Here is a 57,671-nt window from a genome sequence, read left to right as displayed (position 1 = left end):
TTGGGTTGCTGGTTGAAAGCATAGCGGCCGGAATAATCGGAATGGTTACAGATAAATCCGGGCTCATAGTCATCCAAGAAACCATAGGGGCCGTAGTCAAATGTTAGGCCGAGTATCGACATATTGTCGGTATTCATCACACCATGGGCGAAACCAACCGCTTGCCAATCGGCAATCATTTCAGCAGTTAACCGGACGATATTGTGGAACATTTGGCTATAACGGCTAGCTTCATTTTTTTGCTCATTAATTTCAGGAAAGTGGTGCGTGATCAGGTAGTCGGCAAGTATTTTTAGTTCAGCATGTTGCTGGGTATAGAAAAAGTATTCGAAATGACCGAAACGCAAGTGGCTTTCGGCAACACGGATTAATGTCGCACCACGCTCGATCGTTTCTCGAAATACCGGCGTATTGCTTGAAAGCACGGCCAGAGCGTGGGTTGTTTTGATGCCTAATCCTGCCATTGCTGCGCTGGCAAGGTACTCACGAATGCTTGAGCGCAAAACCGCTCGCCCATCGCCTTGGCGAGAGTAGGGGGTAAGGCCGGAGCCTTTAAGGTGTATATCCCACTTTTGTCCGGATGATGTCAGTACTTCACCGAGTAACAGCCCACGGCCATCGCCTAAGTCAGGGTTGTATTGGCCAAACTGGTGGCCGGTGTACTTCATTGCGATGGGAGACATGACGGGGTAGTCATCGTTACCCGTAAAGAGGTTGATAAAGTACTCGGTGCGGGCCTGCTCTGGGTCCAGCTCCAGCAATTCGCTTACTTTACTGTTTACGCTGACCAGAAAAGGATCATCAAGCGGCTGTGGTTTGATTGGCGTACCAAACGCAGCTGGAAGTTGGCTGTATGTGTTATTAAAGACGAGCTCGGTCAGTTTTTTCATATAGGGATCATCATAATGGCTTCCCTTTAAGCGTATCAATTGCCAGCGAGGTTACAACGGAGAGAGTGTAGGGGTATTACCTCTCCCTGCTGTATTTTTGCTGTCGGTGGGGCTTTATTCGCTTTCGATAGGTTCGATATCGACAATTTTCGAACGGTTCATGATGACCTTCCAGCGCTGAACGCAGACGGTTTTTTCATCAACCATTTCGCGGGTTACTAGGTTGATCAGGTGACGCTTTTCTACGGTTTCCTTCGATACTTGGCCATCTTTAAGTTGGTAGATTTTTTGTGACCCTTTTTCCATCAGGCGGGTAATGGTGCGCAGATCCAACATAATGGATTCACGGGTTTGCTCATAGCCTGTCAGGAACTTGGTAGGCGACATGCGTGTTGTGCTTTTGTAGTGCAAAACAGTTTCCTCATGCTGGGAAACCTTGTGTTTACGAACCTTCCTGATTTCTTTATCTAAATCTTTAAAAGCACAATACTCCATCCACTCAAGCTGGCGGCCGATCAGCTGGTTTGAGTTGACGTCAAAAAACTGTTTGCGCCATTTGGGTTTGCCTTTTCGTACCCAGCGCCAAAGGATGGTTTTCAAGTCATCTTTAAACACCTCACGTGCCGCATAGATAAAAGACAGCACTAAAATAAATGAAGCGGTAATGTCACCAAGAACACCTCGCGCTTTAATCAGCATCAAGGTAACAAAAATCATTACAAAACCTGCCGCAAATCCCGTGACAACTTTACGCGTATTCTGGCCCAGTTCGCTGGTTTTTTCTTTCATGGTTACCGGATACTCAATCAAGCGGCGCAGTAGGCGCATCTTATTTGACATCCGAGTTGGATCTTCCATTGCTTTGGAAGAGTTGTAGTCATGTTTGGTTCTATGTTCAGATTCTTTTTCACAGACTTGCAGTAGTAGCGATTTAATCTCGCTGTAATCACTGCTTCGAGGTAGGTGCGCGACGAGTTCCAGCAACCGCTGTTCTGTGTACCATGAAAGGTAGTTATCGACATTCTCATAATACTTGTGCAGTTTTTTGTCTGTAGGCACACTACGGCGGAGTCGTTTCAAAATTCTCTGAGTTAACTGGGCGACTTCTTCAACTTCTTCTCGCGAGCGCTCTTCTTTGTCATCAAGCAGTTGCTGCGTGGTTTTCTCAAGCGCCAAGGCATATTGATACGCATAGAGGCTCAGGCTCAAGCGATACTGCTCAGTAGAGAGTTTTCCGCGACTAGCAAGCCGGCTATGAACTAATGGTAAGTGGTTTACATCGCTGTAGTAAGTACGTTTACCCTGAATGGCATTATGGAAAAATTCATCTTCAGCAATGATATTGCTGTTTAATCCAAGTTCGCCAGGAACAAAAATAAAGAGATCGAGTTGTCGGTTGGTTGTTTCAGGAATGACGTGGGAAATTTTGAGTTTATGCCCGTCTTTTTTTTCAACTGTGATCACTCTACTACACTACCTCACTATGGTTGGGCGATATGAATATGTAACGCTGTATAACCAAGTCACTTGGCGACTAACATAACGTTAAATTTGGGAAGTAAGATTAATTTTAGATGAATTAGTCAGTTAATAGCAGTGTTATTTGGTGTTTAACTCTTTATTAGAGTGAAAAGTAAGCAAAAAATGAAAGATAGGTCAGGCGCATTGGATTAACATCACGTATAATGCGCCGCCTGATGTTAAGATGAAGCATTGCAGAGCATCGCATGCTGTCGGCTGTTTGTTACACAGGCCGTTTTATTTACCCAGAGAGTGTCGAAAGAATGATTAGAATTGGACAATACAACACATTAGAGGTCGTCAAGTTAGTAGATTTTGGCGTATTCCTTGATGGTGGTGATGACTTTGGCAATATTCTACTGCCTAAAGCGTCTGTTCCTGCTGGCACTGAGCTGGGGGATAAGCTGGAAGTCTTTGTTTATTTCGACTCTGAAGACGAGATCATCGCGACGACCAAGCAGCCATATGCTGTTGTGGGTGATTTTGCCCTGCTACGTGTTGTTGGCATTTGTGGCGTAGGTGCTTTTGTCGATTGGGGCCTAGAGAAAGATCTATTGGTTCCATTCAGTGAGCAGCGCCGTCGCCTTGAAGAAGGCCAAGACATCATGGTACGTATCTACACCGATAAGGCATCGGGCCGTATTGTAGGTTCAACCAAATTCAATCGCTTCTTGGATAAAACGCCAGCTGACTACAAAGTGGGTCAAGAAGTTCAGGTTCAGATCGCTGAAACTAGCGAACTGGGCTACAAAGCAGTGATCGAAGATAAGCACTGGGGCCTGCTATTCAAAACTGAATCATTTGGCAAATTGTTCCCAGGTAAAAAGCTGAAGGCTTACATTAAAGAAATTCGCCCAGACGGTAAGATCAACCTGTCACTACAAAAAGCAGGCAAGGCGAAAGTTGAAGACTTGGCCGATAAAATTCTGACAACGCTTGAGCGTAAAGGCGGTTTTGTGCCATTGAGTGACAAGTCGTCACCTGATGCGATTTTCAAAGAATTCCGTACCAGCAAAGCGACCTTCAAAAAAACCATTGGCGGCCTTTATAAGAAAGGTCTGATTATTATCGATAAAGATGGAATTCGCTTGAACGATAATTAACCAGTAAATGGTTATAAGTTTGTCTAAAAAGCCGGTGATTATCACCGGCTTTTTTGTGATCGGTAGCATATCAACCAAGTGAGTATGAGTGTATGTTAAAAGCGGTTTAACCCTTTTATTACAACCATCACAAGGATAGATTATGCAAGGAAGTAAGCTAACAGTGATCGCCGCAGCTGTCACTATGCTAACGGCAAGCCCGACCTGGGCTGCAGAGGTTCCCGCCAATGTGACGTTAGCCAAAGTGCAGGAGTTAGTGCGTGGTAATGGCGATGAAGTTCCGACGTTAGACCCTTCTTATTCTTCAGATACCTCAAGTTCCCGTGTTATTGCTGATATGTTCGAAGGGCTAGTCACACAAAGCCCTGACGGGAAAATCATCCCTGCGTTAGCAACACAATGGGAACAGTCGGAGGACGGTAAGATATTTACCTTCCACTTGCGTGACGACATTAAGTGGTCAAACGGTGAGCCGATTGTTGCAAGTGACTTTGAATACAGCTTCAAGCGGGTCGTCGATCCTAAAACCGGTGCGCCATACGCGTGGTACTACAGCACTGCTCATATTCTCAATGCAGATAAAATCAACGAAGGCAAACTCCCACTTGATGAGCTTGGTGTAAAAGCACTGGATGACAAAACATTGCAAGTTACCCTTGATAAGCCGGTGCCGTATTTCGTTAAAATGATGGTCCATGAGTCGACATTCCCTGTGTATCGGCCAGCCATCGAAGCGCATGGTGATGCATGGACCAAACCGGAGAATATTGTCACTAGCAGCGCCTATAAGTTGGCAAACTGGACGCTGAACGAGCGAATCGTATTAGAGCGTAATCCACACTATTGGAACAACGAGAAAACAGTCATTAATCAAGTGACGTATTTACCGATTGCCGATTTGACCTCGGAATATAACCGCTTTAGAACTGGTGAAATTCATATCACCTCGTCATTCCCGTTAGAGCAATACAATGCCATTAAAAAACAACGTCCTGATGAACTTCTGACTATGCCTTCGCTCGGGACCTACTATTACCTGTTTAATGTCAGTAAAGCACCTTTTGATGATCCTAGGGTTCGAAAAGCGCTAGCCTATGCCATTGACCGTGACGTTGTCACCAAGGTCATCCTCGGCCAAGGGCAGCTACCCGCATACGGGGTAACGCCTCCTTCAGTCGATGGCTTCGTTTCGCCGAAACTGTCATGGGCTAAGTTAAGTCAGAAAGAGCGAACCCAAAAGGCCAAAGAGCTGCTTGCTGAAGCAGGTTTTGATAAGTCCAACCCATTATCGTTTGAACTGGTGTATAACACCTCTGAGTCACATAAAAAACTGGCGATTGTAATGTCGTCGATGTGGAGCAAGGCGTTGGGAGCAAAAGTTAATCTAGCTAACCAGGAATGGAAGACGTTTTTACAAAAACTGGGACAGAAAGATTTTACCGTCGCCCGTTACGCTTGGATCGGGGATTATAATGAAGCATCGACTTTCCTATCATACTTTGAAAGTGCTGGGATGAACTACTCACGTTGGTCAAGTGATGCCTATGACGAGGCAATGGCGAAGGCTATCCTATCGCCAAGTAATGATGAGCGTAATAAGTATTACCAGCAGGCAGAGCAGGTGTTCGCGGAAGAGATGCCTGCCATCCCGCTATATCACTACACACGCTCTGTGCTTAAGAGCACCAAGGTTGGCGGTTATTCCGCGACTAATGCAGCAGAAGCTCGTTATACCCGTGACCTGTATATGACTCAGTAGTTTTATTGTTGAAGGATGAAGCCGGAATATGTTCCGGCTTTTTATTTGGGCATTTGATTTAGCAACTCTCTGGCATCGTGTATCCCCTGGATGCCCATTTGCATACCAATCACTGTTAAGATCAATCCCATCAGCCTAGTGACAATGCTTATTCCATTTTCGCCGAGCAAGCTCACCAGTTTTTGACCATAAATAAAACAAACCAAGCTAATAAGGCACAATAAAGCAAATGCTGAAATAGTGACCGCTATGCTAAGAAAACCACCGGCAGCCGAGTAGTTCATTGCGGTTGCGATAGTTCCTGGACCTGCCAATATTGGCAGGGCAAGCGGGGAGATAGCGACATCTTGACCTTCACTCGCTTGGTGCTTCCCTCCCGTATCATTGGCTTGATGACTATGCATGGAAGAGCTGCTGCCCTGAAGCATATGATAGCCGACCAAGAATACTAAGATGCCACCGGAAATACGGAGTGCAGGCAGAGTGATCCCAAAGACATGGAAAATACCTTTACCGAGTAAACTGAAAGTCGCCACAATGCAAAATGCGGTGAACAGGGCTTTGAAGGCTGTGGCTTTCTGTTGCTGGTGGGTTTGATTACTGGTTAAGCCGATAAATACAGCGGTGTTAGCGATAGGGTTCATGATGGCGAAGAACCCCATAAATACCGTTATGCTAACAGTCAGAAAATCATGCATCGGAGAATCCCTAAAGCCTAAGTTTAACTGTTTGTTTTAATGAAGCTTAGTTGCTATTACTGCTGGGAAAAAAATTGTTGCGATAAATGATAGGAATTTATCATTTTAGAGATAAAGCCAGTGATCTCTCACTGGCTTGGTACCGGGGACGACTTACGATTTAATATCAACGTTTTTCAGAATAAAGCTGGACTCGTACACCGGAAGATTACTTTCGGCAGGTTTGTCGTTCATACCCACTACTTCAACCATTACGGTTGTTTCTGAAATCGTGCTGCCGATTCCATACAGGAAGTCATTGCTGGAATATCCGATGCCTGATGAGCTGCCGGTTTGATCTCGGAAGTTCTGCTCGCCACGCAAGGCAAAATAAGGGAAGCCCGCACCTTGGGCAAGCTCTGCCGCTTTGTGGAGTAGGTAATTTCTGGCTAAAGTGCGATCGGTGTTTTCATTGCCGATAAAACTAATTTGCCACGTATCCTGTGCAAGGGGAGTGACTTCAAAGCCTTTTCCGAATGACCAAAAAGAGTCACGGTCGGTATCATACGGGGTAGCACAGCCCGCAAGAAGTAATGCGCTTAAACCACACGCGATCAGACCAAATTTTTTCATTATATACGCCTATAAAACACTGTTCATTATTGTGTCTGATAGTAGCATTAATTTGGTGGTATTCATTGGTGTGATGTGTGATTCGTACAAATCCATACATTTGGCGAATGTCGGGGGTTGAAATAGATTGCTTCACATCAATGCATTACGTCTATGTCATTAAGTGGCTTTCCGCTTGATTGGGAGCCACTCGATAGACTTTATCGTAATGCATGGTCATTTCATGAGTTGATGTGATGTATTTCCACGGAAGTAGAAGTGAGCGGTATTTTAGTTTCGAACCCTGATAGAGTTTGTTGGTGTCGTAAGGTAGCAGGGAAGTGTTAATGCGAAATTTAAAAAGGTATGGATTACTGTTTCTGACTTTTATCATAATTGGCTGCGCCCAAACTGATAAAACAGGCGAGCAGACTCCATCTGAAGTCGAGGCGTTTTTGGTCGCAAACTACGAGCAGGCATCGATGGTAGTGATTGACCGTATTGGGGAGGTCGAGCGTAGAAACAAGCAAGTCATTATTACTCTAAAAGGGGATAACAGCTTTGCTTACAATAGTTCTAATGTAAAAACAGAGGGGCGCGTTATTCTTGAGCAGCTTTCTCATGCATTGAATAGTTTGCCTGAATCAAAGGTGTTTATCGCAGGTCATACTGACAGCATTGGGTCTGACGAGTATAACCGGAAACTGTCGGCGCAGCGTGCCAATGCGGTTGTCGCTATTTTGCTCGATAATGGTGTTGATAAATCGAGATTAGGTATGTTTGGGTTTGGTAAAGACTTCCCGATTGCGGATAATGCGACAGAAGACGGTAGACAGATAAACCGTCGAATTGAGCTCAGAGTCACGCCAAAGTTTGATGAGCTTGTGAACTAATGAAAAAATGAAAAAAGGAAGCATCGCTTCCTTTTTGTCTATGGATTAACTACAAATTGGGCAACTAGGCTGCTTGCCCAATTTCATTTCCCGCCAGCTCATCGTCATCGCATCAAGCATGAGTATCTTACCGGTCAGAGGTTGGCCCATCTTGGCGGCTACTTTAATTGCTTCCATGGCTTGAACGGCACCCACAATGCCGACAACCGGTGACATGATCCCTGCTTCTACGCAGGTCAGCGCCTGCTGGCCAAACAGGGCACTCAGGCACTGGTAGCAAGGTTCATTGTCTTGGTAGGTATAGACGCTGACTTGACCTTCCATACGAATGGCCGCACCCGAGATCAACGGTGTTTTGGTATCAAAACACAATCGGTTAAGCTGGTTTCGGGTATCAACGTTATCGCAGCAATCGAGCACGATATCATGTTGCTCGATCAGCGCTTTTAACGATGCGTCATCAAGGCGTTTGGCAACGGTTTCGATTGTGGTGTTAGGGTTGATGGTTTGCAGTGCTTGGCGTGCTGACTCGACCTTGAGCATGCCGACAGTGCTGTCGTTGTGCAATACTTGGCGCTGAAGATTGGAAACTTCCACTTTGTCGTCATCAATTAAGGTCATTTTGCCAACACCGGCTGCGGCAAGGTATTGGGTTGAAGCACAGCCCAGCCCACCAGCCCCTAGCACCAGCATTGAGGCGGCTTTTAGTGCCTCCTGACCATCAAAGTCAAATTGCTTGAGAATAATTTGTCGATTGTAGCGCAGCATTTCTGCGTCGGTAAGTTCTACCACGTTGTGTTCCTGTCGTGTCACTGCGTATGAGTACATGGCTACAGCTGTTTTAGTACATCGTTTGGTTGAATAGCTCGATGGTGACATCTTCACCTGGCATCACACGGCCACGCTCTTGCTCAAGTACCACAAAGCAATTGGCTTGGTGCATTGAGCTGAAAGCGCCTGAACCTTGGTTGCCAGTTGTCGCGACTTCAATTTGACCTTCACCGTTGAGCTGGTAGATACCGCGTTGATAGTCGGCACGGCCAGGTCGCTTTTTAAACACCGTCGTTGCTTTGGCCTTCAAGCGCTGAGGTGGCTGGTATTGGCTATGACCCGCAAGTTTGGCCAGCATAGGTTGAACTAATTGGTAAAGCGTTACCATGGCGGATACAGGGTTTCCCGGCAACCCGCAGAACCAAGTGTTTTTAATTGTACCAAAAGCAAATGGCTTACCCGGTTTCATGGCTATTTTCCAAAAACCGATTTCACCTTGTTCGTCGAGGATATCTTTGGTGTAGTCTGCCTCACCTACGCTTACACCGCCTGAGGTCACAAGTACATCGGCTGTTGTTGCCTTGTCAAAAGCTTCGCGAAGTTTTTCAGGGCTGTCAGGAATAATGCCAAGATCCATCACGTCGCAGCCAAATTTTTCTAGTAGTGCACGGATACCGTAGCGGTTGCTGTCGTAGATCTGGCCGGCTTCCAATGGCTCGCCAACAGGGCGAAGCTCATCACCTGTCGAGAAAAACGCAACGACTGGGCGACGATATACGGGTAGGGTCGCAATACCAAGAGAGGCAAGCAGAGGCATTTCACGCGCCGTGATGCGGTTACCTTTTGCCACGACCACATCACCTTGGTGAACATCGTCACCAACAGGGCGAACGTTCTCGCCGTGAGACACCTTGTTAGTGAAACGGATATTGTCGCCATCAACTTCGGTTTCTTCCTGCATGATAACGGTGTCTGCGCCATCAGGCATTTGGGCTCCGGTCATAATACGAATGCATTGGCCTGGCTGACATTCGCCGTCATATGGGATACCGGCAAAAGACTTACCTGCCATGTGCAGGGTGTCTGTGTTGTCCAAGTCTGCAATACGCAGGGCATATCCATCCATTGCTGAGTTAGCAAATGGCGGTACGTTAATTGGTGAGCAAATATCTTCTGCAAGTACCAGTCCCATGCCTTCTGACAGGGAAATCGTCGTTGCAGTTTCAAGAGGTTTAACTTGATCAAGAATCTTGGTCAGTGCGGTGTCGACTGGCATTAAGCCTGGAGTGTCACAACATCCCATAATAAGTATCCGTCTATCGTCGTTATATGTTTTAGTGGGGTAATTATGACAAAAAAAGGTCACTAGCACTAATACCTGAGTAGTTTCGTCGTGTAATTCATAGTGTATTTTTTCCGGTTTAAGGGTATCCTTCCGTTTCAAAGTTTGCTGGCACTCGTATTTGGGCACGTTTTATACACATAAGTATCTAAAATTACTTGATGTTTGCCTTAAGCCCAGCCGGTTGGAGGAAAAGAATGACTGCATTTAGCGAATCTGCATTGATGGTGCGCCAAGCACTGGTTGAGCGTGGCTTAGAAACCCCTATGACGGATAGGGTGGTTAGCCGTGAAGAGAAGAAAGAAAAAATCGAGTATCACATGCGTGAAATCCTCGAGCTTCTTTCATTAGATTTAACCGACGATAGCTTGGTTGAAACACCGCATCGAATTGCAAAGATGTATGTTGATGAACTGTTCTCTGGTCTAGATTACGCCAATTTCCCGAAAATCACCGTCATTGAAAACAAGATGAAGTGTGATGAAATGGTGCGAGTCAAAGACATCACTTTGACCAGCACTTGTGAGCACCACTTGGTAACTATCGATGGGACCGCCACTGTTGCTTATATCCCTCGTGGCAAAATCATCGGGTTGTCTAAGATCAACCGCATTGTCCGTTTCTTTGCCCAGCGGCCACAGGTTCAGGAGCGCATGACGCAACAAATTTTGGTTGCTTTGCAGACCCTGCTTGAAAGTGATGATGTTGCCGTTACCATGGATGCAACGCACTACTGTGTGAAAGCGCGTGGTGTCATGGACGCAACCAGTGTGACGACCACCACGGCGCTCGGTGGTATTTTTAAGCGCAATCCAGCAACCCGCGCTGAATTTCTGCACGGCCTTCGATAATTCTTTATTTGACGCCAATCCAGAATAATTTATTATGAAACAAGCCAGTAGGTCATCTACTGGCTTTTTTGTTGCTATTGGATACCAAAAGGCTTATGGATCTTATCAAACTGTCCCGAATCAGTATGAAGCATTTAATTACGCTACATGTCATGCTGGATACACTCAGTGTTACCGCGAGTGCTGAAAGGTTATGCCTAAGCCCATCCTCTGTTAGCAAAACCTTAACCCAATTACGGGAAAGCTTGAACGATGAGTTGTTCTATCGTCACGGCAATCAGCTTGTAGCCACACCGCTTGCCCGTCGTCTGGGGCCAACAGTACACCAAATGATCAATGAGATGAACCAGATGCTGACGCAAGAGGCATTTGATCCTGCGTCTTATCAAGGACGCTTTTCATTGGCGATGCGGGAAAGTACGTTCGAGCTGTTGGCGGCTAAGCTGAGCGCTAGGGTACTAGAGCAATCGCCGGGTATGCGACTGGAGATTTGGTCGCGCGATAATAAAGGGTTTGATAGCCTTGCCAAAGGTCAATTGGATTTTATCATTTTGCCCCATGATAAGAGCCAACCGCCGAGTACTCAGAATAATCTGATCTGGGAAACCTTGCTGGATGACGAGATGGTGTGCTTGATGAATCCCAATCATCCGCTAGCCGATAAACGTCTTACTATCGACAATTACCTAAGCTATGGTCATATTGGTATTACCGATAACGACTTGAATGTTCCGTTTTTCGAAATGCAGCTCGCTCAGCAGCACCAGAAGCGCAAAATAGCCGTCAATGTGCCTGATTTTGGTGGGGCCGCCTTGATGTGCCATCACAGTGATTTATTGTTTACCTGCTCTCGCCAGTGGGCAAATGTCGCCTTGCAGGCAAAAGAGCTGATCACTAAACCGTTGCCATTTAACTATGGCGAGGTCTCTTACAGCCTTGTCTGGCACCAGCCGAGCATGAACGATCCTGCTCAGCGTTGGCTTTACGAACAAATTATCTCTGTGGCAGCAGAATCTTAGTGACTAGTACTTGGATAATGGGTTTAAAATACGGGGCTGCTGGTGAAAACGCGTGGCTTATGTCTCTTCGCTAGTCTTTGTTTGTTTGCGATATTGAGTTGGGCTAGCGCCGCACCACTTGCCAAAGGCATGACGAAAATTAGCACTATCAGAGAAACCGATGCGTTCGGCAATTTCATCAAGGCTCAGCTGGGTTGTCTTTAAATAGTCTTTGGCTAAGTTACAGCGAACTTGATCCAATAGAATTTGGTAGCTGGTGCCGAGCTTTGTTAAGTGACGACGAAGTGTACGTGATGACATCGAGAAGTGTTCGGCTACCTGCTCGATACTCGGGTAGCGGCCTGAACTCTCAACAAACAGCAGTGAGACTTTATCGGCCAAGGTGGTAGGCTGATTCAGTTTAGAGAGCATGTCGTCACAGGACTGCAAACACATCTTCAAGGTTAATGGGTTGGTTGTGGGTAATGGGCGCGTTAGCCAGTCAGAATCAAAATGCCACTCCAGTTTATTGCTACCGAAGATAACAGGGCACTGAAATATTTCTTGATACAGGTGACTGTAGCTCGGCTCGGGAAAAGGAAAGTAGAGTTTTTGAGCGGGAAACGATGTTTGAGTGACCTCTTCACATAATGCTTTTATGGCACTAAACCAGTACTCGGCGCAGAAGCGAAGTAAATTCTCATCGAGCTCCAACAACTTTTCGCCACTGAATCCACCGACATCGTTATCGACCCACATTTTTTTCCGTAATACGGGGCCTGCAAGGCGAAGGTATTTAAAGCCAATAAGCAGTGCCTCACCCAATGTCGCACTACTGAATACCGCATAGCCAAGTACCCCGAAGTCACTAAAGCGGGCCTGACTGCCGACCAGGAGGCCCAAGCCTGGTTGAGAGGATAAATTCATGGCATTGGCAAATACCACTAACTTATCTCGATAACGAATATGGGTGCTGGGAGAGGTTAAATCGTCAGGCGTTAGATTGCTGTCAGAAAGCAGGGTTTCAACAGCAATACCTTCCTTTTCCAGCATCTTAGCCAGCAGTTGGATATCTAATATACCGTAAGTGTAATCGTTGGCACTCGGGGCGTAATCAGCAATATATTCCATATTTAGATTCGATATTGACCATAAGTAACAGATTACCATAAACAATTATCGGATTTATGGGGTTGTCCGAAATTCACCTATAATTGTCTGCTTGCGACCTGTGCCCGGTGTAAATGAAATGATGTAATGTGACGGTGTTACATTAGGATGAATTTTACTATGAACGAATTGTGTACTGCCGTACATCATGAAGAAGAGCATGCTAGCTCAAACCAAGTTGATGATTTAAAAAATAAATTCATAGTATTGCAACGAGCTTTTAGTCGAGAGCCATACCCAAGTATTGCACTCAGGAAAGAGCATCTAAAAGCATTGAAATCACAGCTTAGTCGTTATCAGCAGTTGCTCGCGGAGGCAATGAGCGATGATTTTGGCCACCGTTCGCACACGGAATCTGTTTTGGCTGATGTGCTTGCGCCAATTTTAGATATTAACCATGTACTAAGTCATCTCCAGCGGTGGGTAAAACCCAAACGCCGGCCAACAGAGTGGCTATTTAAAGGCAATAAACTTCAATTACGTTACCAACCTAAGGGGGTTGTTGGCATTATTTGTCCGTGGAACTTCCCTTTATACTTGTCGCTAGGACCGATGATTACGGCGCTGGCTGCGGGCAATCGTTGTATGATCAAAATGCCTCCTAATTGCCCGAAAACAACAAGTGTACTCAAGCGCATGCTGGCAGAGATTTACAGCGAAGATTGGGTGTGCATCATTGAGGGTGAGCACCCTCAAGCCATGGAAATTTCACACCTTCCTTTTGACCACTTGGTTTTCACCGGGTCCCCGGCAAGTGGTAAACATATTATGGCTAATGCGTCGGCTAATCTGACGCCGGTCACGCTTGAATTGGGTGGCAAGTCACCCGCTGTGGTGTTTGATGATTACGATATCGAGAAAGCCGCAGAACGTATTGCCCATGGCAAAGGGCTTAACTCGGGACAAATATGTATCGCACCTGATTATGCGATGGTGCCAAAGGAAAAAATCGATAGCTTTGTCGCGGCGTTACAAGCCGCGAACCGGAAAATGTATCCTAGTTTTAGCGGTAATCGCGACGTCACTCATTTAATCGATGAGGCTCAAGAAGCGCGATTTATCGCCTTGGTCAAGGATGCCGAGGATAAAGGGGCCGTCATTACACGTTGTGATGAAAAAGGTGAAGGACGCCAGTACCCACTGCATATCGTAACGTCACTGTCGCCGGATATGAGAATTTGCCAAGAAGAAATCTTTGGTCCGTTGCTGCCTGTATATGGCTTTGACGATATCAAGGATGTTGTCGAGCATATACAGTCCAGACCAAGGCCACTCGCTTGTTATCTATTCAGCAATAATGTTGAACAGCGTGAATGGGTGCTGACAAATACTCATAGCGGTGGCGTGACTATCAATGATTGGGGCTGGCATGTTCTTAATCATTCAGTGCCATTTGGCGGAACGGGGCATTCAGGCATCGGTAACTATCACGGCGAAGAAGGCTTCCATGAACTTAGCCATGCACGTACCGTGTTAGAAATGAAGCCGTGGTTTCCTATTCAAATATTCAGTCCGCCTTACGGTACAGTGCTGCAACGATTAACGTTGCGTTTGTTCGCCGGCAAAGCCGATCCTAGTTTGAGAGAGGAAAATAATCGAGGTATATAGCGATATAAAATTATACCGCTATATAGATGTAAATAGTTATACAGAAGTACATCGCTATACCTGAATTAATGAGTATAACTATAAGAGCATCAGCGTTGTTGTGGCAGCGCTGATGCTATAGCAATACCCTTCATCGGATGTTTGAAAAACAATAATATGAGGTCGTAAATGCTGAATCTTGCTGTCAATCTAGAGCGCTGCGCAACACTGTATCCATCCAAAATTGCGGTAAGTTGTGTGGATAAACAACTTACCTACGAACAATTGAACAGGTTAGCCAATCAAGTCGCGAATGGGCTCAAAGGATTGGGGTTAGAAGCCGGTGATAAAGTGGCATTGTCATGCCCGAATTTACCGTATTTTCCCGCTATCTATTACGGAATCTTAAAGGCGGGTTGTACTGTTGTACCGCTCAATGTGTTATTTAAATCGCGGGAAGTTGCTTACCACTTGGCAGATTCAGAAGCGAAAGCCTATTTTTGTTTTGATGGTACACCTGAGATGCCGATTGGCGAGATGGGGCGTTCTGGTTTTACAGAGGTTAAAACGTGTGAGCATTTCATTCACATACCGACACCGGGGTATACCTCACCTGCGCATGACGGCGAAATACACTTCACTAGCTGGATCAATCAACAGCCTTCGGACTTTATTACACACGCCAGTACTGGCGATGATACGGCCGTTATTCTGTATACGTCAGGCACAACCGGACGGCCTAAAGGAGCTGAGCTGACGCATACCAACATGCTAACGAATGCGATGGCATCCCAATACCTCATGCGACTTTCTAAGCTCGATACTACATTGATAACCTTGCCGCTATTCCACAGTTTTGGCCAAACGGTCTTGATGAATGCGTCAGTATTGAGTGGCAGTAGCATGGTTCTAATCCCTCGTTTTGACCCCAAAATGGTGCTTGAAGCGCTTGATGCAAACCAAGTGACCGTCTTTGCCGGGGTACCGACGATGTATATAGCGCTATTGGCTGCGTCTGACCATCACCAATCGCTGATAGAGCGGGTTTCGATAAACCTAAGGATAGGGATTTCTGGTGGTGCTGCGATGCCTGTGGAGGTCCTTAAGCAATTTGAGCAGCAGTTTAATATTCCGATCCTTGAGGGATATGGGCTGTCTGAAACTGCCCCAGTTGCTACATTCAACCATGTAGATGCTGAGCGGATCCCAGGGAGTGTCGGTCAGCCACTGTGTGCAACAGCGGTGAAAATTATTGGTTTAAAAGGCGAGCAAGTGCCTGCTGGAGAGCTTGGCGAGATTTGTATCAATAGCCCGAGCGTCATGAAGGGATATTACAACCGACCGGAAGCCACAGAGGAGGTCTTGGTTGATGGTTGGTTTCATACCGGTGATATCGGCCGGCTTGATAGCAACGGTTACCTTTACATTATTGACAGAATAAAGGAAATGATTGTTCGTGGCGGGTATAACGTCTATCCGCGAGAGGTTGAAGAAATTTTAATGGAGCACGAGGCTGTTTCGATGGTTGCTGTTGTGGGTTTACCTCATGCCGTTCACGGCGAAGAAATTCATGCTTTTGTGGTATTAGACGAAAACCATGACGCAGACGAACAAACGTTGAAAGCGTGGTGTAAAGCTCAGCTGGCTGATTATAAATACCCAAGGCATGTTCATTTCAAGTCTGAACTGCCAATGAGTGCCACCGGGAAAATTTTGAAGCGTAAACTCACAGCGGAATAAGCGTAAGGAGTAGCATCATGAAGGATTATGACTATATCGTCGTTGGCGGCGGATCGGCCGGTTGTGTACTGGCCGCGCGGTTATCCGAAGATCCTGAAGTGACAGTCTGTTTACTTGAAGCTGGCGGGGCTGATAATAGTATGCTTATTCGTGCTCCCATTGGCGCAGTGGCGATGTTGCCAACAAAGCTGAATAACTGGGCCTTTGAGACCGTTCCACAACCGGGACTCAATGGCCGAAAGGGCTATCAACCCAGGGGGAAAATCTTGGGGGGCTCAAGCTCTATCAATGCCATGATGTATGCTCGAGGTCATCACGCCGATTATGATCACTGGGCAAGTCTAGGTAATGACGGATGGGGCTTTCAGGATTGTTTACCGTATTTTAAAAAGGCAGAAAATAACGAAACCCATGACGATGCGTTCCACGGTCAGGGTGGACCATTGAATGTGGCAGATTTGCAGTGTCCAAGTAGCTTGGTTAATCATTACTTAGAGGCTTGTGAATCTATTGGGATCCCCGCAAACCCTGATATAAATGGTGAAGAGCAGTTTGGCGCCATGGCAACGCAGGTGACCCAGAAAAGCGGTGAGCGATGCAGTGCTGCAAGGGCTTACCTAACCCCCAATTTACAGCGAAAGAATTTAACGGTGGTGACACAGGCAACAACCCAGCGAGTGTTGTTTGAAGGTAAGCGCGCGGTAGGGGTTGAATACCAAAAGGGTGGTCAAGCATATGTTATTCAAGCCGCCAGTGAAGTTCTTGTTAGTGCTGGGGCATTTGGCTCACCGCAGTTGTTGTTGCTCTCAGGAGTCGGAGCCGAAGAAAATATAGCCCCCTTTGGTATCCAAGCTATTCATGAATTGCCCGGGGTGGGTGAAAACTTGCAAGATCATATCGATTTGGTCCATAGCTATAAATGTGCCAGCAAGCACGACACTTTTGGTGTTTCGGCAAAAATGATGGCTGCCATGAGTAAGGCATTACCGCAGTGGTTATTGAAGCGAACAGGGAAGATAACCAGTAACTTTGCCGAAGGGATTGGTTTTTTTTACTCGGCACCGGATTTGGCCATTCCTGATCTTCAGTTCGTGTTTGTCGTTGCCATCGTTGATGATCACGCCCGTAAAATACACCTACAGCATGGATTCAGTTGCCACTTAACATTACTGAGACCGAAAAGCCGAGGCACCGTTAAACTCGAAAGTTGTAATCCATTGGCTCCTCCTCGCATTGACCCACAATTTTTCTCTCACCCAGATGATATGCCTGTGATGATCGAGGGATGGAAAAAGCAGAAGCAGATGTTGATGAGCCAGGCATTTGACGGCATTCGAGGGGAGGAGTTATACCCTGTTGATGAGAGTGATGATACCGCGATAGAGCAAGATATTCGTCATCGGGCCGACACACAATATCACCCTGTAGGGACCTGTAAAATGGGGCCTGCTACCGATCCCATGGCTGTTGTTGATAGTGACTTGAGGGTACATGGTATGGAAGGGATAAGGGTGATTGACGCATCTATAATGCCAACGCTTGTCGGTGCTAATACGAATGCCGCGACCATTATGATCGCTGAAAAAGCTGCCGACAAAATAAAAGCTGCAAGAGTTAAAGCCAGCAACTACTCAGAAGTAGACAGCTCACAAACACACTACATTGATGCAAGTTGTAAGGTGACTGAGCCTGAATAACGGCAATTTAGCTTACGAACGCCTTCGGCATATTTGCTATGTGTTACTTCATGCCAAAGTCTCCCACCTATTTGGTTGCTTTATATAACCTTAAGGTGGGAGAGGCGCGACTGGCCGAGCTAACCTAGAGGCTCGCGATATAACACACTCAGTCCACGGGTGGTGAGTTGCTCTGCAAACGCTTTGATCTGTCCACCATTGCATGGTTCCCATTTAAGAGCCTGACCGGTTACACCGTGATGCTGAAACGCATTCAGCCTAATGACCGTTCGTTCCGGCAGAGAGATCAAATAGTGGCTGATTGCATCGATCTCATGTTCGAAATCAGTGATACCTGGAATATGCAAGAGACGCACTTCTTCTAATTTATCATGGCGGCTCAGCAGCTTAATAGATTGTATCACCCGGTGATGGCTGCGTCCTGTTAGCCATAGATGAGTCTCTTCTTGCCAAGCTTTCAGGTCAATCATAGCGCCATCCAATACAGGCAGGAGCTTTTCCCACCCGGTCACGCTTAGGCTGCCGTTGCTATCAACCATGCAGGTTAAGTGCTGAAGCCCAGAGTCTGCTTTGATGGCATTAAATAGCTCAACAATGAAAGGCAGTTGCAGTGTCGCTTCACCACCACTGATGGTAATGCCAGACAAGAACAGCTGATGTTTTCGAACGAGTTGTAATATGTCTTCAACCCCCATTTGCTGGGTTTTGGGGTTGGATTGGTTAGGGCAGACTTCCAAGCAGCGATCGCACTGAGTACAGAGTTCTGCCTGCCATGTAACGTTACCTTTCTGCATCGAAAGCGCGTTGCTTGGGCAAGGCGCAACACAATCACCGCAGTCATTGCATACTCCGATAGTGTGCGGGTTATGGCAATTCTTGCATTGGTAATTGCACCCTTGCAGGAAGATGACGAGCCTGTTGCCAGGCCCGTCGACACACGAGAAGGTAAGGATCTTACTGACTGTCGCAGTAGCGCGGCGCTTGCTCATGGCTCACAACTCGTGGTTTTCGATTAAGGATACCAGTATTGGCGGCCGCTTCTGCGCCAAGTCCTGTGGTATTGGTGCGAGAGCCTTGTTCTTTGAACTTGGCAATATCTGAAAGCTTGATCATATAACCTGTTACACGTACCAAATCGTTAGAGTGCACATTGGCGGTAAATTCACGGAAGCCGATAGCTAACGCGCCCTTACAAAGCTGGTACATGGCTTCAGGGTTCGATTTGACCGTTTCATCAATGGTCAGAATATCGCTAATGCCAGACGTGTAATATTGGTGATGCTCTGCTAGGGCTTGGATGTGGCTTACCGGATCAGGTTCGGTACCATATGGAATACGAACACCTGGGGTCACATCCTCATCTAGGCTGATCCCACCTTGAGCATGGAGTAGGGCACGACCGTTATAACCATATTTCACCGGTGTTGAAGTGACAATGTCACTCAGTGTTTTCGATATACGATGGCCCAGCGCATTTGCTTCTGGCTGGTGGCCGTATTCGCCATTTTTCTCGTCTTTCTCAAGCAGGGTATTAACCGCTTCTGCCATACCATAGATGCCAAACATCGGCGCAAATCGGCTTTCGTCAATGAAGCCTTCTTGCACTAAGAAACTGCTAAAGAAGCCGGACTCTTCATGTAAATAAGCCGAACGTGCCTCGATCAACTCGAACATGGTTTGGCAGTAGCTTGGCAGGATGGTACGAAAGAACTCTTCACTAGATGATGCTTTTCGAGCCACTTCTTTAAGATTCATACGAACCAGTGTGTTAGCACCACCTGCTAATGGTAAAGAGTTGTAGCAACTGACTATGCCAAAACCACTGTTGTCATAAGCGTTGGCATGAACAGGGTAGTTGGCGATATGTGGCTTACTGCACTCACAGATGTTATGGCTGGCTTGACGCAATAGATCGTCTGGCGTGATCGCAGGATCGTACATAAAGGTTAAGTTAGGCGCGACTTGTTTGAGCTCTGCATCAACACGTAAAATAGTGCGGCAGATAATGTTGTCGGTCGGGCCAATGTTCACATGCATAAAGGCATCTGGCAGGGTGCGATCCAGCATGATCCAGAAAAGACGAAGTTTACGATAAATGGTGTCTTCGTCGAGACCGTTAGTGAAAGGCATCAAGACATCATCAAGCTGACCAAGGTAAACGGGAATATTGGTAACCGATGGTACATGGTGGTAGATAATCGACAGGTGGTTTAGCGCTTCATCGAAATCTGTCGCTGGTGGCAGTTCAAGATATTCACAACCTTGTTGTAGAAACTTGGCGTAATCCGGCAGAACGTAACGTGGTTTGAATGGCGCATTTCCTTCAAACATGTCACACAAGATATTCTCTTCAATGGCGGCGTGAACTGACTCTGATATATCGAGATAGGGTAGGCTGGCATCGGCTTCCAATGCAAGGTATTGGCTTTTTTGCTTGGGAGAAAGCGTTGGATCTTGGATGATCTGCTTGAATTTGTCTTGAATGCTCATGTTATTAACCATGTTTGAACTATGGTTATAAGATAAATCTGCGAACCGATTTCTTGAAGTGAAAAGAAGTTAATTTACGATTTCCATTTTGGAAAGAAGACCTGTCTTATCACACTTTCTCGATTTTTAAGGTCTAAAAAAATATTGTGCTTAATATGAATTGCTTAAGTGGAACTCGTCTGTTTTTACGTTAATTTTTATTGTCAAAACTTGCAGGTTTGTCAATTTTTTGACTAAAACTTGATATACAGGGATGAAGCAAAAACGAATTTGTTTGAGGTTGCGATGCTGGTAGCAGGAGCAACGTTGTTTTAATTGATCGGGAATTCGTGATGTTTTGCGCTAATAAAAGAAATAAAACGCCATCAATAAACATTGCCTTCGTATTGGGTAACTTCCTAATTGTTAATGCCATTTGTGCACAGCCAGTTAACACGGATGTAAGGCTGGATTATTCTTTATTAGAGTCGGTTACTGTCCATAGCTCACAAGCTCTTTGTCCTCTATCGACTAGCTCGGTCTGTTTCGATGGCCTGATAAGTAAGGTCTATAAAAACAATGGGTTTTTACCCATTTGGGATGATGATGAGTTGCGCCATGGTTTGTATATAAAGCTTGCGACTCTTCACCTGTCTGGTTTGTTAGCAGGAGCCAATCAACGGATATCTGAATTGAAAGCGTTAGAACGTGATAGTGATCAGCGAGGATTTGATATTCTGGCGACAGATAGCTATCTGGTTATAAAAGCGATAGTACAAGGCATTACAAGCAAACCGACGATACTGTTCCGCCATCAGAACCTTCAGCCGTTAAGTAATAGCGATATCGCTGATTATACAAATGAACTTGGTTATTATGATTTAGAGCAGGCCCGTTTCTTTAATCAACTCTATGCCGAACTGATACTCCCTTCATCGGTTCAAGCGGCCATTCGTCTAGCACAATCCCTTAATGATATCCCACCTCACACTTATACCCCTTCAAAACGAGGTGTCGTTAAGCAGGGGCAAGTTATTCCCAATGGGCACGCACTGTTAGATGTACTCAACACTTATGGGGATATAGATGTCGATGATTACTTGAGGGTTCGGCGTCAGTACTCTATTGCAAATATTGATGTTGTTAATCAAGCGATCAGGCGCTTTCAGCTAAGAAATGGTTTGGAGGATGACGGTGTCATTGGACCTGCAACATCACGACAAATCGCCTTGCCTTATGCAGAAGTTGCGCGCTTAATTGCGTTGAATCACTACCGTAACCAGCTTGGCGCAACAGGGGAAGAGCGTCCGACTATCAGGGTAAACATTCCGGATTACCGATTGCAGATCACTCATAACAAGGAAGTGGTCTTTGAATCCAAGGTTATTGTCGGGCGAACAACAAGGCCAACCAATTTATTCTCCTCTTCCATGAATATCATGGTGGTGAACCCGCGCTGGAATGTGCCAGAAACCATTAAAAAGAAAGATGTGATCCCGGGAATGAAGGCATCACCAGACTACTTACAGCAGAAGAACCTGACAATGATCCGCAGTTGGCGGGATCGGACAGAAATCTCCCCAGAGTTGGTGGAGTGGAGCAGCGTAAACCCCCATACTTTTCCCTATGAATTTATGCAAAAACCAGGCAGAGGCAATGCCTTAGGTAATGTGAAGTTCTTAATGCCCAATGATTATTCGGTCTATCTGCATGACACACCATCCCGAGGCCTATTCAACAAAGCCAAACGTAATCTCAGCTCCGGTTGTGTACGGGTAGAAAAGGCGGCTGAACTGGCTGAATATGTGTTGGATTACCAACAGCGTCCAGGTTGGCGTAACTATCAGCAACTGGTGAGTGACAGACGTACCGACACCATTACACTACCGCGTAGGATTGATGTGGATGTGACCTATGTGACCGCTTGGGTTGATAAGAACAACCAGTTGCAGCTACGGGAAGATATTTATGGTTATGACAGGCCGATTAAACGCCCGGTAAAGTTGAAATACTCAACGGTTAAAAACTATAGGCAGTAGTGTCTACCCTAGGCATATCAACGCATGAGGCTGGGTCAAGGCGATGTTAAGCAACAGAGTCCATGAATTAGTTGAGAGAGCATTGCTGGAAGGCGATATTAAGGCAAAAGTCGCGATTGATAAAATCAAACAAAAATCGATACCTGTGGTTGAAGAAAGGCCTCTGGTTGACACCACACCTTCTGAAGACAAGATGATACTAGACATCGAATTGCAATCCGAGCGGCTGAATGAAAATGCGATAAAGGTTGCACGAATTGTCGCAAGCCTTCCCTTCATTTTATGTATGTTTAGTTTTGTTGGACATTGATGAGCCCAAGGCATCGCCAATTAGCAAAATGGCGATAATGGTTGGCACAAGCTTGTGTTTATCTTTTTTGGCGTGAATTGGTAAATATCTAACTGATAGAAAACGTACCGTAGTGACATAGCCGAAACGAAGAGGAGCTAAGCTATGTCTCATCAGTTTAACCAGTACCGTCAGCTACTTAACCAATCTCTAGACCACGCCGTGAATTACCTGGAATCGTTGCCAGAGCGTCCTGTTGATAAGCATGTGACATCCGATGTACTGCGCCAGGCCATTGGAGGAGACTTGCCGATGTCGCCTAGCTGCCCTGATACCGTGCTTAACCAGTTAGCGGTTAATGTTGAGCAAGGTTTGATTGGCTCTGGTGGCCCGCGATTCTTTGGCTATGCCATTGGTAGCTCGTTCCCTGTGTCCATGGCAGCCGACTGGCTTGTGAGTGCTTGGGATCAAAATGTTCCTTACTATGTATCTAGCCCTTCGATGGCGATTGTTGAAGAAACGGCGGCTGAGTGGGTGCTGGAGCTACTCGGTTTGTCTCAGCAGGCCGGCCTTGGTTTTACATCTGGTGCTCAGGAAGCAATTTATACTGCATTGATCACTGCGCGCAATACACTGCTTCAGCGTGCTGGTTGGGATGTCGCCAAGCAAGGTCTGTACGGTGCGCCACGTATTAATGTTGTCGTGAGTGATCAAATTCACTCTACCATTAAGCGTGCTCTGTCGATGATCGGCATTGGCCTTGAAGATATCCATACTATTCCGACTGACGATAACCTCCGGATCATTGAGGATCATATCCCAGAAGTCCTGTCTCGTTGCGAAGGGCCAACGCTTGTTTGTGCGCAAGCCGGATGTATCGACTCTGGTGCCTTCGACCCGTTTGATGCACTGGCTGATGCTGTTGAGAGTCATCCAAATGCATGGCTGCATGTGGACGGTGCTATTGGGCTGTGGGCGGCAGTAAGTGACAAGCAGAAATACCTGGTTAAGGGTATTGAGCGAGTAGACTCCATCGATACCGACGGTCACAAGTGGTTCAACATGCCTTATGACTGCGGTCTGGTCATTGTAAAGGATGCATCGGCGTTGGCCTGTGCCATGGGCGGCAGCAACATGGGGGACTACCTCAATGACGCGATGGCCAAACCGGATCGCAATGCGATCAACTTTGGTATTTCCGCTTCTCGTCGTGCCCGCGGGGTACCGGTGTATGCGGCAATTAAAGCACTGGGTAAATCAGGCATTGAACAACATCTTGATAATTGCTGTGAGCTTGCCCAGCGCATGGCCGATAAGTTACGTGCCGTCGAGGGGATCACCATTCTGAATGATGTGGTCTCTAACCGCTTCTCAGCCCAATTCGGAACGGGCAACGACGAACAGCGCAACCAGCTCACCGAGCGCGTGGTACACCGCTTGCAGCAGGAAGGTTTCTGTTATCCGTCCACATCTGGCTACAAAGGGCTGAAGACCATGTTGTTCTCGGTGTTGAGCTGCCATACCAACGAGCAGGATATTGACCTTTCGGCAGAGAAAATTATCGCCGCTTTTGATATTGAGCGTGCGCTTTTCGAAAAGAGTACCAAGCAAAAACACGCTGGGGTATTAGAGCATGCTGAGTGCTGAATAACGTTTCTGGGTTGTGGTTTTTAAGAGCTTAAGGTGGAAAAGAGATGAAAGTATTAGTTAAAAATGCTTCCTTGTTTGACGGGGAGAATGAAGCGTTACGCCATGAATGCAGCCTGTTGGTGGAAGATGGGGTCATTGCTAAAATCTACCAATACGAAGCCGTACTTGAAGAGGTTGATCAGACGGTCGATGCGACGGGCTATACGGTCATACCGGGGCTGATAGATGCCCATACCCATATCGCACTGTCTGATAGCTTCGACAAGATTGATCTGATGACGCAGGAAGAAGTGGCTGTCCGTTCGACAGTGATTGCCAAGGAGATGCTGGAGCGCGGTTTTACCTCGGTGCGTGATGTTGGCAGTAACTGTTATGGCCTTAAGCAAAGCATCGACAATGGTTTTGTGCCGGGGCCAAGGATTTACCCGAGTTATGCGGGGATCTCGCAAACTTGTGGTCATGCGGACTATCGCCAGAACCGTGCGCAGCGTTCAAACTTCAATCGCGGCATCGAAGATTCCAGCTTTATGCGCCAGGGGCATCTGATTCTGGCTGATGGTGTGCCAGAGTGCTTGAAGCGCACCCGTGATCAAATATTCAAAGGTGCATCGCAAATCAAGGTCTTCGGCGGGGGCGGCGCTTCGTCATTGTTCGACCCACTGGATACGATCCAATACACCCGTGATGAACTGCGAGCCATCGTTGAAACCGTGACAAATTACGGGTCGTATGTCTGTAGTCATATCCATGCTCAGCCGGCAATGAAAATCGCGATTGAGGAAGGGGTGAAGTCGTTGGAGCACGCCACGTTTATGGATGATGAAGTTGCCAGTATGTGCCTCGATAAAGATATTTGGGTGGTACCGCAATATGCGACGGCAGAGCTAATTGCAAACCGACAGATCCCGCTTGGCAGCGAAATCTTGTACCAGAAGACCGAACGTGTCGGTAAAGGCTTGCTCAAGCAGGCTGAGTTAGTCGACAAGTACGGCTTGAAGTGTGCCTTCGGTACGGACTTGGTAGGAACGCCAGAGGTGCATGCCAAACAGAACATGGAGTTCTCGGCCCGTAAGAAATATTTCGGTTCGTTCAGAGGGATCAAGCAAGCCACCTCGGATACTGGAGAATTGTTGAAATTGTCCGGGCTGTTGGATCCGTATCCAGAAGCAAAGCTGGGGGTACTGTGTTCAGGGGCCTTTGCCGATATGCTATTTGTGAAGGGTAATCCTGTTGCAGATCTGGATATTCTGGCCAACCCTGACAACATCAAAGTGGTGATGAAGGGCGGGACGATCTACAAAGATACCCGCGAGTCTTTATAAAGGTAGGGCCCCTATAAAGCAAAAGCCGCCCGTGTTTTCACGAGCGGCTTTATCTATTTGGCTATCAAACCTTGAGATAGGCAGGATAGTTAAGCGGTTATGATACTTTCAGCTCTCGGGTCTTCCATAGTGAGCCGATAATCGCCGTGCTGATGGACAACACAATCACACCCAGGGAAACAGGTGTTGGAATGGCATAACTGGTTTCCATAAGCAGCATCTTGATACCGATAAAGCTCAAGATGAAAGCCAGTGCCGGACGTAGGTAGCAGAACCGGGTCAACATGCCTTCCAGTACGAAGTACAGTGAGCGCAGGCCGAGCAGGGCGAACACGTTAGCTGTCATGACCAGGAACGGCTCTTTGGTTACCGCGAAGATTGCAGGAATCGAATCAAGAGCAAACATGACATCGGTCAAGGCGATCACCGCGATCACAATCAACAACGGCGTCGCAATCCAACCTTTATTGTCTTTAACGAAGAACTTGTGATCTCTGTATTCATCAGAGACTCGGAAGCATTTTTTCACCATGCGCACGGGTAGCGACTGGGAAAAGTCTTCTTGTTCTTCTTCGTCTTCGCGCCACAACTTGTAACCGGTATACAGCAAGAATGCCGCAAACAGATACAATATCCAGTGGAACTGGGTAAGTAATTCTGCACCTACTGCGATCATGATAGCGCGCAGGATCAACGCACCAACAACACCCAGCATCAACACTCTAGGACGAATCGCTTCAGGCACGGCAAATTGGCTGAAAATCAATGCGAAGACAAACAGGTTGTCGACACTCAAGGATTTTTCGAGCAAGTAACCGGTTAAGAAGGCTGTTGCTGCTTCACTGTTGGTATAGCTGCTTTCTGGTGCCATCAAAGGCCAGTACAGGTAGATAACCACATTGAAGGCCAAAGCCAACATTACCCAAAACACACTCCACAGAGCTGCTTTTTTGATGGTGATTTTACCGCCGCGGGTTTGATACAAGTCCAGCGCCAACATAAAGATGGTTAGAACAGCGAACCCTTCATAGCTCAAAAGGCTCATAGTTTACTCCTTTCACGATCGAGTGCGCGAAAGGGCAGGATCAGGAGAGACCAGACCTTTCGCGCATTAATGTCATGGGCTACTTATTTACCCATAGGCAAATAAAGATAACCCTGCACGGATGTGCATGATTAATGGCGTTGGTCTCGTCAGGATGGTGTAGGGCTGGTGCTACAAATCCACCCTCGGCTGCCGGAAGTCTAAGACTTCGAGATGACGACAGACGAACAATTGGTGACTACTCCCCAAAGCAGGCGCATTCTAAAAGCAAATTTCACAATGCGCTAGTGATAATTTACGCCGAATACATAAAAAGTAAATTTATTATCTCGAAGTGGCTTCAAGTTGCTCTGTATCTGGCTATTTGAAGTAACTTGGATATTTACTTTCTTTGTCATAAAGCTTTCATAGATGCGCGTTAATTTATCCTTGTCAGTTTGGTCTATACCAAGATAGGTGGTGAATAATGCTCAAGGACAATGATAACTTCCAACCATATTGGTTTGCTCAGGCGATGGGCATTGAAGTTTTAGCCCAACCCCATGTATTAAAGAATGATATCCAAACCGACGTCTGTATTGTCGGCGGCGGTTACACTGGTTTGTGGACGGCGATTAATTTGAAGCAAACGCAGCCAGATTTGGATATTGTTGTGATCGATAAGGGATTGTGCGGCAGCGGTGCATCGGGTCGAAACGGTGGCTGCATGTTGACATGGTCGACCAAATATCTGTCGATGAAAAAACTTTATGGCGAAGAGAAGGCCGCTCAACTGGTCTCGGCCTCAGAGCAAGCGATTTATGAAATCGAAGCGTTCTGCAATGAGCACGATATCGATGCCCAGCTGCGTCGCCATGGCACTTTGTATACTGCGACGAACACTGCCCAAGAGGGCTCGATGGTAGGTGTCTTACACGCACTGAACAAGCAGGATATCAATAGCTGGCAAGCGTGGGAAAAAGATAAAGTCCAATTAGATGCAGGATCAAAAATCCACAGTGAAGGGTACTACTCACCGGCGGCAGCCAGTGTCCAGCCTGCGATGTTGGCTCGAGGACTGAAACGTGTCGCAGAAAGTTTAGGGGTAAAGGTGTATGAAAATACCCCAATGGAGGATATCAACACTGAAGTTCCAATTACCATCACGACACCACAAGCGGATATCTTTGCTAAAAAAGTAGTATTGGCCCTCAATGCCTGGATGCTAGAACAGTTTCCTGAATTCAAGCGTAGTGTGGTACTGGTTTCGTCTGATATGGCTATCACCAAGCCGATCCCAGAGAAGCTAGATGAAATGGGGCTGAAAGACGGTAAGACGATTGTTGATTCGCGAACGTTTGTTCATTACTACCGCTCGACCCCGGATGGACGGTTGATGCTGGGTAAAGGCGGCAACTATTTCTCGTTTGCTAACCGCATCAGCAAGGTATTTGATCAGCCAAGCCGCTATCAATCATTGCTGCGAAGTGCTTTTAATCGCTTTTTCCCATCACTGGCTGAGCAATCATTCGCAGCGACATGGACGGGGGCATCAGATCGTTCGGTAACCGGTATGCCATTTTTCGGTCAGCTCAAGCAGAATAAAGACATTGTTTATGGTTTGGGTTATTCGGGCAATGGTGTCGCACAAACTTGGATAGGCGGTAAAATCCTCTCGTCCATGGTGCAAGAGCAGCAAAATAAGTGGACTGAATGCGGCTTGGTATCAGGCCCGAAAGGTTACTTCCCACCTGAGCCGATCCGCTGGACCGGTGCAATGATAGTGCGTAATGCGATCCGTCGCAAAGAAGCGGCTGAAGATGCCGAACAAAAGCCAGCATGGGTTGATAAGCAGTTGGCCAAGTTTGCCGATGCCGCAGGTAAGGCGGATAAGGGTTGATGAGTCAGAATTAAACGAGGTTATTCTCATTAGGTGACATAACTTGTAACACAACCTGCTATTAATTGCTTTTCAGTTTCATTGGGCAGCTTATAATGTCACGAGTAATTACCTTGGGTAGGTTGTATGTTGATTAAGCGTCTCTACACAATATGTCTGTTCGTATTATCGTTGTGTGTAAACACCGCGATGGCGCAGCATATCGAGTCGTTCAATGACGCCCTGTTTTGTCCAGCCACTTCTGTCCAGCCAGCGACTGGCTTAATCGGATTGGCCGAGATCAGTTGGCAAGTGCCCCCCTCGGAAGTGACAATCATTACCCAAGATGATGATCGCTCAGTCTTTGACGAGAAGCGTGGGTCTTATATTTTCAACGCACTTCGTCGTCTGAAAAGCGTGGATCAGTGTGCCAGTATGGGGATCTCTCCTGATTATGTATTGGTGACTGAGCTAGCCCCTCCATCCCTAATGATGATGGCACTGACTCCTTCGGTGCTACCTCCATTCCAATCTCACTGGATCAGTGAAATTACCTCAAGCCACCACCGTCTTTCCGGTTGGAAAGAGGGCAATTTACTCTATAGCCACCGCTTCGGTTAATCCGCTTAGTTCCCTATCTTATTTAAGTTAACAAAGTGTATCTGTGGATGATCGTGATTGATCACCACTGCCTCTTGTATAAAAGAGCGCCTGTAAATAGGGGTTCTCTAAATAAGGGTTATGCGATGGACGGTACATGTCCTTCTCAACGAGTTAAAAGAGTTATCTCCAACTGGAGATCTATCGTGTTAATTCTGATTGCGTTGCTGCTGGTTGTAGTTAGCAGGCCGAGTTCACCCATCATACATTCTTCACTGAAGGTGAATGAGTACATCGAACATAGGTTGAATGAGATGAAAGTTAATCAGGAAGGGAATTTAGCTTCTCGAATGTTAGTGGATTTGATGTTTGGAAACGTTCGCGGTGGCGAAATAAATAATTAATGGGTATCTGCTGTCAATATGGCAGTCAAGAACGCCGGAAGTGCCGGTAGTTACGTTTGGAGTAATATATGCAAGAGATGTTATTGGCTATATGGCATCATGATTTTGAAACTCTACAGCAAGTGAGTTCATTGCAATGGTTTCTGTTGTTACTGACGGTGATCTTGCTTTTAGAATCGAGCTTCGTGTTTTTGCCATTACCCGGTGATGGGCTGGTATTGTTTGCCGGTGGCATGATAGGGCTCGGGATTTTAGATTTTCCTACCACGGTAGCGGCACTGTGTTTTGCGGCTACGTTGGGCGGGTTTATCGGCTATCTTCAGGGGCGAGTGCTACACCGAACCGGCTTTGTTAATTGGCTTGAACGCATGTTACCGCAGGAATCTTTGCCGAAAGCACGGCGACTGCTGAACAAGTATGGTTTCCTGTCACTGTTTATTTCGCGTTTTGTGCCTTTTGTTAGGGTGTTAACCCCTATGCTGATGGGTATCGCCAAGCTGAGTGCCTGGCGTATGGTACTGATTAGCACCATGAGTTCGTTGATCTGGTGTCTGATTTTGTTGCTTGTTGGTAAGTGGGTGATGCTTAGCCCGATGCTAAGTGAATACCAGCAGATCCTGACCAAAGGTTTGGTAATGTTAAGTTTCACCTTGATGATATCGGCGATTGTTGGCTTGGTGTACCGGATGGTTAAGTCACGCTATGTGACATACCGTCAGCCGCAGCGATAAATGAAAAAAGCGAAACACCGTGATGCCTTTTTGGTCAAGGGCATCCGGTGTTTCGTTCTTATTCGCTCTGGGTTAAGGTATAGCTTACTCGCTAGCGCAATCGAGTAAGATCGCTTCAAGCTTATTCAGTCCTTCATTCAATACATCGGTTTCTATGGTCAGAGGTGGAAGAAGCCTGATGACGTTACCTTTAACACCGCATGATAGAAGGATAAGACCAGCATCTTGTGCCTTACTGATAACGGCTTTCGTGAGTTCGGGTAGCGGCTTACCTGACGTTGGGTCTGTAAACTCAATGGCAATCATTGCACCAAGCGTACGTACATCACCAATGCTGCTGACTTTGGAGCGAATCGTCGCTAGTTTGGCGGAGACAATTTCGCCAATATCCAGTGCCTTGCGGCAAAGCTGCTCTTCTTCAATGATCTTCAGTACTTCCAATCCTGCGACACAACCCAGTGGAGAGCCGGCATAAGTTCCGCCCAAACCGCCGGGTAGGGCTGCATCCATGATTGCGGTCTTGCCGACAACGGCCGAGATAGGGAAGCCGCCAGCAATGCCCTTCGCCATCGTCATTAAGTCTGGCTCAATATCTAAGTATTCCGTTGCAAACAATTTCCCGGTGCGGGCAAAGCCAGTTTGTATTTCATCGGCTATTAATACGATACCGTGTTGATCACATAAGGCTCGAACACGTTGGGCAAACTCGGCTGGAGCTTGATAGAACCCACCTTCACCTTGTACGGGCTCAAAGATAATGGCGGCGACACGGTTTGGCTCAATATCACAGCTAAAGAGATCTTCAATCGCGTTTAAGCTGTCATCAACGGAAATGCCATGGAACGCATTTGGGTATGGTGCGTGGTAGATTTCATTGGGGAATGGACCAAAACCGGCTTTATAAGGTGCAACTTTCCCCGTTAACCCCATCGTCATATTGGTGCGGCCGTGAAAGCCACCTTTGAATGCAATCACCCCGCTTCGCTTGGTATGAGCCCGAGCAATCTTAATGGCATTTTCAACTGCTTCGGCACCCGTGGTGAGAAAAACTGCCTTTTTCTCGGATTCTCCGGGAGCGAGTTGAGTCAGTTTTTCTGCCAGTTCGACAAAAGAGCCGTAAGGCGTCACCATTGCGCAGGTGTGAGAGAATTGCTCAAGTTGGGCTTTTACCGCCTCGGTGATCCTAGGGTGAGAGTGGCCAGTGTTATTGACGGCGATACCAGCAGCAAAATCGATGTACTGATTGTCTTCGATATCCCAAACAATGGCATTTTGAGCCTTTTTCACATACAGAGGGTAAAGCGCCCCCATGCCTTGGGCGATCACTTGTTGTCTTTTATTGTGCAGGTCTTGATTGGATTTCATGGCTAATTTCCTTTTATGCTATACCGCCAAAACACATGTATTTAATATCTAGGTATTCATCTAGTCCCTGTTTGGCACCTTCACGGCCAATGCCAGACTCTTTTACACCACCGAATGGGGCTATTTCAGTGGAGATGATCCCTTCGTTGATCCCGACCATGCCGTAGTCCAACGCCTCGGCAACTTTCCAGATCCGCTTGATATTGTGGCTGTAGAAATATGAAGCGAGGCCGTAGGGGGTGTCGTTGGCCATTTCGATTAATTCTTCATCAGTATCAAAGCGCAAAATTGGGGCGACAGGGCCAAAGATCTCTTCCTGAACGATGTCCATATGCTGTTCAACATCCACCAGAATTGCCGGTGACAAAAATAGCCCATCGTGCTGATGTTGTGGGGTTACCAGTGTTGCTCCTTGCTCACCAGCGTACTGGATAATGTGCTCTACTTTTTCTTTTGCGGCTTGGCTGATCATTGGGCCAAGTGTGACGCCATTGTCCAAGCCGTTACCGATTTTGAGTTCGGCAGCGGCGGCTCTGAACTTCAGGACAAATTCGTCGTGGACTTTACTGTGAACGTAAAAGCGGTTGGCACAGACACAAGTCTGGCCTGCATTACGAAATTTTGAGGCGATAGCACCTTGTACGGCACTCTCGATATCTGCATCGTCAAAAACAATGAACGGGGCGTTACCACCGAGTTCCATGGACGTTCTTTTTACCGTATCGGCACACTGCGCCATGAGAAGCTTTCCGACTCGGGTAGAGCCGGTAAAAGAGAGCTTTCTGATAAGCGGGTGATGGGTAAAAGTATCACCGACTGATTTGGCGTTTGAGCTGCAAACCACTTGGAAAACATCCTTGGGGATTCCTGCTTGATATGCTAGCTGGGCGATTGCCAATGCTGAGCATGGCGTTAGCTCTGACGGTTTGACGATAAAGCTGCAACCCGCAGCAAGTGCAGGTGCCGCCTTACGGGTGATCATCGCAATAGGGAAATTCCAAGGCGTGATGGCACAAGTCACCCCAACGGGTTGTTTAACCGTGATAACACGGCGGTCTGCGGTATGGCCTGGAATGGAATCACCGTAAGCCCGTTTGCCTTCTTCAGCAAACCATTCGACGAAGCTGGCGCCATATAGCACTTCTCCTTTTGCTTCGGCGAGAGGTTTACCCTGTTCTAACGTCATCAAGCGGGCGAGATCATCTTGGTTTTCTATGATCAGCCGAAACCACTTAGTCAGCTTGGCTGCGCGCTCTTTAGCCGTGAGTGATGCCCATGACTTTTGAGCAAGGTGCGCGGTTTCAATAATGTCACAAAGCTGCGCTGACGTAGTGGTTTTCACGTGCCCTAATACCGCCATGGTGGCAGGATTGGTGACTTTTAGGGTGTGACAGTCCGGTTCGCTCATAAAAGAGAGCAAACTCTTGTTCTTTATCTGTTCCATAATGTGTCCTAGTTAATGCTAATAACTAGCCTTACTCCAAGGCTTTAGGTAAAGACGTGCTTGTTGATGAGAGGTTATGTGGCACCTCCCGTAGGGATTTGTTGGGTAATACAATGAATGTTGCCACCGCCCAGTAAGACTTCGCGGGTCGGAATGCTGACAATCTGGTGGTCGGGGAGGGCATTTTGCAAAAGTGATTTAGCCATAGGGTCGGTCAGGCAGTCTAATTCCGGCAGGAAAATTGTCTTGTTGATCATCAGAAAATTCGCATAAGAGCCGCCCAAGCGTTCACCGGCACTTCGCTTCATACCCTTTGAGGGGGTAATACCTGCGGCTTCGTTTTCCTTCAAATACAGAGGTCCCGGGATAGGTAGTTTAATGACTTCAATGGTGCGCTCTTTGGCATCCAGGCTATTGACCAAAACCCGAAGCGCTTCACGTGATATCTGATATTGCGGGTCATTGACATCATCGGTCCAGCTAAGAACAACTTTACCAGGGGCAATAACGTGGAGCAGGTTGTCAATGTGTCCATCGGTCTCGTCATTGAACAGCCCTTTGGGTAGCCAGATCACCTTAGTGATACCAAGATAGTCGGCGAGGTACTGCTCTATTTCATCTTGGGTTAAGTCAGGGTTGCGCCCCTGGCTTAATAGGCACTCAGAGGTTGTGTAAAGTGTACCTTCACCGTCGGTGTGGATAGCCCCGCCTTCAAGGACAAATGGCGCACGGTAGTGATCGATATCAAGATGGTTACAAATTCTTTCTGCCACTTTGTCATCATCACTCCAAGGGGAATACAACCCATTGAAATCGCCCCCCCACGCGTTGAAGCGCCAGCTGATCCCACGTTTTTCACCTCTAGCGTTTGTGACTATTGTCGGGCCAATATCACGCATCCAGGCATCATTGTAAGCCATGACCTCAAGTTGAACGGAGGGACTCAGCTGTCGCCTCGCTTCGTCTCGCTGCGCTTCACTGACGGCGACCGTAACAGGCACGACCCGATTGATTTCATTTGCCACTTCTGCGAAAGCTTGTTGAGCGGGTTTGGCATCATTACGCCAATTGTCTTGACGTTCAGGCCATGCAAGCCAAACTGCTTGCTGGGGAGCAAACTCAGCAGGAAAGGTAAAGCCATCTTGTCTAGGTGTTGTTACAAGTTCCATATACAAGCTCTCTATGCTGGTGGTGAGCTGATTACCGCTTCATTTTATGGGCATCAACGTTATTCATGCCGATGCCCGTTAGCAGTTCAGGTTTTAGCCGTATTATTTTGTGCTGAGGGAATTAACCTGGCCGTATAAATCGGGACGGCGGTCCCTAAACAGTCCCCAGCTATGGCGTGCTTTTACAGTCGTATCGAGGTCGATCTGCGCATAAATAATGCCTTCCTCATCACGCGAAGCTTCTGCGAGTTTGTCACCCGTATGATCGGTAATGAACGAGGAGCCATAGAAGGTCGTTTCAATACCGTCATCAGATTCAATCCCAGTGCGGTTTGATGCAATTACAGGCACTAAGTTAGCCGCTGAATGTCCTTGCATGGTACGCTGCCAGTGTCCTTGGGAATCCAAGGTAGGATCTTGTGGCTCCGAGCCAATGGCGGTCGGGTAGAAGATCGCTTCTGCACCTTGTAGTACCAACGCACGTGCGAGCTCTGGAAACCATTGATCCCAGCAGATCCCTGCGCCAAACCGACCAAATTTTGTATCCCACACCTTGAATCCAGTATCGCCCGGGCTGAAATAGAATTTTTCGCTGTAGCCCTGACCATCGGGAATGTGTGACTTCCGGTAATTGTCCAGCACAGTACCATCGGCATCTATCATGACGAGCGAGTTGAAAAAAGTATTGCCGCTTTTCTCGAAATAGCTGATAGGGAGCACGACATTAAGCTCTTTGGCAATGTCGCTCATTATACGAATAAGTGGACTGCCTTCGAGGCTTTGTGCTAATTCGAAGTATTTGGCATCTTGCTTCTTGCAAAAGTAAGGTGCTGCAAACAGTTCTTGTAAAACAACCACATTGGCACCATTGGCGGCGGCTTCTTTTACACTCTGGCGGATCTTTTCGAGGTTTTTATCGAGATCCCAGCTGATAGCGAGTTGCACTGCAGCAAAAGTTACTTTTCTTGTCATGAAATCGTCCTTGAGGTTCTTAGATTGCCAGTTTGTCGCGAAGGTTGTAGTAAGCTGCACCCATTGCCGTGAAAGGAATTTGGAAATGGCGACCGCCCGGGAAGGCGTAATGCTTGAGTGAAGCAAAGGCATCAAAGCGTTCGGCATGACCGGTTAGTGCTTCTGCCAGTAACTTTCCTGCTAGGTGAGTACAGGTAACCCCGTGGCCACTGTAGCCTTGCAAGTAGTAGATGTTGTCACTGAAGCAGCCAAACTGCGGCATACGGGAATAAGTAAGTAGGAAGTTACCTGTCCACGCATAGTCGAATTGGATCCCTTTGAGTTGTGGGAATACCTTGTCCATTTTCGGGCGGATTATCTGCTCGATATTTTGTGGGTCACGGGCACCGTATACAACACCGCCACCAAACAATAATCGCTTATCGGCTGTTAGACGGAAGTAATCGAGTAGGTAGTTGCAATCTTCAACACAGTAATCTGAAGGAAGAATCGTCTTGAGTTGTTCTTCATTTAACGGTGCTGTCGCGACAACCTGGGTGCCACACGGAATGGCTTTGTTGCTGATGTTTGGTGCCAGTCCACCGAGATATGCATTACCTGCCAAAACAAGGTATTTGGCTTTAACAGCCCCTTTTTCTGTGTGGGCAACGGGCATTTGGCCTTTCTCAATACGGGTCACCGCAGACTGTTCGAAAATCTGGCCTCCCATTTTGACAAATGCATTGGCTTCACCGAGTGCCAATTTGAGCGGGTGAATATGACCACCACTCATATCAAGCAAGCCCCCGACATAGGCATCGGTTCCCACTGCTTGCCTAACGTCATCTTGATCCATCAGGGTCAGCTGAGTATTACCATAGCGTTCCCAATTTTTCTTATGCTCTTCAAGCCCTTGAAGCTGTTTGTTATTGAGCGCAGTGAATAGGCCACCTTGTTTTAGGTCACAGTCGATATTGTGATCTTTGACAAGCTGACGAATGATATCACCCCCTTCGAAAATCATGTTGCACAACTTGGACGCTGTTTTTGAGTCATAGCGTTGTTCGATAACATCGACATCTCGGCTGTAACTGTTGACGATTTGGCCGCCATTTCGCCCTGTAGCACCAAAGCCAACCTTGGCACTTTCAAGCACTGCAACACGGAAGCCTTTTTCAGCAAGGTGCAGGGCCGAAGACAGGCCAGAAAACCCGGCACCGACGACACAAATATCGACTTCAATGTTATCTTGAAGCTGCGGATAGGTCGGCATATTGGGCACAGAGTTGGCGTAGAATGAATCAGTGTGTGTGGTCATGGTCTAATCCTTTAGTTGGCTACAGGCGAATCCAAGTGGTTTTTGTTTCAGTAAATTTATCAAAAGCATGCAATGACTTATCACGTCCGTTGCCACTCATTTTGAATCCACCGAACGGTACTGTCATATCCCCTTCGTTGTAGTTGTTTACCCAGACCGAACCGGCTTCCAGCTGTTTTGCCACTCGGTGTGCTTGGCTCAGGTCCGATGTCCAAACGGCAGCCCCGAGGCCATACTGTGAGTCGTTGGCGATGCGAATGGCATCCTCTTCATCCTTGAAAGAGATAACACACAGTACAGGCCCGAAAATTTCTTCCTGAGCAACCCGCATTTCATTGCTGACGTTATCTAAAATGACTGGAGCAACAAATGCCGCATCTCCTTTGACATCGCCACCGCAAATCACTGTTGCGCCTTCTTCTTGGGCTAGGGTGACGTAATCGAGGACTTTTTGTTTATGCTCATTATCAATGAGCGTGCCCATACAGCAGCTTGGATCAAGCGGATCCTTTGGGGCAAAACGTTGAGCGGCAGTAACAACTTTGTCTATAAATTCATCTTTAATGCTCTCCTCAACGAGAAGTCGGGTTGCTGCTACACAGACTTCACCTTGGTTATAGAAGCAGCCCCCGGCCGCTTCGGCTGCGGCCTGATCAAGATTGCTATAATTCGCGAAAACGATATTTGCATTCTTACCGCCAGCTTCGGCCCAAACTCGCTTGAGGTTCGTTTCGCCGGAGTTCACCATTAACTGACCCGCAACCTTGGTTGAGCCGGTGAATGTAATACAGTTGACATCATAATGGCGGGCCAGGGCCTCACCTGCTTCGTGGCCAAGCCCGGTGATAACTTGGAAGACGCCGGCTGGAAATCCAGCCTCATTGGCAAGCTGTCCAAGGTAGATAGCCGTTAGGGAGGATTTCTCTGAGGGCTTGAGGATGACACTGTTACCTGCCGCGAGAGCTGGCCCGAGTTTCCAGCACGCCAGCCACAGCGGAAAGTTCCACGGCACAATCGCTGCAACAACCCCGATTGGCTGGTGGCTAATAAAAGCGTGCACGTCTTTTTCGGTCGGGGCCACTTCGCCATAGACTTTATCTAATGCTTCGGCATACCAACGCAATGAAGCGGCTGCACCGGGAATATCTGTACTGTAAGCATGGGCGATTGGCTTGCCGGTATCGAGTGATTCCAGCAGAGCCAACGTGTCATGATGAGATGTAATTAAGTCTGCAAAGCGCTGAAGTATGGCTTTGCGGCTAGCGGGGCTTTGGTTCTGCCAGTCACCAGCCTGGAAGGCTTGGCGAGCATGTGAAACCGCAATATCGACATCTTGTTGTTTGCAGCGGGCAATATCAGCAAGCTTCTTTCCTGTTGCAGGATTGACAGTTTCAAACGTTGCATTATCTAATGCTTGGCAATATTCACCATTAATAAAGGCGCGGGTTTCAAGCTTCGTTTGGTTCTGTAATTCAATCCATTCCATTTGCGATTTCATACACTCTCCTTAAAAGGACAGGGTGCTAGAAAGTCGCTGGTGTGTGCGCGCTAATAATTCTGCAAACCCTGTCGGATCTATTTGTAAATTTATGGGCAATGGTCGTGTCAATGAGATACGATTCGCCTTGACGAATAAGGTATATTTCTCCGTTGTATTCCAGTTCTATTTCACCTTCGAGCACGGTGCCGGCTTCTTCGCCTTCATGGCGGATTTCTGAAGCACCAGTGCTTGAATGAGGGCTATATTCTTCGATAAGAAACCCCATTTTTCGCTCAGTCGTGCCATTACTGACTAATTTCATCGAAACAGCTTCACTGCCTATTTCAACTAATTCATCTTCAGGAATGACGACTTTAATTTTTTCTTTTCTGTCTTGTTCGAAGGTGAAGAACTCGGACAAAGAAAGAGAAAATACATTAACAATTTTCTGTAAAGAGCTGACGGAAGGGCTGACCTTACCGTTTTCAATTGACGAGATGGCACTGTTTGTCATCTGTGCTCTTTCGGCTAACTCACGTTGTGATAACCCTTTTTGCTTACGTAAGTTGGCGATTTTTTTTCCTATCGCTTCGTTGTCCACTTAGCCTGACTCCATTTCGTTGTGATGAAGCCATAATAAAGTGTTTAAATAAAAATTGAGAGAACTGATTGTGTTTTGCTTGCCATTCTGGGTGCCATTGCACGCCAACAAAATAAGGATGGCCATCAAGGCTAACAGCTTCTATTAAACCATCGGTCGCACAAGCTTCAACGCGTAGGTCCGGCGCGAGCTTTTTAATTCCTTGGTTATGTAAGGTATTAACCGGTATCTCTTTCTGTTCGCTAAGCCATTGAGAGAAATGACCACCATGCTCAACCATCACTGAATGCTTTTCTGTATATTTTTGTGCGAAATCATCTGTGGCATCTTCGCGATGATCATTAAAGCCGGCTTGATGGACAAATGGATAAAGTGATCCGCCCATCGCAACATTGATCTCTTGGAAGCCTCGGCAAATACCCAGTGTTGGAATATTGTTCTCTATGGCTTGTTCAATTAATTGAAACACTAAATCATCACGGCCTTCATCAATCATATTTTCATTGTGTTTTGCCCCGTAGCGGTGGGGGGCAACATTTGAGTGGCTACCGGGTAATAAAATCCCATCAACATTCTTTAATAGGTTTTGTAATTGATTGCCTTTGGCTGCTGCAGGGAATAGCAACGGAACGCCGCCAAAGTCAGAGACTGCATCAATGTAAAACTGGTTAACAGATTGGATAGCATAGCCACTCAACGTCTTTTCACAGCATGCAATAGCAATGACTGGCAAATTATTCATTGTTGTTGTTCCTTGCTCGAAATATTTAACACTTAAGTTACAAATCGAATGCCGTTACCGCAAGTTTGATTGGGGTGTGGAATGCTTTTTTTGTGATTTCTGTCACCAAAATGGCAATTTTGAAGATTATTTGTGTTCGAAATATTGAGCATTTCAGGGTTTATGTTAATAATTTGTTTCAGGTTTGGTGTGTTGGTGTTTCTCTCATTTTTGGATAAGTTGTTAATTTAAGAGAAATATTTTTCATATCTACATGTTGTGTTATTAGTTTTGCGTTCTAAATAATTGATGGGCGATCAAAACCAACAACACCTGATATCAAGAAATCTCCTGGGAGAATAATGTATGGATGCATTTGATTCTGAGGTCAGAAATTTTTTACAAAAATGGCCTGAAATAGAATTTGTAGACTTGGTTTTTACGGATATTAATGCGTGTCCGCGTGGAAAGCGCATTCCCATTAAAGCGCTGGGAAAAGTCAAAAAAGGTGTACCTCTTCCTGTCTCAACAATTAGTTTGAACATGGCGGGAAGCGTAGTAGAGGAAGCTGGGCTGGGTGAAGAGTTGGGAGAACCGGATCATTTATGCTTCCCGATACCCAATACGTTAACGAGAACGGTAAACCCCAATGTGGCCCAATTGCTATTGACGATGATGGACGCATCAGGCGAAAAGCCGACATCTTTATTCATTCGTAATGTTTTGGAAGATTTACAAAAACAGCTTCATAGTAAAGGTCAGTTTCCTGTTGTCGCATTGGAATTGGAGTTCTATCTGGTTGATAAGAGTCGGATGGAGAATGGCTTAGTTAAGCCCGCTTTCAATCCAAAGAAAAGGATGCAAGAAAGAGATACCGCTGTATATGACATAGAGAATCTCGATGATTATGCTGATTTTCTCTCTGATCTTAATACTGCAGCGGCTGAGCAAGAGCTGAATACATCAGGCGCACTGTCTGAATCAGCCCCAGGTCAATTTGAAATTAATTTCAATCACCAACAAGATGTGCTTAATGCCTGTGATCAAGTATTGCTCACCAAACGGTTAATTCGCCAAGTGGCCCACCTGCATAACTTCGATGTCACCTTTATGGCCAAACCGTTTGCCCATGAGGCGGGTAATGGACAACACATTCATCTAAGCATCGTTGATGAGGCCGGAAGGAATTTGTTCTCAGATCAAAAGGGTGCAGCAAGCCCGTTTTTCTATCAAACCTTAGCCGCCATGATCCATGCTGTCCCCAGTTCAATTGCACTGCTTTGCCCAAACGTCAATTCTTACCGCCGTTTCTCGGCGGGGTCATATACACCAACGAAAGCCGATTGGGGCCATAACCATCGGGGCGTTGCCTTAAGAATCCCGATGAGTGACAGCAACAACCGCCGGATCGAGCACCGTATAGCAGGTGCAGATGTTAACCCCTATATATTGGCTTCGGTCGTGTTAGCCAATGTACTTGCCGCAGAGACGTTCACTCCAGAACAATGCCCGGAAGCGCTGAGTGAGACAGCTCCGTCCATTCCCACTCGTATGTCTGATGCACTCGCAGAACTAGAAAGAGGGGAATTTGGGAATTACTTACCGACAGAGTTTTTACACATTTATCATGCTTGCAAGCAAAGTGAGCTTGCTGAGTTCGAAAGTGCTGTAACTCCATTAGAAGTTGAATGGATGCTGCATTCCGCCTAAAGAAGAGGGAATTTGTATGACAACCCAAAACACGGTGCTTGAAACACCGGTGAAGTTCAATAGTAGTTACTGGCTCTATCTGTTTGCTGTATTTGGCGCCATCATCGGTTTTGCATCGATTGGCAGCCTCCATGAAGAGGGGCAGGCATATGGTTGGCTAAGTTTGTTACCAACGGTATTCGTGCTGGCCTTTGCTCTTTTAACCCACCGTACTGTTGAAGCACTGTTTAGTGGGGCCATCATGGGACTTTTGATGATCGAACCTACCGAGTTTGTCGGTGGTGTTGTCGATGTATCAATGAGCGTGATGATGGATGAAACGATTGCTTGGGTCATTTTGGTCTGCGGCTTAATGGGAGGGTTAATCGCTATCCTTGAGAAAGGTGGCAGTATCCTTAGCCTAAGCCAGGTGTTAGTCAATAAAGTGAAAAGCCGTAAGCAATCAATGCTGTTGACTTTTGTGTTAGGTATCTTGGTATTCATTGATGATTATCTGAACGCCATCGCCATTTCATCATCAATGAAGAGGATCACAGATAGCTACAAAATCTCTAGAGAGAAACTGGCTTACCTTGTTGACTCAACTGCTGCGCCAATCTGTATCATTATTCCTATCTCGACATGGGCCGTCTTTTTCAGCTCACTACTCGAAAGCAATGATATCGCGGCTTCCGGTGAAGGCTTGAGTGTCTATATTCAGGCTATCCCGTACATGGCCTATGGTTGGGTGACGCTTGCGGTTGTATTCCTTGTTGCTATGGACAAGTTGCCAAATATTGGGGCAATGAAAAAGGCTGAACTGCGGGCTCAGCAGGGACAGGTAAAACCAGAGGGCGCGACAGAAATTAACTTTGGTGAAAATATCAAGCCGCATTCAAATGCCACATTGGGTGTACTGAACTTTGTTTTGCCTATGGTCGTGCTGGTTGCAGCAAGCTGGTACTTTGATATTGACCTGTTAGCCGGTGTATTTGTCGCTATTATGTTCACTATCTTTTTCTATGGCATGCAGCGGCTGCTGTCTTTAAGTTCAATGTTTGATGCTATCTATGATGGGATAAAAGTTATGATGGTTCCATTGGCAACCGTCGTTGGTGGCTTCATGCTGAAGAACGTCAATGATCAACTGGGACTGACGGAATATGTTATCGAAGCGGTTTCACCATGGTTATCGCCCACTTTGTTCCCTGTCATTATTTTCTTGGTGATGACGGCATTGGTATTTGCAACGGCATCATCTTGGGGCCTATTCGCAGTAGCGATGCCAATTGTTTTCCCACTGGGTGCGCATCTTGGTGTACCTGTTCACATAACGGTCGGTGCGTTGCTTTCTGCCTCTGCGGCAGGTAGTCATTCATGCTTCTTCAGTGATTCAACGGTATTGTCGGCTCAAGGTTCAGGTTGTACTGCGATGCAGCATGCTCTCACTCAGATGCCATATGCATTAATTGGAATTATTTCAACTGCTGTCTTTTTCGTGGTTGTTGCCTAACGTATTTGTGGTTAAATATTTGTTTTAATCGATAAAAAGTCAGGTCTGAAAGGTCCTGGCTTTGCTGCATTTGAACAAATAAATGTCTTATGGTTATTTGGGCAGCATGGCGACCGACTCGATGCAAATAGCATCATGGCGCCAGTACTCCAAGTCACAGTCAATGACATTGTCGTTCTGATCGTAATTCAGGCGCTCGACCAGCATCGCAGGGCTACCAGCTGTCGCTCGCAGGTACTGAGCCGTTTCACCAAGTAGCGAAGTGGTGCTGACGCGGTATCGGGTTTTCGAATAGATCACGCCATACTCCTCTTTATAGAGGGTTGTCAGTGATGAGATAAATGACTTCTCAAGCAAGTTGGGAAAGTATTTGGGTAGTATAAAGTTGGTCACGACCACGACTGGACGCTCATCAAGAAAACGTAAGCGGTCGATACGATAGACTTCTGATAGGGGGGGCACGTTAAGCAATGATGCAGCTCGTCGGCTGGCGGGCATTCGCTTGGCATCGATGAGTTCTGTACGGGCAATACGGCCTTGCTCTTTCGCCATCTGTGGAAAGTTAGTGGTGTAGGTCGGGTCGTAGCTCAACGGAGTCGGTGAGACAAACCAGCCCCGGCGGTCTTCGCGGTACAGCTTCCCTTCTGCTTCTAATAAGGCGAGGGACTCACGCAAGGTCACCCTTGTGGTATTGAATGATTCAGCGAGCCGACGCTCGGCTGGCAACTTATTCCCAGCTGCAAGAAGACCAGCTTCAATCTGCTCGTTGATGGCTTCCATGATTTTTAAATATTGCACAATTGATCCTATGTAAATGCTAATTCGATTACCCTTGATAAGTGACTCGCGTAGAGGGTAAAAGCAATCGGATTGGCATTATATCGTTATCATTTCTGAAGTTCTGTATAAAAAGAATAAACGGCAATGTGACGTTATAGGGGGTCTATTACCGTTTGGTGAATTGAAGCATGTTTAGTGGTGATTAACCAAAGTCATGCTATTAACGTTTACGCCAGGCTTGGGTGTAACGCTCAATTATCTGGATAGTACCGACATGACTAAGCTTCACAACCGCAGCGGTAAGTAAAATCATGACTGCCATTGCTGAAGCTGGGCCAGTTTGGCCTGCATCGTCCATGTTCAGTACCGAGACCGACGCTGGCATAGTATTGGTTGCGTACAAGAATACGATAGCCGATGTTGTGGTCATGGCATTGACGAACATGTAGACCGCAATTTCCAGTACTGCCGGTAGGCATACAGGCAGGGTAACCTTGAAGAACACCTTGTACTGAGGCATTTTGATCGATGCCGAAATCGCTTCCACTTCTGCTGGCAGTTGTTTAAGTGCCGTCAGTGCTGTCATATGACCGACGGTGTAGTAGTGGATCACTGTGTTTATCACCAAGATAGCCATGGTGCCGTAGAGCACCGACATTGGGTTTGCTTGGTTATTGAAGAAGAAGATGTAACCCAAACCCAAAACCATGCCCGGTACCGCCATCGGAATAATCGCAATCATCTGAAGCAGATTACGAATAGGTGTAAAGGCACGGCCTTTTTCCATACAGTAGGCACCAATGAAAATCACAATCGTACCAAACACCGCAACCAGACTCGCCAGCTTGATTGAGTTGAAGTAAGGGGCCCAGCCATAGGTACTGAATTGACCGAAGTTGTAATTGTTTAGGCTAAGGGTCAGGTTCCAAGGCCAGAAGGTGACCAACGACCCATAAACAGCCATACCAATCACCGCCAATATGCACAGAGAAATCAGGCTACAGAACAGGAAGCACAGGCCATCACGTAGTTTGTTTGGTTCAGGTGTGTATGCGACCGAGCGAGAGTCGAATAAGCCTTGCTGTTTCTTCTTTACCCAGCGATCAACGGTGAACGCTAAAATGGCAGGGGTAAGCAAGATAACACTGGTTACCGCACCCATTGAGAAGTTTTGCTGGCCAACGACTTGCTTGAAAATATCGGTTGCCAGCACGTTGTAGCTGCCGCCGATAACCTTTGGAACACCAAAGTCACATACCACGAGGGTGAAGACGACAATCAAGGCACTGATCAGACCGTATTTGGCGGCTGGTAAGGTAACAACGAAAAATGTTTTGAACGGCGATGTATTCAATGCCTTAGCTGCTTCATACAGACGGGCATCCGATGTTTTTAGCGAGGTGGTCAAGATCATCACCGCATGAGGGAAAGTCCAAAAGATCAAACCCAACGCTATCCCGATTGGTCCGTACACCGAGTTGCCCATCAACACTTCCTTGGCGATCCCTTGATTACCGAACAGGTAGATCAGGCTGATTGCCGGTAGAAGCGACGGTGCCAAGATCGGTGCCGCGCCCAGAACATTGAATAGGCCTTTGAGTGGCATACAGCTACGCGTTAGGGCATAGGCATAGCCAAAGGCGAGAAAACCAACAAAGAAAGTGACGGTTAAGCCGATACTGACGGTATTTTTCAATGATTGCCACAGCGCGGGTGAAGAAAAGTAGTTGGCAAAGTTCTGTAGGCCAACAAACTCCCCTTGGTTGTTCAGCACACTTTTCTGCAGCATGGCAAACATTGGGCCGAGTACAAAGATCCCAAGAAAGATCAGAAGCATAAGGAGAATGACAGCAAGGGTGATGTTATCTCGGCTCAGCGAGTTTCTACACACAGTTAGGCGCTGTTCAATGCTTGGTTGACGTGAGGTTGTTACACGTTCATTGGTAATTGCGTTCATCTTTATATCCATGCTCTTTATTGCGCGTGAAAGATATGGGTATGTTTCTTGGACATGTTCACGTAATGGAAGTGACCACGCTCAAGCTGGAGTTCTCTTAATTCACGAATAGGCACATCCACTTTCAACATCTTGCCTTGGTGTTCACCTTGCAGCTTGCACTCGGCGCGAACAAAGGTGCCTTGGAACTCCAACTCTTCGATTTGAACTGGGAAGCTTGAGTCGCTCTGTTTACCGATTTCAAGAAAGTGAAGGTCCTCTGGGCGTAGGCCCAATTCCACCTGCTCACCACGGTGTAGTTTGTCACATGGTTTTGGCAGCAAAGATTCACCAATTCGGATTTGGTTGTCGCTGACGACGGAAGCCGGAATGAAGTTCATGTTCCCAACGAAATCAGCCACGAAGCGAGAGGCTGGGTTTTCATAGATGTCCTGTGGGGTACCGACTTGCTCGATAACACCGTGGTTCATGACGACGATACGGTCTGCCATAGCCAGTGCTTCATCTTGATCGTGGGTAACCATGATGGTCGTTATGCCAAGCTGGCGTTGCAGGCGGCGGATCTCTTCACGCAGGTGAGTTCGTACTTTTGCATCAAGGGCAGACAACGGTTCATCAAGCAGTAACAGACCTGGTGATAATGACAGCGCGCGGGCGAGGGCAACACGTTGCTGTTGGCCACCGGAAAGCTGGTTCGGGTATTTCATGCCAGAATCAGGTAGGCCAATAACACCTAGCCAATGGTTAACCGTATCGTTAACGGTTTTGTTGTCTTTCCCTTGATTGCGTAACCCAAGACTGATGTTCTCAGCCACGGTCAGGTTCGGGAACAGAGCATAAGACTGAAACACGATACCGAAGTCTCGTTTTTCCGGCGCAAGGAAAGTAGTGTCTATATCACCTTGAGTAATTTTGCCTGAAGATGCTAGATCGAGACCGGCAATGGCACGCAGCAAAGTTGTTTTACCGCAGCCCGAAGGGCCAAGAAAGCAAACAAATTCACCTTTATTGATATCAAGGGAAATGTCGTTCAGCGCAGTAAACTGTCCGTAATGCTTGCTGACATTTTCAGTCTTCAGATACGTTTCCATGGTTCTACTCACTTAAATTGGTATATACCAAAAGTAGTGGTAGTCAGTTACAGTTAAATGACATAAATTTTACGGAAAAAAGAACTTGTTAGAATAGAGCTCATTTCTGGCAAAAAATGGCGACTAGTTCATACTTAACCATTACTGAATATCGTATTTTTTTGTCGTATTAAAAAAGAATTTGATTAGGTTGGCACATTTTCATCTTGTCAAATTGATATTCTATATAGGTCTAGACCTTTTATTCTACTTTTGTGTTTTTTGATTGAGGCAAAGCATCATGGAAAGAAAAATGTTGATTAGAAATATTTCTTATATGGAACGTGAGCTGTCGGAAATGAAAAAAGAGCTGGCAAAGCTTGATGCGCAAACTGAGCAACAAGAGGGGCTGGACACACAAGAGGGCAGGACTGTCCGTCAAGCTTATTTCCAGCTCTAATTCCAACAACCCATTTCCAATCAAATATATTAATTGATACAAGACTTATTAGATTGGTTCAAAAACAAAGAAAGCGTGACAGCATTACCGTCACGCTCAGTGTTTCAATATCTTAGTGAACGCTTTAATTCTCGCTGATTATGAACGAGGCTCAGATTTAGCGTCAAACTTATCAGACCACGTTTGCAATACATCCTCGCGGCTTTGGGCCATCTTACCGAAGTCCATATCAACCATGGCATTCTCTACATCTGGGTAGTTAGTCACTGCCGCATTGATAGATTTATGGCCAACGACCGGGTAGAACTCGTTATAAAGCGTGTTGGCTTCTTCAGAGATAGACCAATCAACTAGGCGTTTCGCTGCATCAGATTCTGTATTCACCAGACCAACCGCTTCGGCTTCCCAGCCCACACCGCCCTTAGGCATGATGATATCAATAGGTGCGCCTTGTGTTTTTAGCGTTGCGCCACGAATAGCCATTGAAATACCGATAGCGACTTCGCCCATGCCAGCCTGTACACATGGTTTAGACCCTGAGTGAGTGTAGTGTGCGATGTTGTCATCCAATTTAGCCATGTACTGCCAAGCCGCGTCGTCACCCATTGACTGGATCCAGGCTGACACCTGCATGTAACCCGTACCGGAAGAGGCGGGGTTAGGCATAGCGATATGGCCCTTGTACTCAGGCTTGAGTAAATCTTCCCAGGTTTCTGGTTTAGAGAGACCTTGCTGCTCAGCCACAATTTCGTTGAAACAAACGGCATTGAAGAAGGCGTCGTTGCCGAACCAAGCTTTGTCTTCTTGAGGGTCGACGAGGTTGCCACGTATTTGGTCAAGACCGACAGGTGTGTAGGGCTTTAGAATTCCTTTTTCTTTAAGAAGCGCCATCGATGAGCCGGCAAGACCCCATACAACGTCAGCATGAGAGTTCCCTTTTTCTGCTAACAACTTCGCGGTCATGATACCGGTTGAATCTCGTACCCAATTAATTTTTATATCTGGGTTCGCTTGCTCAAAACCGTTTTTAAACTTAGCAAGCATGTCAGTTTCGAAAGCGGTGTATACCGTTAGTTCCTCGGCAGCAAACGCAGAAGAACCAGTAAGGGCTGCAATTGCAGTCAGAGGGGTAATCATCCAACGGTTTTTCATTTTTCATCTCCATGAATATTTTGGCGACCAGGCAGCAATATTGAAAGTAATAGGCTTGGTCTTTACCAGATTGTTTCGACACGGAAGATGCTAGGCATGAAATATGACAGTTCAATGATGGCGATATTTCAGTTTACTAACAGTTTTATTAGATCTTTTTGACAGCAAAATATTAGAGATAAATAAAGGATGGTGGCGACAAATAAGAGGATCATGAAGCTTTTGTTAATTCTAGGGTGAGGGCATTTACAGCGATCTACCAAGATCGTTATAGTTTATCGAAACTGGTATAGTCCAAATTGGAATCAAGAGAATGGAAAACTTGGATAATCAATATCTACTACTCACCCCGGGTCCGCTATCAACAAGTCGTACCGTTCGTGAAGCAATGCTAAGAGATTGGTGTACTTGGGATGACGAATACAATAAAGACATTGTAGAAGCGATCCGCAAGCAGTTGGTTGAACTGGCGACGGGTGCTGAAGGGTATACAAGTGTTCTGATGCAGGGCAGTGGTACCGCATCGGTTGAAGCGACAATCGGTTCGATTATTCCGCAACAAGGAAAATTGCTGGTGGTTAATAATGGTGCCTACGGCGAACGGATAGGCCAAATTGCACAGTATTTGAATATTGAACATACGATTATTGAGTTGGGTGAAGTTGTCCAACCCAATGCAGCACAACTGGCTGATATTATTGATAATGATCCAGCGATTACTCACGTGGCAATGGTGCACTGTGAAACCACAACCGGTATGTTGAATCCGGTTGAAGCTGTGTGTGATGTGGTCAAATCCCGCAACAAGATCATGATCCTCGATGCGATGTCTAGCTTTGGTGGTATTCCGCTGGATATCGGTAAGCTGGGTATCGACTTTATGATCAGTTCTGCTAATAAGTGTATCCAAGGTGTTCCTGGGTTCGGCTTTGTCATCGCCAGACAAGATGAACTAGAAAAGTGCAAAGGTCGCGCCCGCTCGCTGTCGTTGGATCTTTATGACCAATGGCAGTGCATGGAAAACAATCACGGTAAATGGCGTTTTACCTCACCGACCCATACCGTACGTGCTTTCTATCAGGCCATGCAAGAACTTCATGAAGAAGGAGGTGTTGAGGCACGCTATCAACGCTATGCATCGAACCAGAAGATACTGGTTGCCGGTATGGAGAAACTGGGTTTCAAGTGTCTATTAGATAAGTCACTGCATTCACCCATTATCACGTCTTTCTACTCGCCGGAAGCCGATGAGTATGAATTCAAAATGTTCTACAACCTTCTGAAAGAAAAAGGGTTTGTTATCTACCCCGGAAAAGTGTCAAACGCTGACTGTTTCCGTATCGGTAACATTGGCGATGTTTATAACGCGGATATGCGCCGTTTGATTGATGCCATCGAAAGTGCGATGTACTGGGTTTAGGGAAAGATGATGACTAAGACAACGGCTTCTGAACAAAATAAAACGTCGCTTACCGATCAGTCGCTGCGCAGTGAAGGTGATACCAACATTACCCCTGCACGTACTGCATGGACTAACAGTATTGCAGACCAAACAACGCAGAAAATGCTGGAAGAAGACAGTAAGGTTTTTCTACATCAAGCAATGTCGACACCGTGCCTAGACGCATTAGTAGGTGCCGAAGGTATTTATATCGAAGATGCTGCTGGCAAGAAATACATGGATTTCCATGGCAACAATGTTCACCAGCTGGGCTATGGCCATCCTCACGTTGTGGCCAGAATCCAACAACAGTTGGCAGAGTTACCGTTTTCTCCTCGTCGTTTTACTAATCAGACAGCGATTGATTGTGCGAAGAAACTCACTGAGATTGCCGGTGGTGATTTAAACCGCGTACTGTTTGCTCCGGGTGGAACTTCGGTGATCGGTATGGCTCTGAAACTTGCCCGGTATGTGACTGGCAATTACAAAGTGGTGTCATTGTGGGATTCGTTCCATGGTGCTTCGCTTGATGCCATTTCTGTTGGTGGAGAAGCGTGTTTTCGTGAAGGCATGGGACCATTGATGGCGGGTGTAGAACGAATTCCTCCTGCCGTCAGTTACCGTGGTGCATTCCCGGCCAAAGACGGGAGCGATGTTCATTATGCCGACTACCTTGAATATGTGATCGAGAAAGAGGGCGGGATAGGGGCTTTCATTGCAGAAGGTATTCGAAATACCGATGTGCAGGTACCAAGCAAAGCGTACTGGCAACGCATTCGTAAGATCTGTGATAAGCACAACGTTATGTTGATCATCGACGATATTCCCAATGGTATGGGAAGAAGTGGTAACTGGTTTACCTACCAAGAGTTTGGCATTGAGCCAGACATTCTTTGTATCGGCAAAGGGTTAGGTGGTGGCGTAGTGCCAATCGCTGCAATGATCACCAAAGAGAAGTACAACACGGCATCGCATGTTTCGTTGGGCCACTATACCCACGAAAAATCCCCGATAGGTTGCGCGGCAGCCTTAGCGACTATCGAAGTGATTGAGCAGCAAAACATACTGGCCAAAGTAAAGAGCGATGAAGCTTATATGTATGATCGGCTTGAAGGGATGAAGCTGAACTATCCGCTTATTGGGGATGTGCGTGGTGTTGGTTTACTTTGGGGCATCGAGCTTGTCACATCGCGTGACAACAAAGAACGAGCACTAAAAGAATCTGAGCAAGTGATGTATCGATGTCTTGAATTAGGTATGAGTTTCAAAGTGTCACAGGGTAACGTATTGCAGTTAAGCCCGCCATTAATCATTGAACGTGATGACCTTGTGCGTGCTATGGATATAGTCGAACAGGCTATTAGTGAAGTTCAAGGCCAATAGTTAGCGAACAATGATGATCTATTTGAACATCTGATTGATACGACGCTGGCAATGCGACTTTCTGCCAGTAAAAACGAGTTTTAGAAGGAAGATAAAATGACAAAACAAGTTCAGGCTGTAATCTTTGATTGGGCAGGCACCGTAGTGGATTTTGGCTCATTCGCCCCGACAACCATATTTGTCGAAGCATTCCGCCGTGAATATGACTTTGATATTTCACTGACCGAAGCGCGTGTACCTATGGGCCTGGGTAAGTGGGACCACATTAAATGTGTTGGTGAATTACCTGAAGTCAGCAAGCGCTGGCAGCAAAAGTTCGGTCAACCAATGCAAATAGAAGATATTGATAAGATCTACCAAACCTTTATGCCGTTGCAAATAGCCAAAGTCGCTGATCATGCAGATTTGATCCCTGGCGCAAAAGACGTCATTGATGGTCTGCGAGAAGAAGGGATCAAGATTGGTTCATGTACTGGTTATCCACGGGTCGTACTCGACGAACTGATCCCAGCGGCGAAGAAAAAAGGCTACAGTCCAGATTGCGCTGTTGCTACTGATGATTTGCGTGCTGGTGGTCGCCCTGCACCTTATATGTTGCTGCAGAATATGATTGAGCTTGCGGTATCGGATGTAAAAGCATGTATCAAAGTGGATGATTCTGTACCAGGGATTACAGAAGGTCTCAACGCAGGCATGTGGACTGTTGCACTGTTGTTGTCCGGGAACGAAGCTGGCCTAACTCAGGCTGAATTCGAGCAAGCGGATGAAGTCACACTAGCATCTGCACGGGCAAAAGCGATCGACGCTTTTACCCATTCTGGTGCACATTACAACATTGATACCATTGCCGAGTTGCCAAAAGTCGTTGCTGATATCGAGCGTCGCTTAGCGGCAGGGGAGCATCCATAAGCGTAGTAATCAGATATTGTGTCTCACGATAAAAATAGTCTTGAAAGAATAATGGCAACGATCCTTGAAAGTGTTTGAGGAACCCTAGGTAAATATTGCCCTTTTGGTGCGGTCAAACATCAAAAAGGGCTTTTATTGTGCAATGCATTATACCGCTTCACTATATTGGTGCGGTCTCGCTGAGATTTATATTACCCTATTATTAAACTGTAAATTATCAAAGACTTAATAATTATTCTTTGTGGCGTAAATATTGCTCTGTTTTCTGTTATACATAATGTGCGCTAGGGGAATAGGATGAAAAAGGAAGCAATTACCGTTATTTTGGCCGGTGGAGTAGGCTCGAGATTGTCACCATTAACCGACCACAGAGCTAAGCCCGCTGTACCTTTTGGCGGTAAATACAGGATTATTGATTTCACACTCACTAACTGCCTGCATTCAGGTTTACGTCGCGTATTGGTGTTAACGCAATACAAATCCCACTCACTGCAGAAGCACTTACGGGACGGTTGGTCTATTTTTAATCCTGAACTCGGTGAGTATATTACAGCCGTTCCTCCACAAATGCGCACGGGTGATAGTTGGTATCAGGGTACGGCAGATGCCATTTATCAAAACCTCTACTTACTCACCCGCAGTGATGCAAAATACGTTGTTGTTCTTTCTGGTGATCATGTATACCGCATGGATTACGAGCCGATGCTAAAACAGCACGTTGAAAGCGAAGCTGATTTAACCGTTGCCTGTATGGAAGTACCAAAGTCAGAAGCCAATGCCTTTGGCGTGATGTCCATTGATGAATATCAACGTATCTATTCTTTCACAGAGAAGCCAGAAGATCCCCAGACACTGCCAAATAATCCGGATACCTGCTTGGCCTCGATGGGAATATACATTTTTTCGATAAAGGCATTGGAAGAGGCGTTAGAGAAAGATGCTGTTTGCCCATCGAGTAGTCATGATTTTGGTAAAGATATTATCCCCGGCCTGATTGACGGTGAGCGTGTATATGCTTATCAATTTGGTGGTTCAGCGGGTAGGGTAAGCCAAGATGCATACTGGCGAGATGTCGGTACTATTGATTCGTTCTATCAAGCCAACATGGATTTGCTGTCCTATTACCCACCGATGGATCTTTACCAGAAAGAATGGCCAATACGGACTTATGAACAGCAATTGCCACCAGCAAGAACGGTTTCTTCACCGGTAGGGAATGAAGGTATCTTCATTAACTCTATAATTTCCAATGGAGTCGCTATCAAAGGAGGATCGGCACAGAACTCGGTATTGTTCCCCAAGGTGAAAATTGAGAATGCTGCCGTGGTGATCAATAGCATTGTTTTTGAAAGTGTCGTGATCGGTGAAGGTGCTCATATAGAAAATTGTATTATTGATAAGGATGTTGCTATTCCTGCGGGCATTGAGATTGGCGTGAACCCCAAGCAAGATGCAGAGCGTTTTGTCATTTCACCTAATGGAGTGGTAGTTATTCCTTCTGATTATCAATTTTAAAACCGTTATTATATATCAGAATGGAAAACCGACACGAGCTGTCGGTTTTTTGCTTTGTATGTTGCAATTGTGTTGCGGGTTATTGTTGGCATGACTAATTAAGGTTATCAATTACACAGGTCTGAAAAAAATTTATTTTTCAAGAGAGTGATCACTATGTGCGTAAGGTTTTATTGATGTTAATCATATGTTTTGTGGATATTTCCACTTTGATTTTTTGCTTGTAAAAAGCAGATCAACACCATATTTTCAGAAATTAGACATAGCTCAAACTTAAGTTAGTCGTATAGTAGTTATTAGCTAACGAAATATTTATTTAGCCAGGTGCAAATGAGTTATTAACAACAGTGGTTATGTTTCTAAAAGGATGAATATGGAAACATCAGTTGAATTCTCAAATCTAGATAATGTTGTTTTTGATTACACAACATTTTTATCAGCATCATGCAAACAAAGAGTGACACTTGTCGATGCGCTAAAGGCGCTGATTCCAGCATTTGAGATCACATGGACTTCTTCAATGCCGCACGGAATGACAGACTCAGAGAAGTTGCAGTTGCAGGCACTAAAAGTGCTATCAACCAATATCAGTGATACGAACAACCTGATTCGTTTGTTACGGCTTGCACGCGCAGAACATATTGACGAGCTTATGATCAAGCTGCCTTATGCGTTGGAAGAGTTTCAATTGGTCGAGATTGAAAACAAAGCTGCATGCAAGATGATTAAGTTAGACGATGAAGGGGAAGTGCTTAGAGCACATATGCTCTAATAGCTTGTTTGTTCAGATAAAATAAAGCCAGCGTTTATCACGCTGGCTTTATTATTTCTAAATCATACCTTTCCACAACATGCCAACGGCTAAGCAAGCTGCGACAGTTAGTATGCTGGCTGCTGTCATTTCCTTTCCGACAAACGGGCGGGTTTTCTGCTCACGTTTGGCTTTAATGTAGAAATAGAGCCCTGGTAGATACAGCAGTGCAGAGAGTAGAAGGTAGTTAAGCCCAGAGGCATAAAGTAGCCATAACCCATATAGACTTGCACACAAACCGACGATGAACAAAGAACCACGGTCTTTTCGCTCGATTGCTAACTTCAGCGTATATGCACCAACTAAGAAGTAGGGGACAAGGATCATCTCTGATGCAATAGCGAGCAGAGTATCATAGGTACTTCCGGCAAACATGACAAAGATAAGGCTGACCTGAATACAGCTATTTGTCAGGAGTAACGAGTTAACCGGACTGCCAGCTTCGTTCTGTTTGGCAAAGCTGATAGGGAACATCTTATCCCTAGCCCCCAAATATGGTGCCTCAGAGGCAAGGACGGTCCAGCTAAGGAATGCACCGCAGACTGACACAAGAAGACCAACGCCAATGATATATTTGCCCCATGGTCCAAGGATTTCTGTAAGCACCTTAGCCATGGAAGGGTTCTGGAAAGTGGCTAATTGCTCCGTGCTGACGACACCCATTGAAAGCAAAGTCACAAACACATAGATAGTTAATGCCGTTAGCAATCCTAGAATTGTTGCACGACCGATATCCTTACGATTCTTAGCGCGGTTTGAAACAACCACAGCGCCTTCAATACCAATAAACACCCATACCGTGATGAGCATGGTACCTTTTACTTGGGATAGCAGGTCGTGTTGTTCACCAAAGTGCAGCCCAGTGAAATCAAACACAAAGGTATCCCAATGGAATGCAATGAGGGCGGAGAATATAAACAGGAATAACGGGACCAGCTTGGCACAGGTAGTGACCATGTTGATCAAGGCTGCGGTTTGAACACCACGCAATACTAGCGCATGTACAAGCCACAATAATACAGAAGAGCCGATGAGTGAGAGCCAAGTATTTCCCGCACCAAATAGCATCATATCCGGGGTATCGAACAGCATGCCTAGCGTACTGAACACGATCACCAAGTAGGAGACATTAGCCAGCATAGCGCTGAGCCAGTAACCCCAAGCCGAGCAAAAACCGACGAAATCACCAAAGCCTGCTTGAGCGTAGCCAAAAACACCGCTTTCGATTTCAGGCTTCAGCTGCGAAAGGTGCTGGAAGGCCAAGGCGAGGAAAATCATTCCTATACCTGTGATTGTCCAACCTATTATTACTGCTGCGGGACTGGCAACAGCAGCCATATTCTGAGGAAGGCTGAAGACACCCGCGCCTATCATTGAGCCGATGACCAAGGCAGTTAGCGATCCTAATCCCAGTTTCTTTTCCATTTATACATCCGGTTATAACGACTGAATTTTTATAATTTTCAGGTGCATTATGATGGATTTTTATATATTTGCACGGCAGAAGTGATGCGCGTCACGTAAATAACAGTTAATTACACCATTCATTGTACTGGATCAAAAAAGCCATCTGCATTGCTGATGGCTTTGTAAGTATAGGAAAGAATTACGTATTAGATATTGAGCTCAATGTTGTCAAACATGAGGGTATTCAGTGGTAAGTGATCTGCGATTTATTATCACGGTTGATGACAAATGCAAAGCTAGCACCTGCATCTGACGCTTCGCGGATGGCATAGCTGGCAAAGTGTTGAATGTCACCTGTTGCAATGACAGCACTGCAGTTCCCACTGCGAAGTGCTTTTTCCATCAGTTCTTGGTCTGATTTGCTTTTTTTATTGTTCAATACCAAGACCTTGTTTAAATCGATGCCAGCACTTTTCAATAAATTCTTATCAACCAGAGCACTCTGACCAATAAACATGATCCAGCGGTTCTGTTGGCTAGCTTGTTTGAGGATACGTAGGAAGTAGGCCAATTGGGCTTGGCTTTCATCATTGAATGAAACCTCAATCGGACAATTCACGGTATGAGGAGAAGGGGTGCCCTCAGTATGCGCGCCAAACGTCGCTTTGTAGACCTGAGAAGCAGAAACTGTGTTTTGGTGTTCAAAGTAAGCAGCCATAATCCATCATCCTCAAACAGTGTTTATTTATACATGCTGTATGTCTATACAGTAGTTTTAATTAGATGCTGTTGCAAGTGTTTTTTAACAGTTGCTTGAGGTTTTATGAGCAAAAAGGATACGAAACTATACAAGTTAAGATTTTAAATGCATGAATATAAAGGAATTTGAATGTTGTACTCTTTATGAGTACATATTGGTGTTTTTTTGGTTTTAAATGGTTTTGAGCTGGGTAAGTTATGGAGAACTACTGTATAAACTAGAAAACCACTGTGTATACAGTATTGTTTCATCATATATACAGGCTATCTCACAGATGCTTGCATTAGACTTTTGTGTAAAACTGATTGAATGTATTCTTATTTAGACACTGATAATTAAAATTGTAGGCGTGGGGATTTAAGTATCTTAGGCGGTAGCATACCGTTAAACCTGATCTAAAGGACTTTTGACGCCGCTGAAATGGGTGCCTACGACATGGGTGTAAATTTGAGTCGTTTTTATATCGCTATGGCCAAGCAGTTCCTGGATATTTCGTAAGTCTGTACCGGACTCAAGTAAACGGGTAGCGAAAGAATGCCTAAAAGTGTGGCAGTTTGCTTTTTTTACTATTTTGGCCTGCTTGACTGCGGTTGCTACTTGCTGTTGCACACTACGGTCGGTTAAATGGTGGCGCATCAATTTGTTTGAGCGCGGATCTTTGCTGATATTTTTGGCTGGAAATAGATACTGCCAGCCAAGTGATTTAGCATGATTAGGATATTTACGTTGCAAGGCGTAGGGCATATACACCTCACCATAACCATTCTTGGTATCCAGTTTGTACAGGGCTGTGACTGATTCTATTTGATGTTTAAGATCTGCAATAATGTGCGGCGACAGTAGGGTCTTTCTATCTTTGTTTCCTTTACCATTTCTGACAGTAATACTTAAGGTATCAAAGTTAATGTCATTAATCCTGAGCCGAAGCGCTTCGTTCACACGAAGCCCGCTGCCATACATTAACTGGGCCACAAGCCTGCATGGATATTGAAGCAGTCGGATTATCGACATGGCTTCTTCATGGCTGAACACTTCTGGTAATTTTGTAGAACGTTTTGAGCGCTTGAAGTTTAACAAGCTAGTATCTTGATTAAGCATTTCCCTGCAGAGAAAGACAAGTGCGTTTAATGCTGTCCTTTGGGTGTTTGGTGAGACATTTCTAGTTGTCACCAAATGTTCGAGGAATAGTTGAATATCTCTTGCATTGATTTGATTACGATGTCGGTAACGTGAGAATAGGATAAACCGTTTAATCCAACTGATGTAGGCTTTCTCGGTTGAATAGGATAGCCCCCTTGTACGAATGAAGGTGGTTACCTCTGCCAAAAAAGGACTTTTAATGCTTGATAGTGGCTGTGGGATATCTTTCATACAAATACTGTTTTCTAAATGTGTATATTACTTTATGAACGTTTTTCACCAGACACCAAGCTATGCAGAACAGAGTTCGGTTATTTGTAGCGAATGTCACAACATATAGAAAAGCAGTTGTTTGTCAGTATGTTACTATTGATTGTTGAGGTGGGATATACGAATTAACTACGCACTATAAGCAAGAACAAACCAAGAAAAATTTAACTGGTTGATTTTTGGTAGTAGGGATAGTCGAAGTGGTTTCGACAAATAAAATGTTATATGCTTAGGGAGGAATCTTGGTCAAGAAAGGTCTAACTTCAAACCAAATAATTGTATTAATACCTTTCTGTATTATATTAGCATTAATACAAGTGGCTATTTGGTCTGATATATTAGTGTAT

The 57,671-nt window shown here is 46.1% G+C and carries 48 protein-coding genes (1 of these 48 running past the window's edge); 23 read left to right on the top strand and 25 right to left on the bottom strand.

Going from position 1 to position 57,671, the window contains the following annotated elements:
• On the bottom strand, positions 1-890 hold the 5' portion of the coding sequence (locus C9I99_RS25265) for a protein adenylyltransferase SelO (protein WP_107351602.1). 589 nt of this gene lie to the left of the window's left edge; the window shows 890 of its 1,479 coding nt (coding positions 1-890); it begins with the start codon at positions 888-890; its stop codon lies off the left edge, out of view.
• A 114-nt stretch (positions 891-1,004) separates the two neighbouring features.
• Entirely contained in the window at positions 1,005-2,354 is a 1,350-nt protein-coding gene (locus tag C9I99_RS25260) for a hypothetical protein (protein ID WP_107351601.1), read from the bottom strand.
• Between the two features lie 320 nt (positions 2,355-2,674).
• Between C9I99_RS25260 and C9I99_RS25255 the strand changes: the two genes are divergently transcribed.
• Together C9I99_RS25255 and C9I99_RS25250 are read left to right on the top strand one after the other, a co-directional pair.
• Positions 2,675-3,514, top strand: a complete 840-nt coding sequence (locus C9I99_RS25255; protein ID WP_107351604.1) for a CvfB family protein — start codon at positions 2,675-2,677, stop codon at positions 3,512-3,514.
• Between the two features lie 142 nt (positions 3,515-3,656).
• Entirely contained in the window at positions 3,657-5,273 is a 1,617-nt protein-coding gene (locus C9I99_RS25250; protein WP_107351600.1) for a peptide ABC transporter substrate-binding protein, read from the top strand.
• Between the two features lie 41 nt (positions 5,274-5,314).
• Here C9I99_RS25250 and C9I99_RS25245 read toward each other — a convergent pair whose 3' ends face one another.
• Positions 5,315-5,971, bottom strand: coding sequence for a MarC family protein (locus C9I99_RS25245; RefSeq protein WP_107351599.1), 657 nt, complete (start codon positions 5,969-5,971; stop codon positions 5,315-5,317).
• Positions 5,972-6,124: 153 nt separating this feature from the next.
• Positions 6,125-6,583 (bottom strand): CC0125/CC1285 family lipoprotein, encoded by a 459-nt coding sequence (locus C9I99_RS25240; RefSeq protein WP_107351598.1) that lies wholly within the window; start codon positions 6,581-6,583, stop codon positions 6,125-6,127.
• 326 nt (positions 6,584-6,909) lie between these two features.
• Between C9I99_RS25240 and C9I99_RS25235 the strand changes: the two genes are divergently transcribed.
• Positions 6,910-7,455 carry an OmpA family protein gene (locus tag C9I99_RS25235; protein WP_107351597.1) on the top strand — a complete coding sequence of 182 codons (546 nt, stop codon included), beginning with the start codon at positions 6,910-6,912 and terminating at the stop codon, positions 7,453-7,455.
• Positions 7,456-7,500: 45 nt separating this feature from the next.
• Here C9I99_RS25235 and moeB read toward each other — a convergent pair whose 3' ends face one another.
• Together moeB and moeA are read right to left on the bottom strand one after the other, a co-directional pair.
• On the bottom strand, positions 7,501-8,247 hold the full coding sequence (moeB, locus tag C9I99_RS25230) for a molybdopterin-synthase adenylyltransferase MoeB (protein WP_107351596.1): 747 nt from the start codon (positions 8,245-8,247) through the stop codon (positions 7,501-7,503).
• 49 nt (positions 8,248-8,296) lie between these two features.
• Positions 8,297-9,529, bottom strand: coding sequence for a molybdopterin molybdotransferase MoeA (gene moeA / locus C9I99_RS25225; protein WP_107351595.1), 1,233 nt, complete (start codon positions 9,527-9,529; stop codon positions 8,297-8,299).
• Positions 9,530-9,765: 236 nt separating this feature from the next.
• Between moeA and folE the strand changes: the two genes are divergently transcribed.
• Both folE and C9I99_RS25215 read left to right on the top strand, forming a co-directional pair.
• Entirely contained in the window at positions 9,766-10,419 is a 654-nt protein-coding gene (folE, locus tag C9I99_RS25220; protein ID WP_107351594.1) for a GTP cyclohydrolase I FolE, read from the top strand.
• A gap of 95 nt (positions 10,420-10,514) precedes the next feature.
• Positions 10,515-11,438 carry a LysR family transcriptional regulator gene (locus tag C9I99_RS25215; RefSeq protein ID WP_107351593.1) on the top strand — a complete coding sequence of 308 codons (924 nt, stop codon included), beginning with the start codon at positions 10,515-10,517 and terminating at the stop codon, positions 11,436-11,438.
• Between the two features lie 57 nt (positions 11,439-11,495).
• Here the strand turns inward: C9I99_RS25215 and C9I99_RS25210 are convergent, their stop codons facing one another.
• A complete protein-coding gene (locus tag C9I99_RS25210) occupies positions 11,496-12,548 on the bottom strand; it encodes an AraC family transcriptional regulator (RefSeq protein ID WP_107351592.1) in 1,053 nt (350 codons plus the stop codon).
• A gap of 159 nt (positions 12,549-12,707) precedes the next feature.
• On the opposite strand from C9I99_RS25210, the gene C9I99_RS25205 reads away from it, so the two are divergent.
• From C9I99_RS25205 to C9I99_RS25195, 3 genes are all read left to right on the top strand, one after another.
• Positions 12,708-14,195, top strand: coding sequence for a coniferyl aldehyde dehydrogenase (locus C9I99_RS25205; RefSeq protein ID WP_107351591.1), 1,488 nt, complete (start codon positions 12,708-12,710; stop codon positions 14,193-14,195).
• Between the two features lie 168 nt (positions 14,196-14,363).
• A complete protein-coding gene (locus tag C9I99_RS25200; RefSeq protein WP_107351590.1) occupies positions 14,364-15,914 on the top strand; it encodes a long-chain-fatty-acid--CoA ligase in 1,551 nt (516 codons plus the stop codon).
• 17 nt (positions 15,915-15,931) lie between these two features.
• A complete protein-coding gene (locus C9I99_RS25195; RefSeq protein ID WP_107351589.1) occupies positions 15,932-17,611 on the top strand; it encodes a GMC family oxidoreductase in 1,680 nt (559 codons plus the stop codon).
• 119 nt (positions 17,612-17,730) lie between these two features.
• On the opposite strand, the gene C9I99_RS25190 is transcribed toward C9I99_RS25195, so the two are convergent.
• Positions 17,731-18,600 (bottom strand): YjjW family glycine radical enzyme activase, encoded by an 870-nt coding sequence (locus C9I99_RS25190; RefSeq protein WP_107351588.1) that lies wholly within the window; start codon positions 18,598-18,600, stop codon positions 17,731-17,733.
• Complete coding sequence (locus C9I99_RS25185) at positions 18,566-20,113, bottom strand: YjjI family glycine radical enzyme (protein WP_107351587.1); 1,548 nt, start codon at positions 20,111-20,113, stop codon at positions 18,566-18,568. The genes C9I99_RS25190 and C9I99_RS25185 overlap by 35 nt, the downstream gene beginning before the upstream one ends.
• 320 nt (positions 20,114-20,433) lie before the next feature.
• Here C9I99_RS25185 and C9I99_RS25180 point away from each other — a divergent pair, with 320 nt between their 5' ends.
• From C9I99_RS25180 to C9I99_RS25165, 4 genes are all read left to right on the top strand, one after another.
• A complete protein-coding gene (locus C9I99_RS25180; protein ID WP_107351586.1) occupies positions 20,434-22,119 on the top strand; it encodes a L,D-transpeptidase family protein in 1,686 nt (561 codons plus the stop codon).
• A 43-nt stretch (positions 22,120-22,162) separates the two neighbouring features.
• Entirely contained in the window at positions 22,163-22,429 is a 267-nt protein-coding gene (locus C9I99_RS25175) for a hypothetical protein (protein WP_107351585.1), read from the top strand.
• Positions 22,430-22,573: 144 nt separating this feature from the next.
• A complete protein-coding gene (locus tag C9I99_RS25170; protein WP_107351584.1) occupies positions 22,574-24,055 on the top strand; it encodes a pyridoxal phosphate-dependent decarboxylase family protein in 1,482 nt (493 codons plus the stop codon).
• A gap of 47 nt (positions 24,056-24,102) precedes the next feature.
• A complete protein-coding gene (locus tag C9I99_RS25165) occupies positions 24,103-25,380 on the top strand; it encodes a metal-dependent hydrolase family protein (RefSeq protein ID WP_107351583.1) in 1,278 nt (425 codons plus the stop codon).
• 97 nt (positions 25,381-25,477) lie between these two features.
• Here C9I99_RS25165 and C9I99_RS25160 read toward each other — a convergent pair whose 3' ends face one another.
• Positions 25,478-26,425, bottom strand: a complete 948-nt coding sequence (locus C9I99_RS25160; RefSeq protein ID WP_107351582.1) for a TerC family protein — start codon at positions 26,423-26,425, stop codon at positions 25,478-25,480.
• A 466-nt stretch (positions 26,426-26,891) separates the two neighbouring features.
• On the opposite strand from C9I99_RS25160, the gene C9I99_RS25150 reads away from it, so the two are divergent.
• From C9I99_RS25150 to C9I99_RS25135, 3 genes are all read left to right on the top strand, one after another.
• Positions 26,892-28,304, top strand: a complete 1,413-nt coding sequence (locus tag C9I99_RS25150; protein ID WP_107351580.1) for an FAD-dependent oxidoreductase — start codon at positions 26,892-26,894, stop codon at positions 28,302-28,304.
• Between the two features lie 126 nt (positions 28,305-28,430).
• Complete coding sequence (locus tag C9I99_RS25145) at positions 28,431-28,904, top strand: hypothetical protein (protein ID WP_107351579.1); 474 nt, start codon at positions 28,431-28,433, stop codon at positions 28,902-28,904.
• A 451-nt stretch (positions 28,905-29,355) separates the two neighbouring features.
• Entirely contained in the window at positions 29,356-30,018 is a 663-nt protein-coding gene (locus C9I99_RS25135; RefSeq protein ID WP_107351577.1) for a DedA family protein, read from the top strand.
• A gap of 84 nt (positions 30,019-30,102) precedes the next feature.
• Here the strand turns inward: C9I99_RS25135 and gabT are convergent, their stop codons facing one another.
• The 8 genes from gabT to C9I99_RS25095 form a co-directional block, all read right to left on the bottom strand.
• On the bottom strand, positions 30,103-31,383 hold the full coding sequence (gabT, locus tag C9I99_RS25130) for a 4-aminobutyrate--2-oxoglutarate transaminase (protein WP_107351576.1): 1,281 nt from the start codon (positions 31,381-31,383) through the stop codon (positions 30,103-30,105).
• 13 nt (positions 31,384-31,396) lie between these two features.
• Positions 31,397-32,827 carry an NAD-dependent succinate-semialdehyde dehydrogenase gene (locus C9I99_RS25125; protein ID WP_107351575.1) on the bottom strand — a complete coding sequence of 477 codons (1,431 nt, stop codon included), beginning with the start codon at positions 32,825-32,827 and terminating at the stop codon, positions 31,397-31,399.
• Between the two features lie 74 nt (positions 32,828-32,901).
• Entirely contained in the window at positions 32,902-33,996 is a 1,095-nt protein-coding gene (gene aguA / locus C9I99_RS25120) for an agmatine deiminase (protein WP_107351574.1), read from the bottom strand.
• Positions 33,997-34,098: 102 nt separating this feature from the next.
• Positions 34,099-34,968 (bottom strand): N-carbamoylputrescine amidase, encoded by an 870-nt coding sequence (gene aguB, locus C9I99_RS25115; protein WP_107351573.1) that lies wholly within the window; start codon positions 34,966-34,968, stop codon positions 34,099-34,101.
• Between the two features lie 19 nt (positions 34,969-34,987).
• Positions 34,988-36,265 carry an NAD(P)/FAD-dependent oxidoreductase gene (locus tag C9I99_RS25110; protein ID WP_107351572.1) on the bottom strand — a complete coding sequence of 426 codons (1,278 nt, stop codon included), beginning with the start codon at positions 36,263-36,265 and terminating at the stop codon, positions 34,988-34,990.
• 19 nt (positions 36,266-36,284) lie between these two features.
• Entirely contained in the window at positions 36,285-37,763 is a 1,479-nt protein-coding gene (locus C9I99_RS25105; protein WP_107351571.1) for an aldehyde dehydrogenase, read from the bottom strand.
• 25 nt (positions 37,764-37,788) lie between these two features.
• Positions 37,789-38,346: an HTH-type transcriptional regulator PuuR gene (gene puuR / locus C9I99_RS25100; RefSeq protein WP_107351570.1), complete on the bottom strand. Its 558-nt coding sequence runs from the start codon at positions 38,344-38,346 to the stop codon at positions 37,789-37,791.
• The gene (locus C9I99_RS25095) at positions 38,303-39,088 is read right to left on the bottom strand and encodes a gamma-glutamyl-gamma-aminobutyrate hydrolase family protein (protein WP_107351569.1); all 786 of its coding nucleotides are present in this window, start codon (positions 39,086-39,088) and stop codon (positions 38,303-38,305) included. Before C9I99_RS25095 ends, puuR begins: the two co-directional genes overlap by 44 nt.
• Before the next feature lie 345 nt (positions 39,089-39,433).
• Between C9I99_RS25095 and C9I99_RS25090 the strand changes: the two genes are divergently transcribed.
• Positions 39,434-40,777: a glutamine synthetase family protein gene (locus tag C9I99_RS25090; RefSeq protein WP_107351568.1), complete on the top strand. Its 1,344-nt coding sequence runs from the start codon at positions 39,434-39,436 to the stop codon at positions 40,775-40,777.
• 16 nt (positions 40,778-40,793) lie between these two features.
• Positions 40,794-42,269, top strand: coding sequence for a Na+/H+ antiporter NhaC family protein (locus tag C9I99_RS25085; protein ID WP_107351567.1), 1,476 nt, complete (start codon positions 40,794-40,796; stop codon positions 42,267-42,269).
• Positions 42,270-42,362: 93 nt separating this feature from the next.
• Here C9I99_RS25085 and phnR read toward each other — a convergent pair whose 3' ends face one another.
• The 3 genes from phnR to C9I99_RS25070 form a co-directional block, all read right to left on the bottom strand.
• Positions 42,363-43,067, bottom strand: a complete 705-nt coding sequence (gene phnR / locus C9I99_RS25080) for a phosphonate utilization transcriptional regulator PhnR (RefSeq protein WP_107351566.1) — start codon at positions 43,065-43,067, stop codon at positions 42,363-42,365.
• 202 nt (positions 43,068-43,269) lie between these two features.
• Positions 43,270-45,006: a putative 2-aminoethylphosphonate ABC transporter permease subunit gene (locus C9I99_RS25075; RefSeq protein WP_107351565.1), complete on the bottom strand. Its 1,737-nt coding sequence runs from the start codon at positions 45,004-45,006 to the stop codon at positions 43,270-43,272.
• 17 nt (positions 45,007-45,023) lie between these two features.
• Positions 45,024-46,097, bottom strand: a complete 1,074-nt coding sequence (locus C9I99_RS25070; protein WP_107351564.1) for a putative 2-aminoethylphosphonate ABC transporter ATP-binding protein — start codon at positions 46,095-46,097, stop codon at positions 45,024-45,026.
• A gap of 280 nt (positions 46,098-46,377) precedes the next feature.
• Between C9I99_RS25070 and C9I99_RS27270 the strand changes: the two genes are divergently transcribed.
• Positions 46,378-46,536, top strand: coding sequence for a hypothetical protein (locus C9I99_RS27270; protein ID WP_166645520.1), 159 nt, complete (start codon positions 46,378-46,380; stop codon positions 46,534-46,536).
• Between the two features lie 138 nt (positions 46,537-46,674).
• On the opposite strand, the gene C9I99_RS25065 is transcribed toward C9I99_RS27270, so the two are convergent.
• A complete protein-coding gene (locus tag C9I99_RS25065; protein WP_107351563.1) occupies positions 46,675-47,688 on the bottom strand; it encodes a putative 2-aminoethylphosphonate ABC transporter substrate-binding protein in 1,014 nt (337 codons plus the stop codon).
• 322 nt (positions 47,689-48,010) lie between these two features.
• Between C9I99_RS25065 and phnW the strand changes: the two genes are divergently transcribed.
• The 5 genes from phnW to C9I99_RS25040 all read left to right on the top strand — a co-directional run bounded on the left by phnW (position 48,011) and on the right by C9I99_RS25040 (position 53,708).
• Entirely contained in the window at positions 48,011-49,108 is a 1,098-nt protein-coding gene (phnW, locus tag C9I99_RS25060; protein ID WP_208113466.1) for a 2-aminoethylphosphonate--pyruvate transaminase, read from the top strand.
• Between the two features lie 9 nt (positions 49,109-49,117).
• Entirely contained in the window at positions 49,118-50,512 is a 1,395-nt protein-coding gene (locus tag C9I99_RS25055) for an aspartate aminotransferase family protein (RefSeq protein WP_107351561.1), read from the top strand.
• 96 nt (positions 50,513-50,608) lie between these two features.
• Positions 50,609-51,421 (top strand): phosphonoacetaldehyde hydrolase, encoded by an 813-nt coding sequence (gene phnX, locus C9I99_RS25050; RefSeq protein WP_107351560.1) that lies wholly within the window; start codon positions 50,609-50,611, stop codon positions 51,419-51,421.
• 297 nt (positions 51,422-51,718) lie between these two features.
• Positions 51,719-52,936: a glucose-1-phosphate adenylyltransferase gene (gene glgC / locus C9I99_RS25045; protein WP_107351559.1), complete on the top strand. Its 1,218-nt coding sequence runs from the start codon at positions 51,719-51,721 to the stop codon at positions 52,934-52,936.
• Between the two features lie 373 nt (positions 52,937-53,309).
• The gene (locus C9I99_RS25040) at positions 53,310-53,708 is read left to right on the top strand and encodes a hypothetical protein (protein ID WP_107351558.1); all 399 of its coding nucleotides are present in this window, start codon (positions 53,310-53,312) and stop codon (positions 53,706-53,708) included.
• A gap of 57 nt (positions 53,709-53,765) precedes the next feature.
• On the opposite strand, the gene C9I99_RS25035 is transcribed toward C9I99_RS25040, so the two are convergent.
• The 3 genes from C9I99_RS25035 to C9I99_RS25025 form a co-directional block, all read right to left on the bottom strand.
• Positions 53,766-55,172 (bottom strand): basic amino acid/polyamine antiporter, encoded by a 1,407-nt coding sequence (locus C9I99_RS25035; protein ID WP_107351557.1) that lies wholly within the window; start codon positions 55,170-55,172, stop codon positions 53,766-53,768.
• 226 nt (positions 55,173-55,398) lie between these two features.
• Positions 55,399-55,872, bottom strand: coding sequence for a cell division inhibitor SulA (locus C9I99_RS25030; protein WP_107351556.1), 474 nt, complete (start codon positions 55,870-55,872; stop codon positions 55,399-55,401).
• 426 nt (positions 55,873-56,298) lie between these two features.
• The gene (locus tag C9I99_RS25025) at positions 56,299-57,285 is read right to left on the bottom strand and encodes an integron integrase (protein ID WP_107351555.1); all 987 of its coding nucleotides are present in this window, start codon (positions 57,283-57,285) and stop codon (positions 56,299-56,301) included.
• Positions 57,286-57,671 lie beyond the last annotated feature (386 nt).

The organism is Photobacterium lutimaris (genome assembly GCF_003025555.1).
Lineage (GTDB): Bacteria > Pseudomonadota > Gammaproteobacteria > Enterobacterales > Vibrionaceae > Photobacterium > Photobacterium lutimaris.
This window is presented reverse-complemented; position numbering and strand designations above follow the sequence as displayed.

What these genes read in the sequence shown, in the direction of transcription:
- C9I99_RS25255 (WP_107351604.1), top strand. Translation starts at nt 2,675, where the DNA reads ATGATTAGAATTGGACAATACAACACATTAGAGGTCGTCAAGTTAGTA.
- C9I99_RS25250 (WP_107351600.1), top strand. Translation starts at nt 3,657, where the DNA reads ATGCAAGGAAGTAAGCTAACAGTGATCGCCGCAGCTGTCACTATGCTA.
- C9I99_RS25245 (WP_107351599.1), bottom strand. Translation starts at nt 5,971, where the DNA reads ATGCATGATTTTCTGACTGTTAGCATAACGGTATTTATGGGGTTCTTC.
- C9I99_RS25240 (WP_107351598.1), bottom strand. Translation starts at nt 6,583, where the DNA reads ATGAAAAAATTTGGTCTGATCGCGTGTGGTTTAAGCGCATTACTTCTT.
- C9I99_RS25235 (WP_107351597.1), top strand. Translation starts at nt 6,910, where the DNA reads ATGCGAAATTTAAAAAGGTATGGATTACTGTTTCTGACTTTTATCATA.
- moeA (WP_107351595.1), bottom strand. Translation starts at nt 9,529, where the DNA reads ATGGGATGTTGTGACACTCCAGGCTTAATGCCAGTCGACACCGCACTG.
- folE (WP_107351594.1), top strand. Translation starts at nt 9,766, where the DNA reads ATGACTGCATTTAGCGAATCTGCATTGATGGTGCGCCAAGCACTGGTT.
- C9I99_RS25215 (WP_107351593.1), top strand. Translation starts at nt 10,515, where the DNA reads ATGGATCTTATCAAACTGTCCCGAATCAGTATGAAGCATTTAATTACG.
- C9I99_RS25210 (WP_107351592.1), bottom strand. Translation starts at nt 12,548, where the DNA reads ATGGAATATATTGCTGATTACGCCCCGAGTGCCAACGATTACACTTAC.
- C9I99_RS25205 (WP_107351591.1), top strand. Translation starts at nt 12,708, where the DNA reads ATGAACGAATTGTGTACTGCCGTACATCATGAAGAAGAGCATGCTAGC.
- C9I99_RS25200 (WP_107351590.1), top strand. Translation starts at nt 14,364, where the DNA reads ATGCTGAATCTTGCTGTCAATCTAGAGCGCTGCGCAACACTGTATCCA.
- C9I99_RS25195 (WP_107351589.1), top strand. Translation starts at nt 15,932, where the DNA reads ATGAAGGATTATGACTATATCGTCGTTGGCGGCGGATCGGCCGGTTGT.
- C9I99_RS25190 (WP_107351588.1), bottom strand. Translation starts at nt 18,600, where the DNA reads ATGAGCAAGCGCCGCGCTACTGCGACAGTCAGTAAGATCCTTACCTTC.
- C9I99_RS25185 (WP_107351587.1), bottom strand. Translation starts at nt 20,113, where the DNA reads ATGGTTAATAACATGAGCATTCAAGACAAATTCAAGCAGATCATCCAA.
- C9I99_RS25180 (WP_107351586.1), top strand. Translation starts at nt 20,434, where the DNA reads ATGTTTTGCGCTAATAAAAGAAATAAAACGCCATCAATAAACATTGCC.
- C9I99_RS25175 (WP_107351585.1), top strand. Translation starts at nt 22,163, where the DNA reads ATGTTAAGCAACAGAGTCCATGAATTAGTTGAGAGAGCATTGCTGGAA.
- C9I99_RS25170 (WP_107351584.1), top strand. Translation starts at nt 22,574, where the DNA reads ATGTCTCATCAGTTTAACCAGTACCGTCAGCTACTTAACCAATCTCTA.
- C9I99_RS25165 (WP_107351583.1), top strand. Translation starts at nt 24,103, where the DNA reads ATGAAAGTATTAGTTAAAAATGCTTCCTTGTTTGACGGGGAGAATGAA.
- C9I99_RS25160 (WP_107351582.1), bottom strand. Translation starts at nt 26,425, where the DNA reads ATGAGCCTTTTGAGCTATGAAGGGTTCGCTGTTCTAACCATCTTTATG.
- C9I99_RS25150 (WP_107351580.1), top strand. Translation starts at nt 26,892, where the DNA reads ATGCTCAAGGACAATGATAACTTCCAACCATATTGGTTTGCTCAGGCG.
- C9I99_RS25145 (WP_107351579.1), top strand. Translation starts at nt 28,431, where the DNA reads ATGTTGATTAAGCGTCTCTACACAATATGTCTGTTCGTATTATCGTTG.
- C9I99_RS25135 (WP_107351577.1), top strand. Translation starts at nt 29,356, where the DNA reads ATGCAAGAGATGTTATTGGCTATATGGCATCATGATTTTGAAACTCTA.
- gabT (WP_107351576.1), bottom strand. Translation starts at nt 31,383, where the DNA reads ATGAAATCCAATCAAGACCTGCACAATAAAAGACAACAAGTGATCGCC.
- C9I99_RS25125 (WP_107351575.1), bottom strand. Translation starts at nt 32,827, where the DNA reads ATGGAACAGATAAAGAACAAGAGTTTGCTCTCTTTTATGAGCGAACCG.
- aguA (WP_107351574.1), bottom strand. Translation starts at nt 33,996, where the DNA reads ATGGAACTTGTAACAACACCTAGACAAGATGGCTTTACCTTTCCTGCT.
- aguB (WP_107351573.1), bottom strand. Translation starts at nt 34,968, where the DNA reads ATGACAAGAAAAGTAACTTTTGCTGCAGTGCAACTCGCTATCAGCTGG.
- C9I99_RS25110 (WP_107351572.1), bottom strand. Translation starts at nt 36,265, where the DNA reads ATGACCACACACACTGATTCATTCTACGCCAACTCTGTGCCCAATATG.
- C9I99_RS25105 (WP_107351571.1), bottom strand. Translation starts at nt 37,763, where the DNA reads ATGAAATCGCAAATGGAATGGATTGAATTACAGAACCAAACGAAGCTT.
- C9I99_RS25095 (WP_107351569.1), bottom strand. Translation starts at nt 39,088, where the DNA reads ATGAATAATTTGCCAGTCATTGCTATTGCATGCTGTGAAAAGACGTTG.
- C9I99_RS25090 (WP_107351568.1), top strand. Translation starts at nt 39,434, where the DNA reads ATGGATGCATTTGATTCTGAGGTCAGAAATTTTTTACAAAAATGGCCT.
- C9I99_RS25085 (WP_107351567.1), top strand. Translation starts at nt 40,794, where the DNA reads ATGACAACCCAAAACACGGTGCTTGAAACACCGGTGAAGTTCAATAGT.
- C9I99_RS25075 (WP_107351565.1), bottom strand. Translation starts at nt 45,006, where the DNA reads ATGAACGCAATTACCAATGAACGTGTAACAACCTCACGTCAACCAAGC.
- C9I99_RS25070 (WP_107351564.1), bottom strand. Translation starts at nt 46,097, where the DNA reads ATGGAAACGTATCTGAAGACTGAAAATGTCAGCAAGCATTACGGACAG.
- C9I99_RS27270 (WP_166645520.1), top strand. Translation starts at nt 46,378, where the DNA reads ATGGAAAGAAAAATGTTGATTAGAAATATTTCTTATATGGAACGTGAG.
- C9I99_RS25065 (WP_107351563.1), bottom strand. Translation starts at nt 47,688, where the DNA reads ATGAAAAACCGTTGGATGATTACCCCTCTGACTGCAATTGCAGCCCTT.
- C9I99_RS25055 (WP_107351561.1), top strand. Translation starts at nt 49,118, where the DNA reads ATGACTAAGACAACGGCTTCTGAACAAAATAAAACGTCGCTTACCGAT.
- phnX (WP_107351560.1), top strand. Translation starts at nt 50,609, where the DNA reads ATGACAAAACAAGTTCAGGCTGTAATCTTTGATTGGGCAGGCACCGTA.
- glgC (WP_107351559.1), top strand. Translation starts at nt 51,719, where the DNA reads ATGAAAAAGGAAGCAATTACCGTTATTTTGGCCGGTGGAGTAGGCTCG.
- C9I99_RS25040 (WP_107351558.1), top strand. Translation starts at nt 53,310, where the DNA reads ATGGAAACATCAGTTGAATTCTCAAATCTAGATAATGTTGTTTTTGAT.
- C9I99_RS25035 (WP_107351557.1), bottom strand. Translation starts at nt 55,172, where the DNA reads ATGGAAAAGAAACTGGGATTAGGATCGCTAACTGCCTTGGTCATCGGC.
- C9I99_RS25030 (WP_107351556.1), bottom strand. Translation starts at nt 55,872, where the DNA reads ATGGCTGCTTACTTTGAACACCAAAACACAGTTTCTGCTTCTCAGGTC.
- C9I99_RS25025 (WP_107351555.1), bottom strand. Translation starts at nt 57,285, where the DNA reads ATGAAAGATATCCCACAGCCACTATCAAGCATTAAAAGTCCTTTTTTG.